The organism is Enterobacter oligotrophicus (assembly GCF_009176645.1).
Lineage (GTDB): Bacteria > Pseudomonadota > Gammaproteobacteria > Enterobacterales > Enterobacteriaceae > Enterobacter > Enterobacter oligotrophicus.
In genome coordinates, this window is sequence record NZ_AP019007.1 from 1,376,232 (window position 1) to 1,433,198 (window position 56,967).

The following is a 56,967-nucleotide window of genomic DNA, read 5'->3' on the forward strand; positions in this document are numbered from 1 at the left end:
CAAAGCTGGCGTCATCCTGCGCTTTCGGCCACACGCGTTCACCCTTTTCGTTCAGCGGCAGCACGTCGCCTGTGGCGATACCTAATGCGCGGGAAAGTGTCTGCTCGTTCGGGCGGATATAGAGTTGCGCATAGAGGTTGGCTTTTTCCAGCATGTCTCCCAGCCCATACGGCGACCAGTGGTCGATCACGCTGTCGGTACCGGTCATGACAAACACGCCTTTATTCCGCAGTTGCTTCAGCGGCATGTGCAGGGTGCCGATGGGCACGGTAGAGGCAATGGTCACCTGCTGCGCCGCCATGCGGGTGGCGATCTCATCCACCTGCTGCTCGTTGAGCGTCGCCAGCGCAAAGGCGTGGCTAATGGTGAGTTTGCCCTTCAGTTCCGGCGTTTTCTCGACGGTTTCCACCATATAGTTCACCGCCGCCACGCCCGCCGGGCTGGTTTCGTGCAGGTGGATATCCACCCCTTTGTCGTAATCCAGCGCAATCTGGAACATAGTGTCGAGGGATTTTTCCATCGCGCCGTCCACGTTGGTCGGGTCCAGCCCCCCCACGTAATGCGCCCCGGCCTGCATCGCCTCGCGCATCAGCTTTTCAGAATTCGATAACAGCAATCCGTGCTGCGGGAACGCCACGATTTCACAGTCAAAACCTGCGCCCCGGCGCGCCAGCACCGCCTGCAGATTTTCCAGGTTTTTCAGGCCGGAAACCGGCTCAATATTGCAGTGGCTGCGGGCGATGGTCGAACCTTTCGACTGGAGCAGATCGATTAACTTTTCCGCGCGTTGCTGGGTATAAGGCTGTAGCTCCGGCAGCAGCTTTTGCTCAAGACGGATCATATCCTGAATGGTCGTTCCCGCCGGGCGATTGAGCGAACGCCACGGGCCGCCGTAAAACGTTTTATCCAGATGGATATGCATGTCGCGCATGGCAGGCAGCATCAGCTTTCCGCCTGCATCATAGTGCGGCAGGGTGGCGTCGGCGTGGCTTTTGTTATCGCGCAGGACGATGATTTTGCCGTCTTTAATCTCCAGCGTTTTTAGCTCAGTGCGGGTGCTCGTCGCCACGCCGCCGTCGAAATTAAATCCGGCCTCCAGCAGCACATTATCGAGGTAATAGTGTTTTGCGGTGATGTTCATCGGTTTGCCCGTTTCGCAGGTTGGCTTCGTGGTATCCGCAGCATACGCGACGGAACCTGTAGCGCCAAACAGCGCGCAGGCGGTAACCATTTTGCCGCTCTGGCTGATAAACTCGCGGCGGCTTTTGTTTTCACTCATCTTATCTTCCTTCATTCACAATATGGGTGCCGGTTTCCCCGCGCAGCGCCGCGGGCAGGCAGTCCGGCGAGGTGATGATCACGCGTCTGCCGCCGTGATGCAGGAATTCCAGCGAGGCGACGATTTTCGGCAGCATGCTGCCCGCCGGAAAATGCCCTTCTTCCCTGTAGCGCGTCATCTGCGCCACGTTCACCGTGCTCAGCGCCTGTTGATTCGGCTTGCCGAAGTGGATGCACACTTTCTCCACGCCGGTGGTGATCACCAGCACGTCGGCGCGGATCTCACGCGCCAGCAGTGCGGTGGAGAGGTCTTTATCAATCACCGCGTCAACGCTCTGGTAATCTCCCTGTTCAGTGCGAACCACCGGAATACCGCCGCCACCTGCGCCAATCACCACGAAGCCTTTTTGCGTCAGGGTTTTGATCGCATCGGCCTCGACAATGCGCAGCGGCTGCGGGGAGGCCACCACGCGGCGATAGCCACGTCCTGAATCCTCAACGAAATGCCAGTCCGGGTGCGCACGTTGCAGCTCGTCACGCTGCGCCTCGCTGAAAAATGCGCCGATCGGTTTCGTCGGGTGCGTAAAGCCAGGATCGTGTTTATCCACCTCCACCTGCGTGACCACCGTCACCGCTTTTTGCTCCCCGCGCGTCGCCAGGCGGTTGTTGAGCGCCTGCTGGATCAGGTAGCCGATACCGCCCTGGGTGTCTGCTACACAGTTCGCCAGCGGCGTCAGCGGCAATCCTTCCCGCTCGTGAGCAATCTCGGCGCGGCGAAGATCCAGCCCCACCTGGGGGCCGTTTCCGTGGGTGAGCACAATGTCATAGTCGGAGGCCAGCATCTCCAGCACGGAGTCAGCCACCGCCTTTACCGCCTGCGCCTGATGCTCAACCGACTGGCTGGCGTTGTCTTTGATAATGCTGTTGCCGCCAATGGCGACGACCATAAGCTCTTTCATACCTGCTCCTTCGCAACGGTGCCTGCTTCAGCGCTCGCCGCTTCGCGGCTGTCGAGCACATGCTTCATCACAAACATGCCGCCCATCATCAGGTAGGCCGTAACGAACATCAGCGAACTGCCTTCGGCAAAGCCCACCGCTGGCGCATGGATCACGCCAAACAGCGCCAGCAATGCACCGACCGCCGCCGCCACCGCGCCGCGCAGCGGTTTGTTGATAATGGCGAAGATGGCGATACAGCCCCAGAGCATACTGGCAAGCGGTGCGCCGTTGCCCAGATGCACCAGCCCTTCGTAATAGATGCCTTTGCTGTGCAGTACATCGGTGCCAATTTTCGCGGCATTCGTCCCCGCCGCGCCCATCACACTGTTCATCATGGTCAGCGCCCAGTTGGCGATCCACGGGAACAGGCAGATGAAGATAACGGGCACCTCCACTTTTGGCGTTTCCCTCACCACCTGGTTGGCGGTGACAACGCCGATAAACACCAGGATCGGCACAATGGCAGTCATCGGAATGATGGCGAGCATAAACGCCCCCAGCCCGAACAGCGGCACGATGAACATGGTTACACCAGAGGCCAGCGTGTAGCCGATGCTGGCTCCCATCGCTTTCCAGCCCGCGTGGCCGACGTAGACCGTCACCGGGAACGGGTTACCCATCAGGCAGCCGAGCATCGACGCCAGACCGTTCGCCAGCATCACCTTGCGGGTCGGGTACTCATCCCCCGCCGCGTGGGCGCTTTCGATGTTTTCCAGGTCAAAAATGTAGTTTGCCAGCCCCAGCGGAACCGCAGACGCCAGATACGGCAGCGCGTGCGGCAAGCCCTGCATAAAGCCTTCGATATGCACGGACGGCGGGTTAAAGCCGAAGGAGGACATGGACGCTTTAATGGCATCCGGGCTTTGCAGACCGGAGATCCACGCCAGTGCCGTACCGGCAATCAGCAGAAGCAGGCCCGTCGGGATTTTGGCGAAGATTGGCTTTTTGCCAAACCAGTTGATGAAGATCAGCAGCAGAACAATAAACGACACGGTGGGCGCTTCGAACGCCTGGAGCATCGGGTTCATCGCCAGCAGCAGCAGGCCCAGACCAGACAAGCACGACAGCAGCACGGTACGCGGGATCATCTTGCGAATGGTTTCCCCCAGGAACGAACCGCCCGCCAGGATCATCGCTTCGACAAAGCACCACACCAGACCGATCTGAATGGCGAAATCGGCGTCACCGGTTTGCTGATAAACCGGCATCAGGACCAGGAAGGTCACGGTAAAAATCGACGGTGCGCTGGGGCCGGACGGCAGTGCGGTAACGTCCGTTCGCCCGCTCTGGCGCGCCATCTGCAGGCCAAACCACGCATAGCAGACGCTCGCCACCAGCACCGCCAGCCCGAAGGCTGGCGCGATGCGTCCATAAACAATCTCCTTCGGGATGCCGACGACAAAAATGAGCAGCCCCATCATGGTCAGCAAATTGGTCAGGTTGTTGGTCATCAACCCGAAATACGCCGCCCAGTCACCTCTTTTCCACTCCAGTTTCATGTTTTTCATGGATGCATGCCTTATAAAAAGTAGCGATCGCGGAAGGTCAACAGCGCCTTTTCAAAACAGCTAAACGGCGGGTGAACGATGCCCGCCCCAATCATGCCGATACCGGCGTCTTTGTGAGCAATGGCGGTGTTGATCACCGGCAGAATGCCGCTGCCCGCCACTTTCGTGATGTCAATGGCGGTCGGGATGCCCATAAACGAGAGCAGCGGAATGGTGACGTTCGGGTTTTCGCCGAGCGTGATTTCACGCATCTGGCGGGAGAAGTCGATGGCTTCATCCACCGTACCGCCCACCAGCGCCACAATCGCCGGAGCCGTTGCCATCGCAAAGCCGCCGATGCCGTAGGTTTCGGTGATGGCGCTGTCGCCGATATCCAGCCCGGAGTCTTCCGGCTTGTAGCCTGCGAACATCGGGCCAATCACCTGCTGCGCCGGACCGGTGAACCACTGCCCCGGCAGGCCGGAGATGCGCAGGCCGAACTCGTAGCCATTGCGCGCCATAGTGGTGACCACGGTGCTGTACTCAATGCCGTGGGCGGCATCCAGCGCGGCTTTGCACATTGCCATCCACGTCGGGCCGGAGAAGTAGTCGCTGCTGGCGACAAACTCAAACACCTCGCGCTGCTGCTCGACCGGATAGCCCGCCTGAATCAGCCCCGGCGTCAGCGCCTGGATCAGCAGCGTGGTGCCCGCGTTGTTGCGATTGTGGCACTCGTCGCCCATGTGCAGCGCCTGGGCCAGCATCAGGCGCAGGTCGATTTCACCGATAATCTTCATTGCGTCGCGCAGCATCGGGCCGAGCACGTCGCGCATCCAGTTCAGGCGGTCGATCACGCTCTGGTCGTTAGCCCCCATACGCAGAATTTTTGCCATCTGCTCGCTGAGGTTGGTGAACGCGCGGTTGCCGTAGGTTTTGTTCTCAACGATGTGCATAAACATCGATGCGGAGGTGACGCCCGCCATCGAGCCGACGCAGTCGTGCTCGTGGCACGGCGAAAAGGTGATCTCTCCAGAAGCGGCCACCCGTTCGGCATCTTTAATATCTTTCGCCAGCCCTTCAAACACCAGCGCCCCGGTGACTGCCCCTTTCATGGCTCCGCACATGTTTTCCCAGGAGACAGGCGGGCCTGCGTGCAGAATGGTGGTGCGGGTCATTCCCGGCACAACGTTAATGGCCTGGTCGTAACCCACCAGCACCGGATGGGACTGAATAATGCGCTCAAGCGCAATCTTATTGGCGGCGGCGATTTTATCGGCCAGCGGTTTAGCCGCCAGTTGATCGAGGGCTTCCACCACCTGCATATTGCCCTGTCCCGGCGGCGTCCAGTCCAGTTGAGTCACGGGCACATGCTGTTTTTTGAGGTCGTCGCTAAACATCGCAATGCCGACGTTAATCACATTCAGCGGCTGGTTAAATAAAGTCGTCATTATGCGTTCTCCCCTTTGCAGACAAATTCACGCGCCAGTAATCCGGTATTGGTACTGCTGCTGGCCCAGATGACGCCCGCATCGGTCAGCAGCTGACACTGCTGCGCCAGCGATGGCAGATCCCGATCGGTGCCGAGCACATAGCCGAGAATGTCCAGCGGACGGTTATCGGCCTTCGCGATTGCCTGCGCCTCTTTGATGGCGTCAATCATTACGCCCACCGGATCGTCGTGCGCGCCGAAGCCCAGCACAAAGTCCATGACAATCACGCCCACTTCCGGGTCACGTGCCTCCTGTAACAGGCGGCTGATGCGGTTGGTCGGGTCGATCATCGGATGCGGTTTGCCGTTGGTGAAATCATCGTCACCAAAGTCGAGGAAGGTATGGGCTTTACTGACGTTGATATCGTCCAGCCGTTTCGCCGGATCGGGCTGGATGTTGCTGTAAACATCGTCGTACTTCTCAAGTGCGGCAAACATTGCTTCGTCGCACAACGTGCCGCCGCAAAACAGGCCGCGAATGTACTTCTGTTGCGGGGTCAGGCGGGCGCGCACCTCTTCGATTAACGGCCAGTTGAGTGGGTGCAGATCGAGGGACTCTTTTTTGATGCCGGTAAGCAGAACCGCTTTTAGCGCAGCCTCTTTGGTGCCGCGTGCAAACTGCAAACCGTCTTCATCAGCAGGCGGTTCATTTCGACCGAGGAAGCAGACCACCACGGGCTTGCGGCAGGCGCGCGCACGGGCCAGCACCTTTTCAGCCACGGCTGGCGCTGGCGGCTTGGAGATGAGCGCAATCACCTGCGTGCCCTCGTCCGCTTCCAGCATGTCGATGGCATCGAGCATCATCAGGCCGCCGATTTTTTCACTGAGATCGCGCCCGCCGGTGCCAATCAACTGCGACACGCCGCCGCCGAATTCGTGAATGCGCACGCTCAGCTCCTGGCTGCCGGTGCCGGATGCGCCGATAATCCCAATCGGCCCACGGCGCACCGCGTTGGCGAAGCACAGTCCCGCGCCGTTGATGATGGCGGTGCCGCAGTCTGGCCCCATCATCAGCAATCCTTTCTCATGCGCCAGTTGTTTTAACGCCAGCTCATCGTCGAGCGACACGTTATCGGAAAACAGCATCACGTTGAGATCGTTTTCCAGTGCCTGACGAGCTTCGCGGGCGGCGAAGGTGCCGTTGACGGAAATGACCGCAAGGTTGCTGTCCGGGCGATGGGTTTTCGCGCTGGCAATCGTGGCGTAGCGCGCTTCATGGGAACCTGCACTCTCTTTACGGGTGAATAACGCTTCAATGGCCGCCAGCGTTTCATCATTCGCCGCGTCGCCTTTTATGACGATCATCAGGTCGCCGTTTTTGGCATCGCTTAATTCCGGCGTTAACAGCCCGAGGTTTTTTAATACGCCTTTGTTCATATCCGTCGCCATGGCCACAAATGCCTGTTCAACACCCGGCAATTTATTGGCTTTGGTGGACACCGACATTAATGAGACCGAATCAAAATAAGTATTCTTTTTTATGACGATTTTGGTTGGCATTATTTTCTCCTGAATGCGGATAAAAGGGGGCCGCCATCGTGCAAAATGCACGACGGTTGAATGCTTTTTTAATACGTGACCAGCCGGAAAAGGCTGGTCAAATAAATTATGCGCCCGCCGCCAGCAGCAGGTCAGCTATCGCATGGAAGCCTTTTTCCCGCGCCAGTTCGAGCGGGGTTTTGCCGTATTTGTCGGTCATGTGTGGGTTCGCGCCGTTATCCAGCAGCAGTTTCACAATCTCCTGCTGTTTCGCGCCGCCGTCGTTTAATACGATGGCTTCCAGCAGCGGTGTCCAGCCGACGAAGTTGGTGTGGTTGACGTTGATATCCGTTTTCGCCAGCAGTTCACGCACGATCTCCACGTGGCCTTTTTCGCTGGCAGGCGTAATGCCGACACCGCCAAAGCGCGTCAGGCGATCCAGATCCGGGCCGGCGGGTAATACAATCCGCAGCAGGGTTAAATCATTGGTCAGGCAGCTAATGAGAAAAGGGTTAAAGCAGGTTTGATCCTGTTTATCAATGTCTGCACCCGCGGTAATTAAAAACTCCACACAGGAATAATGCTTATTCAGACTGGCGATAATAATGGCGGTTCTTTTCTGGCGGTTAGTGGCATTGATATCCACGCCTTTATCCAGGCAGGCTTTTAGCGCATCAACGTTGCCTTGCTCTGCCGCCAGCAGAAATTCAGTAACGAGTTCGTTTGCAGACATATTCAGACTCCCGGTGTTTTTATTTCTGATGACCTGAGAATAGCAACAGCCTGGTCATAAAAGAATCCGCTTAAAAATGATTCATCGACAGTCAATTCATTGTTGAGTTAAATTTAACAGTTCAGCGAAAACGTGCGCCTGTGCAACCTTTTTCTTATGTTTCACCGCTTTTTCGCCCGTCACACTGCATTATGCTTATGGCTGAAAAAGCCTTGCACGGCGCGGCTCGCAGCAAAGAGTCAGAATTGTGACCGGCATCAAATACGTTGTAACGGCGTTGTTAAAATATGTTCAAAACTGATGGCAACCAGGAGCTGTGATATGAATTCCATCTTTACCGAAGAGAATTTACTGGCATTCACCACAGCGGCACGCTTTGGCAGCTTCAGCAAAGCCGCCGGAGAACTTGGCGTCACGACCTCCGCGATCAGTTACACCATCAAGCGCATGGAGACCGGGCTGGACGTGGTGCTGTTCGTGCGCAATACCCGCAGCATTGAACTTACCGAGTCCGGCTTTTACTTTTACCGTAAAGCCACCGACCTGCTGAACGACTTTCACGCCATCAAGCGCGGGATTGATACGATTTCACAGGGGATTGAAGCGCGGGTGCGCATCTGTATTAATCAGCTTTTGTATACGCCACGGCACACCGCCCGACTGCTGCAGGTGCTGAAAAAACAGTTTCCCACTTGCCAGATCACCGTCACCACCGAGGTGTATAACGGCGTCTGGGATTCCATCATTAACAACCAGGCGAATATCGCCATTGGTGCGCCGGACACGCTGCTCGACGGCGGCGGCATTGATTACACTGAGATTGGTGCCATTCGCTGGGTCTTTGCCATCGCGCCAGAACACCCGCTGGCGTTTATGCCGGAGCCGATTGCAGAAAGCCAGCTGCGCCTGTATCCCAACATCATGGTGGAGGACACCGCCCACACCATTAATAAGAAGGTCGGCTGGCTGCTGCACGGGCAGGAGGCGATTCTGGTGCCGGATTTCAACACCAAATGCCAGTGTCAGATCCTGGGCGAAGGGATTGGATTTTTACCGGAGTATATGGCGCGGGAGGCGGTAGAAGAGGGTTTGCTGGTGACGCGGCGCATCAATAACCCGCGTCAGGATTCGCGTATGTTGCTCGCCACACAGCATGCGGCAACCGGCCAGGTCACGCGCTGGATCAAACAACAGTTTGCGCCAGAGGGCGTTCTGACCGGGATCTACAGCGATTTACTCTGGCGCGCTTAGTTTTTGGTCTGAACCCAAAAGGCGTGGATAAGGCCAGGGATGTAGCCCAGCAGCGTCAGAATGATGTTCAGGATAAACGCCCAGCCAAAGCCTTTCCCAAGCAACACGCCCAGCGGCGGAAGGATGATTGTAAAGACAATACGCCAAAAACCCATAATTTCTCCGTACAAGCAAAAGTCATTGTTAAAAAAGAGATTTAATCTCTAAGCGTAGCCATAATATCGGCAACTGCCATACTGCTCTCAGGCTTTTACCTGCCTTTACCCTCTTTACACTGGCTTAAACTGTACCCTGCGCCAGACCTGAGCTAAGGTGAAGAACACGATGATGAGGAGGTGCTATGTTTTCTGTCGGCGATTATGTGCAACCGCGTAAAGGCGGCCCGAAACTGAAAGTGCTTGAAGTGAATGGCGATAGCATTGTGGCAGTTCAGGCCAGCAATGAACAAGGCGAGAAGTTTACTCTTAAAGCGGCGGAGGTTGCGCCGTACACAGAAGAGGGCGACTTTGGCGTCTGCTAAACAGGCAACCGGGCGGCGTATACCGCCCGGCTTTCTGATCAGATCAGGAAATCGTCCAGTGATTTACCGTTTGCCAGCGCATTGGCGATTGGCTTCGGCGTGCGGCCCTGACCGGTCCACGTTTTCTCTTCACCGTTCGCGTCGATAAAGCGATATTTCGCTTCGCGCGTTTTACGTTTTTTCACCTGATGACCCCCCTGAAGCAGTTCACTGCTCAGCAGATCGCTTGGCGAAATACCATCGGCTTTCATCAGTTCCAGCAGGGCGTTAATTTTATCCTGCTGCTCAGCACGCTGCTGTTCAAGCTCCGCTTGCTCGCTGCGTTTTTCTTCAGTGACAATCCTGACTTTTTCCAGAACTTCTTCCAGAACGTCCATGGATAATTCACGCGCCAGCGCACGAAGCGTGCGGATATTATTAAGATTCTGTAACGTCAAAGACATATTAATTGAAAACCTTTAATTGATGGATCAAACGAAAAATCAGACCAGAGGATAATTCATTTCATCTGTAATATCTACCCATAGGCTCTTTTTGCTAATATTGTAAATATTTTAAAGTATTTAAATTATATATCCGAGAAGAGGCATGCATGATTCTTCAGGTATTAATCATGCCATCAATATAATCTGCTCACTTTTCACTCAATCGAGGGAGGCCCGCACAGTGGGAAAATCCCCCTGTGCGAAATAAAAATAACCCATTGATTTAAATAACCAAAATAAGAAACGGGAAAGAAAATAACGAAGCGAGTAAAAAACAGGCAACCCTGGAGGATTTTATGGGAAAAACGGCATTAAATAAAAATTAATCGCTAATTGCTAGTTCAAAGCCAGAGATATACTCTATACACACCAAACAAAGCAATCTAAACCACTACCTGGATTAGAAAAAACGCCCCTATTATGCGCTTCTCAAGGAGTTCAGACATGTTCTCACCGCAGTCACGCCTGCGCCATGCGGTAGCGGATACCTTCGCGATGGTAGTTTACTGTTCCATCGTGAACATGCTGATTGAAATATTTCTCTCCGGAATGACCTTCGAGCAGTCGCTTTCCTCTCGCCTGGTGGCGATCCCGGTCAATATCATTATTGCCTGGCCTTATGGTTTATATCGCGACGCGATCATGCGCTTTGCCCGTCGCATTAGCCCGGCTGGCTGGGTGAAAAACCTGGCAGACGTGCTGGCATACGTGACATTCCAGTCCCCGGTTTATGTCGCTATTCTGTTGACCGTGGGCGCAGACTGGCATCAAATCGCCGCAGCGGTCAGCTCTAATATCGTGATTTCGATGTTGATGGGCGCGGTATATGGCTACTTTCTCGACTATTGCCGTCGCTTGTTTAAAGTCAGCCAGTACAACCAGGCAAAAGCATAAGGTGAGGCGACTGGCTCATGCCAGTCGCAGGCTTATTGGACGTCGCCAAACAGTCCCTTCAGAAAACGTTCCAGCGCCATACGCGAGCTGAAACCATGCGGAATACCATAATGTTCATGCGTTTCTCCGCCTAAATAGAGCGGAAATTGCTGATAATGATCGCAGGTTTTAATATCCGAGGCAGGTTCAGCAAATGACAAACTTCTGTCTTTTAACGTTGGGTGAATAATCAAAGCCGTGCGCCCCATTCTCGCTTCACGGTTGACGTAAACATAATTCTCGCCACGGCGATATCCATAGGCTTTTGTGGTCACTGCATCCATGATGAATCCCGCTTTTTCAAGAACGCGCGCCACCTCATCGGGTCGTAAATACATATCTCTTCCTCGTTATCTTTTCCTGCCCGGCAACCTTACAGTATTCAGCATTAGCAGGGCTTTCAGAATATTCCATAAACGGCCTGATAACCCGTGACTCACTTCAGCGATTAAATTCCTGGTCTAAACTTAACGGGAATGCAAAATTATGGAGGATCGTATGTTTAACAGACCGAACCGAAACGATATTAACGACGACGCCCAGGATATTCGTAACGATGTCAGCCAATTAGCGGATACGCTGGAGGAAGTGCTGAAGTCCTGGGGAAGTGACGCGAAGGATGAAGCAGATGCCGCAAAACGTAAGGCTCAGTCTTTGCTACGCGAAACACGTGCCCGGATGAACGGCCGTTCACGTGCAACGCAGGCGGCATGCGATGCGGTGAGTTGCGCCAGCACCTTTGTTCGTGAAAAGCCACTTTGTACGCTCGGTACAGTGGCCGCCGTGGGGATCTTTGTCGGTGCTCTGCTCAGCTTGCGTAAATAAACGCGGAATACTGCGCATCCGCCCCGGTCGCCTCTGGCTCCGGGGCTTTTCTTTGTCTGAATCCCTGAAAAACCCGTACAGCCTGCCCTGCCGCGCTGTGCTCATCATCGTGGCCATATCAATCTAAATTTCCCATATCTTGTATGGTTGAAACTTATCACAACTACATCTAGTATTCCCTTTAGCAAGCCACACACAACCTGACGCGACGAATCGCGCCGCCCTTTTATTCTAAATGGAAATACGAATCATGAGCATTATTATTTACACTCGTAACGATTGTGTTCAGTGCCACGCGACCAAACGCGCAATGGAAAGCCGCGGCGTTACGTTTGAGATGGTGAATGTTGACCTGGTCCCGGATGCCGCCGATACCCTGCGTGCGCAAGGCTTCCGCCAGCTGCCGGTCGTTGTCGCAGGCGAAACCAGCTGGTCTGGGTTCCGCCCGGACATGATTAACCGCCTTGCCGCTCAGGCCGCCAGTGCATGAGTGGGCTGGTCTACTTCTCCAGCAGCTCGGAGAACACGCTCCGCTTCATTGAGCGCCTCGGGCTGCCCGCGATACGTATCCCGCTTAACGAGCGGGAACGTATTCAGGTAGACGAACCTTACATTCTGATAGTGCCCAGCTACGGCGGCGGTGGAACCGCGGGAGCCGTGCCTCGTCAGGTGATCCGCTTTCTCAACGATCCCCACAACCGGCAGCGCATTCGCGGCGTGATCGCGGCGGGCAATCGCAATTTCGGCGATGCGTTTGGCCGCGCCGGGGATGTCATCTCTCAAAAATGCGGCGTGCCGTATCTCTATCGTTTTGAACTGATGGGGACACAGCAGGACGTAGAAAACGTGCGTAAAGGAGTGAACGAATTTTGGCAACGACAACCGCAGAACGGGTAATTCAGGCGACACCGGATTACCACGCATTGAACGCGATGCTCAACCTCTATGACCGCGAGGGACGCATCCAGTTTGGCAAGGATCATGAGGCGGTGGACGCTTTTTTTGCCGCTCACGTCCGTCCTAATAGCATGACCTTTGGGAGCCAAAGTGAACGTCTCGACTACCTGGTTAAAGAGGGCTATTACGAAGAGCGGGTGCTGACGCGCTACGATCGCGCCTTCGTGGTGAAATTGTTTGAGCGCGCGCACGCCAGCGGTTTTCGTTTCCAGACCTTCCTCGGCGCATGGAAGTATTACACCAGCTACACCCTGAAAACCTTTGACGGTAAACGCTATCTGGAGAGCTTTGAGGATCGCGTGGTCATGGTGGCGCTGACGCTGGCGCAGGGCGATGAAACGCTGGCTGTGCAACTGACCGACGAAATCCTTTCCGGCCGCTTCCAGCCTGCCACGCCGACCTTCCTCAACTGCGGTAAAGCCCAGCGTGGCGAACTGGTCTCCTGCTTCCTGCTGCGTATTGAAGATAATATGGAGTCGATTGGCCGCGCGGTGAACTCGGCGCTGCAGCTTTCGAAACGTGGCGGCGGCGTGGCCTTTCTGCTCTCAAACCTGCGTGAAGCGGGTGCGCCGATTAAGCGCATTGAGAACCAGTCCTCCGGCGTGATCCCGGTGATGAAAATGCTGGAAGATGCCTTCTCCTACGCCAACCAGCTTGGTGCTCGTCAGGGTGCAGGGGCGGTTTATCTGCATGCGCACCATCCAGACATTCTGCGCTTCCTCGATACCAAACGCGAAAACGCCGACGAAAAAATTCGTATCAAAACCCTGTCGCTTGGCGTGGTGATCCCGGACGTTACCTTCAGGCTCGCCAAAGAGAATGCTGAGATGGCGCTCTTCTCGCCTTATGATATCGAACGAATTTACGGCAAAGCCTTTGGCGATGTGGCCATCAGCGAGCTGTACGATGAGCTGGTTGCTGACGATCGCATTCGCAAAAAACACATTAACGCCCGCGATTTCTTCCAGACGCTGGCTGAGATTCAGTTCGAGTCCGGGTACCCGTATATCATGTACGAGGATACGGTAAACCGCGCTAACCCGATTGCCGGGCGCATTAACATGAGCAACCTGTGCTCGGAGATCTTGCAGGTTAACAGCGCGTCCACCTATGACGAAAACCTGGACTACGCGGACATCGGCAAAGATATCTCCTGCAACCTCGGGTCGCTGAATATTGCCCACACCATGGATTCCCCCGACTTTGGCCGCACGGTGGAGACCGCCATCCGCGGGCTGACGGCGGTATCAGACATGAGCCACATCCGCAGCGTGCCGTCCATTGAGGCAGGCAACGCCGCGTCGCACGCCATCGGGCTTGGGCAGATGAACCTGCACGGCTATCTGGCGCGGGAAGGCATCGCCTATGGCAGCCCCGAAGGGCTGGATTTCACCAACCTCTATTTCTACACCATCACCTGGCATGCGCTGCATACCTCGATGATGCTGGCGCGCGAGCGTAATCAGCGCTTTGCGGGCTTCGAGCAGTCGCGCTATGCCAGCGGGGAGTATTTCAGCCAGTACCTTGAAGGTGACTGGCAGCCGAAAACCGAAAAAGTGCGCGCGCTGTTTGCCCGTGCGGGGATCGTTCTGCCCACGCGCGAAATGTGGCAGCAGCTGCGTGATGACGTGATGCGCTACGGCACCTACAACCAGAACCTGCAGGCGGTGCCGCCGACCGGATCGATTTCCTATATCAACCACGCCACGTCGAGCATTCACCCGATTGTGTCGAAAATTGAAATTCGTAAGGAAGGCAAAACCGGGCGCGTTTACTACCCTGCCCCGTTTATGACCAATGAGAACCTGGCCCTGTATCAGGACGCGTATGAGATCGGCCCGGAAAAAATCATCGATACCTATGCCGAGGCGACAAAGCATGTGGATCAGGGGCTGTCGCTGACGCTCTTCTTCCCGGACACCGCCACCACGCGGGACATCAACAAAGCGCAGATCTACGCCTGGAAGAAAGGCATTAAAACGCTCTACTACATTCGCCTGCGCCAGCTTGCGCTGGAAGGCACCGAAATTGAAGGCTGCGTGTCCTGCGCGCTGTAAGGAGAAAGGATGAAACTGTCACGCGTAAGTGCCGTTAACTGGAACAAAATTCAGGACGATAAAGACCTGGAGGTGTGGAACCGCCTGACCAGCAACTTCTGGCTGCCGGAAAAGGTGCCGCTCTCAAATGATATTCCGGCCTGGCAGACGCTGAGCCACGCCGAGCAACAGCTGACGATCCGCGTCTTTACCGGCCTGACGCTGTTGGACACTATCCAGAACACCGTGGGTGCGCCCGCGCTGATGAGCGACGCCCTGACGCCGCACGAAGAGGCAGTGATGTCGAACATCAGCTTTATGGAGGCGGTCCATGCCCGCTCCTACAGTTCGATTTTCTCAACACTGTGCCAGACCAAAGATGTCGATGCGGCGTATACCTGGAGTGAAGAGAGTGAATCCCTTCAGCGGAAGGCGAACCTGGTGCTGGACTATTATCAGTCCGACGAGCCGCTGAAGAAGAAAATCGCCAGCGTGTTTCTGGAATCCTTCCTCTTCTATTCCGGCTTCTGGCTGCCGATGTACTGGTCGAGTCGCGGCAAGCTCACCAACACCGCCGATTTGATCCGTCTTATCATTCGTGATGAAGCGGTTCACGGGTACTACATTGGGTATAAGTACCAGAAAGGGCTGGAGAAAGTAAGCGTAGCGAAGCGTGAGGAACTGAAAGGTTTTGCCCTCGATTTGCTGATGGATCTCTACGATAACGAACTGAGCTATACCGAAGAGCTGTACGCCGGAACGGGCTGGGAGGAGGACGTGAAAGCGTTCCTCTGTTACAACGCCAACAAAGCGCTGATGAACCTCGGCTACGAGGCGCTATTCCCGCCGGAAATGGCGGAGGTGAATCCGGCGATCCTGGCGGCGCTGTCACCTAACGCTGACGAAAACCACGATTTCTTCTCCGGGTCTGGTTCATCGTATGTGATGGGTAAAGCTGTGGAGACCGAAGACGAGGACTGGGATTTTTAATGGACGTGTTAACGTTCATTAATTTAATTTAAATCTGACGATTTCCTCCCTGATATTGTCATAGCAGCTACACTGTAATTTCCACGTCATATTCGCCTGAATCACTCCGATTCAGGCGAAATTTCCCGATGCAGCAGCAAAAAATTCAGAAAAATTCAAACCACGCTCAGCCCTTTACTCATGGGAAATTCAGCCGTTTCGCTTGCGGCAAAATTCATGCCATAAGCCGACTCAGGGTTGTCTCAGATTCTCAGTATGTTAGGGTAATGCCAGTTAACTATTTACCATGGTAATCATATCGACATAAGCAAATAACAGGACACTCTCTATTGCATGGCAATTAAATTAGAAGTGAAAAATCTTTATAAAGTATTTGGCGAGCATCCACAGCGCGCGTTCAAATATATCGAGAAAGGACTTTCGAAAGAGCAAATTCTGGAAAAAACCGGGCTGTCGCTTGGCGTTAAAGACGCCAGTCTGGCCATTGAAGAAGGCGAGATTTTTGTCATCATGGGGTTATCCGGCTCGGGTAAATCCACTATGGTTCGCCTTCTCAATCGCCTGATTGAACCCACCCGCGGACAGGTGCTGATTGACGGCGTGGATATCGCCAGAATATCAGACGCTGAGCTTCGCGAGGTGCGCAGAAAAAAGATTGCGATGGTGTTCCAGTCATTCGCGCTCATGCCACATATGACGGTATTAGATAATGCCGCCTTTGGTATGGAATTAGCGGGCGTTGCTGCCGCTGAGCGTCAGGAAAAAGCGCTCGATGCGTTACGTCAGGTGGGGCTGGAAAATTATGCTCATGCGTACCCGGATGAACTTTCCGGTGGGATGCGTCAGCGCGTGGGATTAGCCCGCGCATTAGCCATTAATCCAGACATATTATTAATGGATGAAGCCTTCTCGGCGCTCGATCCGTTAATTCGTACCGAGATGCAGGATGAGCTGGTAAAATTACAGGCTAAACATCAGCGCACGATTGTCTTTATTTCCCATGATTTAGATGAAGCCATGCGTATTGGCGACCGTATTGCCATTATGCAAAATGGTGAAGTGGTGCAGGTCGGCACGCCGGATGAAATTTTGAATAATCCGGCAAATGATTATGTGCGTACCTTCTTCCGTGGCGTGGATATTAGCCAGGTATTTAGCGCCAAAGATATTGCCCGCCGCACGCCGAACGGCATTATTCGTAAAACGCCAGGCTTCGGCCCGCGCTCCGCGCTTAAGCTGCTGCAGGATGAAGACCGTGAATACGGTTATCTGGTTGAACGCGGCAATAAATTTGTCGGCGTTGTCTCCATCGACTCTCTGAAAAACGCCCTCAGCGAAAACCAGGGAATCGATGCGGCGTTAATCGACGCTCCGCTTGCCGTGGACGCCGAAACGCCGCTCAGCGAGTTGCTCTCTCACGTGGGCCAGGCTCCGTGTGCCGTGCCGGTAGTGGGTGAGAAACAACAGTACGTCGGCATCATCTCTAAACGCATGTTGCTGCAGGCTTTAGATCGCGAGGGGGCAAATAATGGCTGATCAATCTAACCCGTGGGGCACCACTGAAGCGGCGGACAGCGCTGCACAATCTGCCGATGCGTGGGGTTCCACGCCTGCACCTGCCGATGGCGGCGGTACGGCAGACTGGCTGAATAGCGCACCCGCACCTGCGCCAGAACACTTCAATATTATGGACCCATTCCACAAGACGCTGATCCCGCTGGACAGCTGGGTCACAGAGGGGATTGACTGGGTGGTTACGCACTTCCGTCCGGTCTTCCAGGGTATCCGTGTGCCGGTGGATTACATCCTCAACGGCTTTCAGCAGCTGATGCTGGGCATGCCGGCTCCGGTCGCCATCATCCTGTTCTCCCTGATTGCCTGGCAGTTCGGTAGCGCAGGTATGGGGATCGCCACGCTGATCTCGCTGATCGCTATCGGCGCAATTGGCGCGTGGTCGCAGGCAATGATCACCCTGGCGCTGGTTCTGACCGCCCTGCTCTTCTGCGTGGTGATCGGCCTGCCGACGGGGATCTGGCTGGCGCGCAGCCCACGGGCGGCGAAGATTATTCGTCCGCTGCTGGATGCGATGCAGACCACTCCGGCGTTCGTCTACCTGGTGCCTATCGTTATGCTGTTCGGTATCGGTAACGTGCCGGGCGTGGTGGTGACCATTATCTTTGCCCTGCCGCCGATTATCCGTCTGACCATTCTGGGCATTAACCAGGTGCCGGGAGATCTGATCGAAGCCTCACGCTCGTTCGGGGCCAGCCCACGTCAGATGCTGTTTAAGGTTCAGCTCCCGCTGGCGATGCCAACCATTATGGCGGGCGTTAACCAGACGCTGATGCTGGCCCTTTCGATGGTTGTTATCGCCTCGATGATTGCCGTCGGCGGGCTGGGTCAGATGGTGCTGCGCGGGATTGGCCGCCTCGATATGGGGCTGGCGACCGTCGGCGGCGTCGGGATTGTGATCCTCGCCATTATTCTTGACCGCCTGACGCAGGCTGTCGGTCGTGATTCACGCAGTCGCGGCAACCGTCGCTGGTATACCACCGGCCCTGTCGGGTTACTGACCCGCCCATTCACAAAATAAGGAACAACGATGCGACATCACGTACTTTTTGCCACAGCGTTTGCGACCCTTGTCTCCACCAGCACGTTTGCGGCTGACCTGCCTGGCAAAGGCATTACCGTGCAACCGGTTCAGAGCACCATTTCGGAAGAGACTTTCCAGACCCTGATCGTCAGCCGTGCGCTGGAGAAACTGGGCTATACCGTTAACACGCCAAGCGAAGTGGATTACAACGTGGGCTACACCTCGATTGCCTCCGGTGATGCCACCTTTACCGCCGTCAACTGGCAGCCGCTGCACGACGATATGTATACCGCCGCCGGGGGTGACAAGAAATTCTATCGCGAAGGCACCTTCGTGACCGGTGCGGCGCAGGGTTACCTGATCGACAAAAAAACCGCCGACCAGTACCACATCACCAATATTGAGCAGTTGAAAGATCCGAAGATCGCCAAACTGTTCGACACCAACGGCGACGGCAAAGCTGACATGATGGGCTGCTCGCCGGGCTGGGGCTGCGAGGCGGTGATTAACCACCAGAACAAAGCCTTTGACCTGGCGAAAACCGTAGACGTCAGCCACGGCAACTACTCGGCAATGATGGCCGACACCATTGCCCGCTTCAAAGAAGGCAAGCCGGTGATCTATTACACCTGGACCCCGTACTGGGTGAGCGACGTGCTGAAGCCGGGCAAAGATGTGGTGTGGCTGCAGGTGCCGTTCTCCTCCCTGCCAGGCGAGCAGAAAGATATCGACACCAAACTGCCGAACGGCATGAACTATGGTTTCCCGGTGAATACCATGCACATCGTGGCGAATAAAGCCTGGGCAGAGAAAAACCCGGCAGCGGCGAAGCTGTTCTCGGTAATGAAACTGCCGCTGGCGGATATCAATGCGCAGAATGCCATGATGCATGCGGGCAAATCGTCTGAAGCGGATATCAAAGGCCATGTTGATGGCTGGATCAAAGCTCACCAGCAGCAGTTCGATGGCTGGGTGAAAGAGGCGCTTGCGGCGCAGAAGTAAAAACACAACCCTTACCCCTCACCCTAACCCTCTCCCCAAAGGGGAGAGGGAACGTTGACCACCCTCTTCCCTTTGGGGAGAGGGCCGGGGTGAGGGGATCAAACCGCCCCCCCCCCCTAAACCGCACAATACAGCACGTAACAATCCCCCAACATTCACAATCATTCGTTATTATGGTTTCCGGAAAAATAATCACTTAACTCACGATCCCTGAACCTGATGACAAAAACATCTCACGGGCTTAGCCCGGCACTCATCCTTTTAATGTCCGTGGCAACGGGTCTGGCCGTCGCCAGTAACTATTACGCGCAACCTCTGCTTGATACCATCGCCCGCGCATTCAACCTCTCCGCCAGTTCAGCAGGCTTTATTGTTACCGCCGCACAGCTCGGTTATGCCGCCGGGCTACTGTTTCTGGTGCCACTGGGCGATATGTTTGAACGGCGGATGCTGATTGTCTCCATGACCTTACTGGCCGCAGGCGGGATGCTCATCACCGCCAGCAGCCAGTCGTTAACGATGATGATTATCGGCACCGCGCTGACGGGGCTGTTCTCCGTCGTCGCACAAATTCTGGTGCCGCTTGCCGCCACGCTCGCCTCACCGGAAAAGCGTGGCAAGGTGGTGGGCACCATTATGAGCGGCCTGCTGCTGGGGATTTTGCTGGCGCGTACCGTCGCCGGACTGCTGGCAAGCCTCGGCGGCTGGCGTACCGTTTACTGGGTGGCGAGCGTGCTGATGGTCGTGATGGCACTGGCGCTGTGGCGCGGGCTGCCAAAAGTGAAGCAGGAGAACCACCTGAATTATCCGCAGCTTCTCGCCTCGGTTTTCAGCCTGTTCACGCAGGATAAACTGCTGCGTACCCGCGCGCTGCTCGGCTGTTTCACCTTTGCTAACTTCAGTATTTTATGGACGTCAATGGCGTTTCTCCTTGCCGCGCCACCGTTTAACTATTCCGAAGGGGTGATTGGCCTGTTTGGTCTGGCTGGTGCCGCGGGCGCGCTGGGCGCACGTCCGGCGGGCGGCCTGGCGGATAAAGGGAAATCGCATATGACCACGACCGCCGGGCTGATTTTACTGCTGCTCTCCTGGGCGGCAATCTGGTACGGACACATCTCCGTACTGGCGCTGATCGTCGGTATTCTGGTGCTCGATCTCACCGTTCAGGGTGTGCATATCACCAACCAGACCGTGATTTACCGCGTGAAGCCGGAGGCGCGAAACCGCCTTACTGCCGGATACATGACCAGCTATTTTATCGGCGGTGCCGCTGGCTCGTTAATTTCAGCATCGGCATGGCAACATGCAGGCTGGACAGGTGTTTGTACAATCGGGGCCATTGTAGCGGCGCTGAATCTGCTGGTCTGGTGGCGCGGTTACCATCGCCAGGAGGCGATTCATTAAGTTTTACATTGCTTTGGGCCTCTGAGGGTGTAAAGGGGCCCTGCACTCTGTTAATGTAAACATAATCATTTATCCCAGAAATTTTAATGTGGGTGACATATTAACAACCGGCATGAATAGTTCAGACCCCCCGTCCCCACTGCCTCTCCCCCAGGGTGCCACACCCATCTTTTTTGTGCCTACCGGGTCACGGACTTACCCGGCGCTTTATGATCGTGACATTTATTTGGCGGATATAACCGCACAAATAATTCATTTACATTATTTGTCACTATCGTTACTATATCGGCTGTAATTAATGAGGTTATACCCAAATGGATAGTTCGTTTACGCCCATTGAACAAATGCTTAAATTCCGCGCCAGTCGTCATGAGGACTTCCCGTACCAGGAGATCCTGCTGACCCGCCTGTGCATGCACATGCAGGGGAAACTGCTGGATAACCGTAATAAAATGCTGAAAGCTCAAGGGATTAACGAGACATTGTTTATGGCGTTGATTACGCTGGAGTCTCAGGAAAACCACAGTATTCAGCCGTCTGAGCTGAGCTGCGCACTGGGTTCATCCCGTACTAATGCCACCCGTATCGCTGATGAGCTGGAAAAACGCGGCTGGATCGAGCGCCGTGAAAGCGACAACGATCGCCGTTGCCTGCATCTGCAACTGACCGACAAAGGTCACGAATTCCTGCGCGAAGTGCTGCCACCGCAGCACAACTGCCTGCACAAACTGTGGTCTGCCCTCAGCACCGCCGAGCGCGACCAGCTTGAGCACATCACTCGCAAGCTGCTCACCCGTCTGGATCAGATGGATGAAGATGGCGCTATTCTTGAGGCGCTGCGCTAAGCGACGACACGCTCAACCATCCAGATTTATAAGAAAACTGACAGGCCAGCACGTCACACTGCTGGCCTTTCTGACAACAGGTCGGCCCAGCCGATGTGAAAAATAAGAAGATCGTGGAGAACAACAATGAGCGCAAATGCGGAGAACACAACCCCGCAGCAACCGGTCAACAAGAAAGGCAAACGTAAGAGCGCCCTTCTTCTGCTGACCTTGCTCTTTATTATTATTGCCGTGGCATATGGGATCTATTGGTTTTTGGTATTGCGTCACGCTGAAGAGACAGACGATGCATACGTGGCAGGGAACCAGGTACAAATTATGGCGCAGGTGTCGGGCAGCGTGACGAAAGTCTGGGCTGACAATACCGACTTTGTGCAAAAAGGGGATGTGCTGGTCACGCTCGATCCGACCGATGCTCAGCAGGCGTTTGAAAAAGCGCAGACTGAACTGGCGTCCAGCGTCCGTCAGACCCGCCAGTTGATGATCAACAGCAAACAGCTTCAGGCCAGCATCGACGTGCAGAAAACGGCACTGGCGCAGGCGCAGAGCGACCTCAATCGTCGTGTGCCGCTCGGCACCGCCAACCTGATTGGCCGTGAAGAGTTGCAGCACGCCCGTGATGCCGTTGCCAGCGCGCAAGCACAGCTTGACGTGGCGATTCAACAGTACAACGCTAACCAGGCGATGGTGCTGGATACCAGCCTGGAAAACCAGCCAGCCGTGAAACAGGCGGCGACCGAAGTACGCAACGCATGGCTTGCCCTGCAACGTACCAAAATCGTCAGCCCGATGACCGGCTACGTCTCTCGCCGCTCCGTGCAGCCAGGCGCGCAGATTAGCCCAACCACGCCGCTGATGGCGGTGGTTCCGGCGGACAATCTGTGGGTAGATGCGAACTTCAAAGAGACGCAGCTTGCCCATATGCGTATCGGCCAGACCGCGACGGTCGTCAGCGACATCTACGGTGATGACGTGAAGTACACCGGTAAAGTGGTTGGCCTGGATATGGGGACCGGCAGCGCCTTCTCCCTGTTACCTGCGCAAAACGCCACCGGTAACTGGATCAAAGTGGTTCAGCGTCTGCCTGTGCGTATCGAGCTGGATGCAAAACAGCTGGCGGACCATCCGCTGCGTATTGGCCTCTCTACGCTGGTGACGGTCGATACCGCCAACCGCGATGGCCAAATCCTGGCAAGCCAGGTCCGCAGCAGCCCGGCTTATGAAAGTAACGCCCGTGAAATTAGCCTCGATCCGGTCAATAAGCTGATCGATGACATCGTGAAGGCAAACGCCGGTTAATCCGAAGGTGAGCGTTATGCAACAGCAAAAGCCGCAAAAACCGCTGGAAGGCGCGCAACTGGTCATTATGACCATTGCGCTGTCGCTGGCGACATTCATGCAGGTGCTGGACTCCACCATCGCAAACGTGGCGATCCCCACGATCGCCGGGAACCTTGGCTCATCATTAAGCCAGGGGACCTGGGTCATTACCTCGTTCGGGGTGGCGAACGCCATCTCCATTCCGATCACCGGCTGGCTGGCGAAACGCGTCGGTGAGGTGAAGCTGTTCCTGTGGTCAACGATAGCCTTTGTTCTCGCCTCCTGGGCGTGCGGCATGTCCACCAGCCTGACGATGCTGATTTTCTTCCGCGTCATTCAGGGGATTGTCGCCGGGCCGTTGATTCCGCTGTCGCAGAGTTTGCTGCTGAACAACTACCCGCCCGCCAAACGCTCCATCGCGCTGGCGCTGTGGTCGATGACCGTGATTGTCGCGCCGATTTGCGGGCCTATCTTAGGCGGCTATATCAGCGACAACTATCACTGGGGCTGGATCTTCTTTATCAACGTCCCGATTGGTGCCATCGTGGTCATGATGACGCTGCAGTCACTGCGCGGCAGGGAAACCCGGACGGAACAGCGGCGAATTGACGCCGTGGGGCTGGCGCTGCTGGTTATCGGCATCGGTAGCCTGCAGGTCATGCTCGACCAGGGTAAAGAGCTGGACTGGTTCAATTCGCGGGAGATTATCATCCTGACAATTGTCGCGGTGGTGTCGCTTAGCTTCCTGATTGTCTGGGAGCTGACCGACGATAACCCGATAGTCGATCTCTCGCTGTTTAAATCGCGAAACTTCACGATAGGCTGTCTGTGTATTAGCCTCGCCTACATGCTCTACTTCGGCGCAATCGTTCTGCTGCCGCAGTTACTGCAGGAGGTGTACGGTTATACCGCGACCTGGGCGGGGCTGGCGTCTGCGCCTGTGGGGTTAATTCCGGTTCTGCTGTCGCCGATTATCGGCCGGTTCGCCCATAAGCTCGACATGCGCCGCCTGGTGACATTCAGCTTCATTATGTATGCGGTGTGCTTCTACTGGCGTGCGTATACGTTCGAGCCGGGGATGGACTTTGGTGCCTCCGCGTGGCCGCAGTTTATTCAGGGCTTTGCGGTAGCGTGTTTCTTTATGCCACTGACGACCATCACGCTTTCCGGCTTACCACCTGAGCGAATGGCGGCGGCATCGAGCCTGTCGAACTTCACCCGAACGCTGGCGGGCTCCATCGGGACGTCGATCACCACCACCCTGTGGACTAATCGTGAATCGATGCACCACGCCCAGTTAACCGAATCGGTGAACCCGTTTAACCCGAATGCTCAGCAGATGTATAACCAGCTGCAGGGGATGGGGATGACAGAGCAGCAGGCATCCGGCTGGATTGCCCAGCAGATCACCAACCAGGGGCTGATTATCTCGGCAAACGAGATTTTCTGGGTCTCGGCGGGGATCTTCCTCGTTCTGCTGGGGCTGGTGTGGTTTGCTAAACCGCCGTTTGGTGCCGGTAGCGGCGGCGGTGGTGCGCACTAGCCCTGTGCACGGGTTGCCGGGTGGCGGCTACGCCTTACCCGGCCTACGATAACCGGCACATCCGTAGGCCCGGTAAGGCGTAGCCGCCACCGGGCAACAATCGCCACCCTTGTCCAGAACGCGACAACGATTGTCAGTTCCGATAAAGCAGCGCGCCTGAAATCGATTCACGATAGTGAAAAGACAACAGGAGCGCATCATGCTGAACACACCCGCCGACAAATACCAACCTTATCCCGTCATTTCCCTGCCCGACCGTCGCTGGCCGGAACAACGTATCACCCATGCACCGCGCTGGCTCTCGACCGATTTACGCGATGGCAACCAGGCGCTTGCTGAACCGATGGACAGCACGCGCAAGCTGCAGTTCTGGGAGCTGCTGCTGGACTGCGGGTTTAAAGAGATTGAGGTTGCTTTCCCCTCCGCCTCCCAAACGGATTTCAACTTTGTCCGACAGTTGATTGAAGAGAATCGCATCCCGCATGACGTCACCATTCAGGTGTTAACCCAGGCAAGAGACGATTTAATTCGCCGTACCTTTGAGTCCCTGCGCGGCGCGAAACAGGCCACGGTTCACCTGTATAACGCGACCGCCCCGCTGTTTCGCCGTCTGGTGTTCGGCATGGAGAAAGCGCAAATTGTCGAGCTGGCGACTCGCTCCACGCGGCTTATTCGCCAGCTGTGCGAAGAGAATCCCGACACCCGCTGGCAATACGAATACTCCCCGGAAACCTTCTGCTTTACCGAGCCGGAGTTTGCACTGGAGATTTGCGAAGCGGTGGCAGAAATCTGGCAGCCGTGCGATGCGCGTCCGATGATTATTAACTTACCGGCCACCGTCGAAGTAAGCACGCCGAACGTCTATGCCGATCAGATTGAGTATTTCTGTCGTCATTTCAGCCGCCGCAGCGATGTCTGCATCAGCGTGCATCCGCATAACGATCGCGGGACCGGCGTCGCCAGCGCAGAGCTGGCCGTGATGGCGGGCGCAGACCGCGTTGAGGGCTGTCTGTTTGGCAACGGCGAGCGCACGGGCAACGTCTGTCTGGTGACGCTGGCGATGAATCTCTACAGCCAGGGAATTCGCCCGAACCTGAACTTCAGCGATATGAACCACGTGGTCGACGTGGTGGAAACCTGTAATCAGCTGCCGGTACATCCACGGCATCCGTGGGCCGGGCGGCTGGCCTACACCGCTTTCTCCGGCTCGCACCAGGATGCGATCAAAAAAGGCTTTGATGCCCGTAAACCCGGCGAACGCTGGGAGATGCCGTATCTTCCCGTCGACCCGCAGGATATCGGCTGTTCCTACGAAGCGGTGATCCGCGTTAACAGCCAGTCAGGAAAAAGCGGCAGCGCCTGGATCATCGAACAGAATCATGGTCTGAAATTACCCCGCGCCCTGCAGCAGGACTTTAGCCAGCATGTACAACAGGAAACGGACCGTCACGGAAAAGAGATGACGCAGAACGCGCTCTGGCAGCTGTTCCGCAGCCGCTACGGGCTGATTGCAACACCGCAGTTTGCATTGCAATCGTACCGCAGCGACAGCCAGCAGGACGGCCAGTTACGCCTGACGGCAAGCGTAGCTGCGCAAGGGGGGACTCGCCAGCTTGAGGGACAGGGTAATGGTCTGTTGTCCGCCGCTGCTAACGGTCTGAGTCGCTGGATAAATATGCCGTTTATGATCAAAGATTATCATGAGCATACGCTGGGGGAACGCAGCGACAGCCGCTCAGTGGCCTATATTCGCTGCCTGTTCCAGGATGGCAGCAGCCGCTGGGGCGTGGGTATCGACAGCGACGTGGCACGCGCGTCTATTCAGGCATTGTTTAACGCCGTCGGTCAATCTTTGAAGTAATCACTGGGAGAGATGCCCATCACCCGGCGAAACATCGCTGTAAAGGCGCTATGGCTGCCGTAGCCTAAATCCAGCGCCACGCGTAACACCGGCTGGCCCTGCGCCAGCCGCAATAACGCTTCCATCAGGCGTGCCCTTCTTACCCATTCACCGTAGCTCAAGCCCGTCTGCTGCTGAAAATGACGGTTAAGGGTGCGCTCACTCATGCTGGTCTGGCTGGCTGCCAGCTTGCCGCTCCAGCTTTCGCCTGGCGACTGACGGATCTGTTGGCAGAGCCTTTGTAGCGACTCACTTTCCGGCTCCGGCAGGTGAAATGGCAGTACCGGCATAATGCGGATTTCATCCAGGATCAGTTCATACACCCGTTCTTCACGGCTACCGGGTGAGTAAGATTCAGGAAGCGCAAAGCTGGCAAGGATCAGCTCGCGTAACAACGGGGAGATCTGCACGATCTGACAGGTCGCGGGGAGATCGGCACGCGCCAGCGGATCGATGAACAGCGTGCGAGCCGCTACGTTTCCGGTAATACGAAGCGCATGCCGGGTGCCCGCCGGAAGCCAGACGCCCCGGCCCGGAGGGACCACCCAACAACCGGAGGCGGTATCCACCCGTACCACACCGCTCAGACTGTGCAGCAGTTGGGCGCAGTCGTGCTGGTGCCACGGCTCGCTGTCGCCATGAGCATAATCATGGGCAAACGGAACGAGGGGGCGATGGGTAAAGGAGAAGGTTGACGTTGTGGTCAAAGGAGGCACCGGCCAATTGTAGGCCCGGTAAGCGAAGCGCCACCGGGCATCCACAGGCACACGACTAGATGTGCAGTTCCTGCAGTTTTTCTTTCGGCAGGGCCAGCTCGTCGTTGCTGTTCACGCGAACATCACGCTCGATGATGTGACGCGCGATCTCCTGCGCTTCTTCCAGAGAGTGCATCTGGTAAGTACCGCATTGATACACGTTCAGCTCAGGGATCTGGTTCTGCTCTTTTACCTTCAGCACGTCCGCCATTGCTGCTTTCCACGCATCCGCGACGCGGGTCTCTTCAGGCTGACCAATCAGGCTCATGTAGAAACCGGTACGGCAGCCCATCGGAGAAATATCGATAATCTCCACGCCGTTGCCGTTCAGGTGATCGCGCATAAAACCGGCGAACAGGTGCTCCAGAGTATGAATACCTTTTTCCGGCATCACTTCTTTATTCGGCACACAGAAGCGCAGATCGAAAACGGTGATCGTGTCGCCGTGCGGGGTGTGCATGGTCTTCGCCACACGTACAGCAGGTGCTTCCATACGGGTATGGTCGACAGTAAAGCTATCTAATAACGGCATACGTCACCTCCGATAGTGATTTTTTTTAAAATAAACTGAACTCTTCTACAGAATGTGCGTCTGAGTATATGAAAGACGCGCATTTGTTATCATCATCCCTGAATTCAGAGATGTATATTTTGGCCACAGCGATGTGGCCTTTTTCTTTTGGTTCAAGCCTGCTTTGCCAGAAACACCTCAAACGGCTCGGTATCTGCCGCTTCCACCTCTTTCTGGCGCATCACTGAAGCATCTCGCTCTGCAACAAAATCCGCTTCGCTCAAAATTTCTAACGGCTCACGCATCAGCATCTCACGGTATTCTGCACCCAGTGCGCGTCCGGTTCCACCAATGCCCTGATCAATCATAGAACGCAGAATACGTGCTGAGAATGTCAGTTCAGGATTATCAAAACATTCGACCAGCTGATCGCAGACGTTTTGATACTCGTTACCGCCATAAACGCTGTCCATCGTTTGAGCGACGCGTTTCAGATCGTGGAACAGATCTTTACCCACTTTCGCCAGCGGGAACTGGGCTGTTTCACAGCCGATACCCAGTGTCAGGCCCGGCTTGCGTCCTTCCAGGATCACGCGATTCCAGTTGGTGCGGGTACAAAGAAGCTCGTCAGAACTCATCTCCGGCGCATCTGCCAGCACGCACCAGACCATAAACAGATCCAGGAAGCGAATCTGCTGTTCATCAACGCCAATTGGTGAGAACGGGTTGATATCCAGCGAGCGCACTTCAATGTATTCAATGCCGCCGCGCTGCAGCGCATCCGACGGCGTTTCACCGCTACGGGTAACGCGCTTCGGACGAATCGGCGCGTACAGCTCGTTTTCAATCTGCAGCACGTTGCTGTTAATTTGCAGGCGCTTACCGTCTTTTTCGAGGCCGATTTTCTCGTACTCTTCGGACGGGGTTTTGATCGCCCGCTTCAATCCTGCCACATATTCGTGCAAATCGTTAAACGTAATACCGAGATTGCTTTGCGATTTATTGGTATAGCCAAGATCGCTCAGGCGCAAAGAGGTAGCGTATGGCAGGTAGTACATCCCGCATTCGGTTTTCTCGAACGGCAGCGTGGTCGGTTTCCCTTGCAGGAAGGAAGAACAAATCGCCGGAGATGCGCCAAACAGATAAGGAATGACCCAGCCGAAGCGATAGTAGTTGCGGATCAGGCGGAAGTAGCCTGCAGAGATCGCTTCTTTATCAGTTTCACCGCATTTCGCCTGCCAGAACGCCATCGGCAATGAGAAGTTGTAATGCACGCCGGAGATGGTCTGCATCAGCGCGCCGTAGCGGTTCTTCAGACCTTCGCGATAGAGCGTTTTCAGCCGCCCAATATTCGAGGTACCGTATTGTGCCAGCTCAATATCCTGCCCCTGCTCGATATAGCACGGCATACTGAGCGGCCACATACGCTCGTCGCCCAGGTTACGGGCGGTGAAGCGATGGACGTCACGCAACGTCTTCAGCATATGATCAATATCGCCATCGACCGGCGTAATGAACTCCAGCAGCGCTTCGGCGAAATCGGTTGTGATCCATTTATGTGTCAACGCTGAGCCTAGCGCCTTCGGGTGACCCGTTGTCGCTAAGCTGCCATCCGCATTAACGCGCAGCGTTTCGCGCTCAAGCCCACGCTGAATACCCTTCAGTGCCTGAGGGTGGTTTTCCAGCCAGGCCAGCGCCTGTGATACGTCCGGGATCAATTTGACCTCCCGCCTGTCAAAAAATTGTCACTCAGCATAATTGTAATGGTTGACGATTGAAGGTCGCGAATTCATTCCACCAATTAGTGCCACCACGTCATACCCTGTAGTGTTACTCCTGCCACGAGGACATAGCGTAACGCCTTGCCAAGGCACAAAAAAAAGAGCACCGGTCCCCAGGAGATGCGCATCCATCCCGCCAGCAGACACAGCAAATCACCTATTACAGGCATCCAGCTTAGTAACAGCGTGGCAGCGCCATAACGTTTTAGCCAGCCAACTGCCTTTTCCTGCCAGCGTGATTTTTCACGCAGCGGAAAGAAACGCCCAAGAATAACGTTAGTCAGCCCTCCAAGGCTATTACCCATTGTTGCTATTAACACTAGCAACCACGGCTGACTCACGCCGGACAACAGCATCGCCACCAGCACCACTTCCGAATTACCCGGTAACAGCGTCGCGCTTAAGAAACTGCTGGCGAATAATGAAGCAAGTGACAGCGCGTCACTCACAATAAGCGGACGTCAACCGCGGCCATTCCGGCATCACGCGCGGCCTGAATACCGAAATCGGCATCTTCAAACACGACGCATTTTGCCGCGGGGACACCCATTAACTCTGCACAAAGCAGGAAGGTATCCGGTGCGGGCTTGTGATTTTTAACATGATCGGCAGCGACGACGGCTGAAAAATAGTGGCGCAGGCCAAGATGATTAAGCAACGCCTCTGCAATGGCGCTCTCACTGCCCGTCCCGACCGACATAGGACGACGTCCGTGCCACTCTTTAACCACATCAATAAGTGGCAGAGGACGCACCGTGTCCAGCAGCATGGCTTTCACCGCGTCGGTTTTTTCGCGCGCGAGCTGGTGTGGGTCAAGATCGGCCTGATTGAGTTCAATCACGGCCTGCGCGATACGCCAGGTTGGAGATCCGTTGAGGGCAATCATTGCCTGTAAATCGAAACGCATACCGTAACGACCCAGAACGTCAGTCCAGGCTTTGCGATGCGTAGGTTCGGTATCCAGGATGGTGCCATCCATGTCGAAGATCAAACCGTCATACTGTGCGTACATCGTGCTCTCGCTAAACGATTAACAAAGCATTACTTTATCGTAAATGGTGGTTTTTGTCGCTGATTGCGAAGTGATAACAATGAGAGTGATTAAGAACTAAACATTGCAGGGGATGACAAGAAGAGATGGTGCATCCGGGAGGATTCGAACCTCCGACCGCTCGGTTCGTAGCCGAGTACTCTATCCAGCTGAGCTACGGATGCATCGGGATTTACTGCTGTACTGCTCGATATTCATATCGCTTCTAAAGCAATATGAAGTAATAGATGGTGCATCCGGGAGGATTCGAACCTCCGACCGCTCGGTTCGTAGCCGAGTACTCTATCCAGCTGAGCTACGGATGCATCGGGATTTACTACTGTACTGCTCGATATTCATATCACTTCTAAAGCAATATGAAGTAATAGATGGTGCATCCGGGAGGATTCGAACCTCCGACCGCTCGGTTCGTAGCCGAGTACTCTATCCAGCTGAGCTACGGATGCATCAGGATTTACTACTGTACTGCTCGATATTCATATCACTTCTAAAGCAATATGAAGTAATAGATGGTGCATCCGGGAGGATTCGAACCTCCGACCGCTCGGTTCGTAGCCGAGTACTCTATCCAGCTGAGCTACGGATGCAAAATGGCGGTGAGGCGGGGATTCGAACCCCGGATGCAGCTTTTGACCGCATACTCCCTTAGCAGGGGAGCGCCTTCAGCCTCTCGGCCACCTCACCACACAACGCCTCTTTCGAGTGCTTCGAGTAACTTGTTGAGAGCTTCTCGTCGCTGCGTGGCGCATATATTACTTTCTGGGACTTATAAGTCAAACAATTTTCCTCACGCTTTTATCGTTTGCACAAATCACAGGCAATTCGCATGTAAAACCCGCAAAGAGAGTGTTTTATAAGCGGATTTTGCAGGCATCTTCACAGAAATCCGGTGAGAGAAGGGTGACGTTTGCGCGCGTAAAGCGTAAGAGAGTGGTTAAAAACAGAGCGTTTGAATCAGAACGGTAACTTTCAGCAGGAAAAATGACAGGAGGGTTGCGTCTCGCCCGACAGCGAGACGCGATAATATCAGTAACTGGACTGCTGGGATTTTTCAGCCTGGATACGCTGGTAGATCTCTTCACGGTGGACAGATACTTCTTTAGGGGCGTTCACACCAATACGAACCTGGTTACCCTTTACCCCTAAAACTGTCACGGTGACCTCATCCCCAATCATGAGGGTCTCACCAACTCGACGAGTCAGAATCAGCATTCTTTGCTCCTTGAAAGATTAAAAGAGTCGGGTCTCTTGTATCCCGGCATTATCCATCATATAACGCCAAAAAGTAAGCGATGACAAACACGTAAAGTGTAAGCAGTCACGGCATCACATTCTGTTAAACGTAAGTTTAGCCGATATACACAAACTCAACCTGACTTTATCGTTGTCGATAGCGCAGTGAACAAGACGCCATAACGTTGCCGCTATGGCGTCTGCTTGTGCTTTGTAGTTATTACAGTTTCGCGCTTACCCAGCTTTCAACACTGGCCAGTGCCGCAGGAAGTGCCGCCGCATCCGTACCACCGGCTTGCGCCATGTCCGGACGACCGCCACCCTTACCGCCCACCTGCTGGGCGACCATACCAATCAGTTCCCCTGCTTTCACGCGGTCGGTCACATCCTTAGAGACGCCCGCAATCAGAGAAACCTTACCTTCTGCCACTGTCGCCAGCACGATGACTGTTGAACCGAGCTGATTCTTCAGATCGTCGACCATAGTGCGAAGCATCTTAGGCTCAACGCCAGCCAGATCGCTGACCAGCAGTTTAACGCCCTTAATATCTACCGCTTTGCTGGAGAGGTTTGCGCTCTCCTGTGCCGCAGCCTGTTCTTTCAGTTGCTGCAGTTCTTTTTCCAGTTGACGAGTACGATCCAGCGCGACACGCACTTTCTCGCCCAGGTTCTGGCTATCGCCTTTCAGCAGTTGCGCGATGTCGTGCAACTGGTCGCTCTGTGCATGCAGGCTGGCAATAGCGCCTTCACCGGTCACCGCTTCAATACGACGAACGCCTGCCGCCGTACCAGACTCGGAAACGATGCGGAACAGACCGATATCACCGGTGCGCGATGCATGAGTACCACCGCACAGTTCGGTAGAGAAGTCGCCCATGCTCAGTACGCGAACGCGGTCGTCATATTTCTCGCCAAACAGCGCCATCGCACCTTTTTTCTTCGCCGCCTCGAGATCCATAATGTGGGTTTCGATTGGCAGGTTACGACGGATCTGCGCGTTTACCAGATCTTCCACCGCGCGGATTTCAGATGGCTTCATCGCTTCAAAATGCGAGAAGTCGAAACGCAGCACTTTGTCATTAACCAGAGAACCTTTCTGCGCAACGTGCGTACCCAACACTTCACGCAAAGCGGCGTGCATCAGGTGCGTTGCAGAGTGGTTCAGGCGAATGCGCGCACGGCGAGCCTCATCAACGTTAGCCTGAACACCCTCGCCCACTTTCAGAGAACCGGAAACCAGTTTGCCCTGGTGACCAATCGCCTGACCGTATTTCTGCGTATCGCTGACGCTGAAGCTAAAGCCGTTACCTTTCAGTTCGCCTTTATCACCCACCTGGCCGCCAGACTCAGCATAGAACGGGGTTTTATCCAGAATCACAACCGCATCCTGACCTGCGCTGATGCTGTCTACGGCTTTACCGTCAACAAACAGGGCGGTCACTTTACCGGTCAGTTCCAGTGCTTCGTAGCCTTTGAATTCAGACGCGCTATCAACGCGGATCATCGCATTGTAGTCGGCACCAAAACCGCTGGACTCACGCGCACGACGGCGCTGCTCTTCCATTGCAGCTTCAAAGCCCGCTTCGTCAACTTTGATGTTGCGCTCGCGGCAAACGTCCGCCGTCAGGTCAACCGGGAAGCCGTAGGTGTCGTACAGACGGAAAGCGGTTTCGCCATCCAGCGTGTCGCCCTTAAGTTTTGCCAGTTCATCGTCCAGCAGCGCCAGACCGCGCTCCAGGGTACGGGCAAACTGTTCTTCTTCGGTTTTCAGAACCTGCTCAACCTGCGCCTGCTGGCGTTTCAGTTCGTCACCGGCAGCACCCATCACGCCAATCAGTGGCCCAACGAGTTTGTAGAAGAAGGTGTCCTTCGCGCCCAGCATGTTGCCATGACGGATCGCACGACGAATGATACGGCGCAGCACGTAGCCACGGTTTTCATTCGACGGGATCACACCGTCAGCAACCAGGAACGCACAGGAACGAATATGGTCTGCGATAACGCGCAGAGATTTATTGTTCAGATCGGTTGCGCCCGTCACGTCTGCAACGGCTTTAATCAGGGTGCTGAACAGGTCAATCTCGTAGTTGGAGTTAACGTGCTGCAGAACCGCCGCGATACGCTCCAGACCCATACCGGTGTCGACAGACGGTTTTGGCAGCGGCTCCATCGTACCGTCAGCCTGACGGTTGAACTGCATGAAAACGATGTTCCAGATCTCAATGTAGCGATCGCCATCTTCTTCCGCGCTTCCCGGAGGGCCGCCCCAGATGTGGTCGCCGTGATCGTAGAAGATCTCGGTACACGGACCGCAAGGACCGGTATCGCCCATCTGCCAGAAGTTGTCAGATGCGTAAGGTGCGCCTTTGTTATCGCCAATGCGAATAATACGTTCGCGCGGGATACCGACCTCTTTTTCCCAGATTTCGTAGGCTTCGTCATCGGTTTCATAGACGGTAACCCACAGACGTTCTTTCGGCAGGTTGAACCAGTTTTCACCGGTCAGCAGTTCCCATGCGTACTGGATTGCATCGTGTTTGAAGTAGTCGCCGAAGCTGAAGTTACCCAGCATTTCGAAGAAAGTGTGGTGGCGCGCGGTGTAACCGACGTTTTCCAGATCGTTGTGTTTACCGCCCGCACGCACGCAACGCTGTGAGGTTGTGGCGCGGGAATAATTACGCTTGTCGAGACCAAGGAAAACATCCTTGAACTGGTTCATCCCGGCGTTGGTAAACAGTAAAGTCGGGTCGTTGTTTGGCACCAGGGAGCTGCTGGCAACAACCTGGTGTCCCTTACTATGGAAAAAATCGAGAAACGCCTGACGGATCTCAGCGGTGCTCTTGCTCATAATTATCCTGAAATCAAGCTAACGAAATGTCGCAGCAAGTCTGTATCTGTAAACAGTTGGACAGACCAGCTACTGGAAAAAGTGGGAATAAGATAAGTTTTCTTTAGTGGGAAGTAAAATCCCGCATGCGTTCAATCGGCAAAATTACGCCAGATATCCTGAATATCTTCCATCAGAAAGCCGCGATAGAGCAAAAAGCGCTGGATTTTGACTTTTTCTGAAAATTCACGCGGCAGCGGTTCGCCGTATTTACGAATAGCCTGCTCTTTTGCCAGCTCGCACCAGTCGATATCGCATTCGCGCATCGCTTTTTCAGTGGATTCACGGGCAACGCCTTTCTGATTTAACTCCTGACGAATGCGCGCAGGACCATAACCTTTACGGCTGCGACTGGCGATAAATCGCGAGGCAAAACGCTCATCATCCAGATAACGGTGTTCATAACACCAGGCAATTACACGGTCGTAATCTTCCGCCGTGGCATCAATGGCTTCCGGCCCGTTTTTACTCATTACCGGCGCTGCAAGTTTCCGCCGCAGCTCCTGCTCGCTGTGATCACGCACGGCAAGAATACGCACCGCACGATCCAGTAAGCGAGCAAAGGCGGGTCGACGTGATGTAGGTTCACTCATAAAAAACCTGCTGGTTCAGAAATGCAAAAAGGGCCGCATCAGCAGCCCTTCATTTTTACGCGCAAGAATTAAAAGTCTTCGTTGGTCTCTTCCGCATCCGCGGCATCCACCACGAAATCAGGTTTAGAGTCCTGGTTGTTCAGCAGCAGCTCACGCACTTTCTTCTCAATCTCTTTCGCTGCAGCCGGGTTCTCTTTCAGCCAGGAGATCGCATTCGCTTTACCCTGACCAATTTTATCGCCGTTGTAGCTGTACCATGCGCCCGCTTTTTCAATCAGCTTCTCTTTCACGCCCAGGTCAACCAGTTCGCCAAAGAAGTTGATACCTTCACCGTAAAGGATCTGGAATTCAGCCTGTTTGAACGGTGCTGCGATTTTGTTCTTCACCACCTTCACGCGGGTTTCGCTACCGACCACGTTCTCACCCTCTTTCACCGCACCGATACGGCGGATATCCAGACGGACAGAGGCATAGAATTTCAGTGCGTTACCACCGGTGGTGGTTTCCGGGTTACCGAACATCACACCAATTTTCATACGGATCTGGTTGATAAAGATCAGCAGCGTATTGGACTGCTTGAGGTTACCGGCCAGCTTACGCATCGCCTGACTCATCATACGTGCCGCGAGGCCCATGTGTGAGTCACCGATTTCGCCTTCGATTTCGGCTTTTGGCGTCAGAGCGGCAACGGAGTCGACCACGATAACGTCAACGGCACCGGAACGTGCCAGCGCGTCACAAATTTCCAGCGCCTGCTCACCGGTGTCCGGCTGGGAGCACAGCAGGTTGTCGATATCGACACCCAGCTTACGGGCATAGACAGGGTCAAGCGCGTGCTCGGCATCGATGAACGCACAGGTTTTACCTTCGCGCTGTGCCGCTGCAATAACCTGCAGCGTCAGGGTCGTTTTACCCGAGGATTCCGGTCCGTAGATTTCTACGATACGGCCCATCGGCAGACCGCCCGCACCCAGCGCGATATCGAGAGAAAGCGAGCCGGTGGAGATCGTTTCTACATCCATGGTGCGGTCTTCACCCAGGCGCATGATGGAGCCTTTACCGAATTGCTTTTCGATCTGGCCCAGTGCTGCCGCCAACGCTTTCTGTTTGTTTTCGTCGATAGCCATTATTACTCCTGTCATACCGGGAGAAGCAACTGCGCTTCACCGTGGATTTCTGTTCTGTTGGTGCAATTATACTGTATAGTCATACAGTATCAAGTGTTTTGTAGAAATTGTTGCCAGAGCGTATTTAACGCATATTCCGTTGCCTGACGGCGCACGCTTTCACGATCGCCACTAAAGCACTCCCGGCGGGTGATCCCCTCACCTTTCGATGTCGCAAAGCCAAACCAGACGGTGCCGACGGGCTTTACATCGCTGCCGCCATCCGGCCCTGCGATGCCGCTGATCGAAATCGCATAATCCGCACGTGCTTCTTTCAGCGCGCCAATCGCCATTTCGATAACCACCGGTTCACTGACCGCACCATGCTGTTCAAGCGTGGATTCACGTACACCGATCATCTGCGCTTTTGCTTCGTTACTGTAGGTCACAAAGCCGCGTTCAAACCAGGCGGAACTGCCGGCAATATCGGTAATTACTTTTGCAACCCAGCCGCCAGTGCAGGACTCCGCAGTGGTGATGGTCGCGCCACGCTGCTTTAACGCCAGCCCTACCACTTCGCTCAGCTGCATCAATTCATGGTCAGTCATTATCGCTCCAGGCTTCGGAAAAACGTGCTGCACAAGATAGCACTTTCTCGTCAGATATGGGGATGAGCTTCTGGATTTACGAGGGGGCTTCAGAAAAAAGCCGATGCGGGCGCACCGGCTATGGGGGTGTTAGTTCATGCTGTTCGCAATCGTATCGACATTATGACGGAACGCCTTCACGTAGGTGTCAGCCACGCCGCCTTTTGCCGACAGCGCTTCAGGGTAAAGTTCACCGCCCGGCTGTGCGCCAGTCGCGGTGGCAATCTGTTTAACCAGACGCGGGTCAAGCTGGTTTTCCATAAACCAGGTTTTTACGCCATCGGCTTTGATCTGGTTGATGAGCGAAGCCACCTGCGCTGCGCTGGCTTCGCTCTCAGATGACAATCCTTGTGGTGCCATGAATGTCACGCCATAAGCACGGCTGAAATAGCCAAAAGCGTCATGGCTGGTCAACACCTTACGTTTCTCCTGCGGGATCTGGCTGAAGCGCGTTTTGGCCCAGCTATCCAGTTGAGTCAGCTGTGCGATGTAAGGTTTGCCTGACGCCTCCAGTGCAGCTTTATCTTCAGGATCGGCGTTTACCAGGCCATTAAGGATATTTTGCGCATACAGCGCACCATTCGCCGCGCTGTTCCATGCATGCGGATCGGTAACGGTTTTGCCATCTTCTTCCAGGGCGTGCGTTTTTACGCCAGTCGACGCCACCACAAGCTGGCCTTTAAACCCGGAGGCTTTCACCAGACGGTCGAGCCAGCCCTCCAGCCCCAGGCCATTCACTACCACCACATCCGCTTTGCTCAGCGCCGCGCTGTCTTTCGGTGACGGTTCGAAGGTATGCGGATCGCCGTCCGGCCCCACCAGCGTCGTCACTTTCACATGATCGCCGCCCACCTCCTGAGTGATGTCACCCAGAATGGAAAAGCTGGTAACCACATTAAGCGTTTTCGCCATCACACCGTGTGACATCATCCCCAGCGCAAGCGCCACTATTAACCCTGTACGTTTCATCGTTTCCCCTTGCGTTAAAAAAGCGCACGCAGGCTGCCAGCCAGCCTGCTGCGCGTGCCAAATAAAATGGAAATAAAGAACAGCGCGCTGGCGGTCAGCACGATGGACGGCCCGGCAGGCAGACTCACTGCCCAGGAGAGGCTGAGCCCCAGCCACGCACAGAAAATGCCGCTAATGCCAGCCATCAATAACAAACCGGGCAAGGTACGAACCCAGCAGCGCGCCGCGACCGCCGGGAGCATCATCAGCCCGACGGCCATCAGCGTACCGAGCACCTGAAAGCCAGCCACCAGGTTAAGCACCAGCAGCGCCAGAAACAGACCATGCAATAAACCGGGTAGCCAGCGGGCGTTTACCTGCAACCACGCGGTATCAAAAGCCTCGCTCACCAGGCCGCGGTAGAAAATCGCTAGCGTGACCAGAGTGAACATGCAAACGCCCGTGACAAACAGCGCAGCATCGTTATCCACCGCGAGAATGGAGCCAAACAGCAGGTGCAGCAGATCAACATTCGAGCCACGCAACGACACCAGCGTAACGCCCAGCGCCAGCGAGCCGAGATAAAACCCGGCAAAACTGGCATCCTCTTTTAGCGGTGTGCGGCGGCTGACCAGCCCGGCCACCAATGCCACAGCGATCCCGGCGATAAAGCCCCCGAGACTCATCGCCAGTAACGACATGCCGCTGAGCAGATACCCCACGGCAACACCTGGTAAAATGGCGTGCGAGAGGGCATCGCCCATCAGGCTCATCCGGCGCAGCAGAAGAAACACACCCAGTGCGGTAGTGCTTACGGAGAGCGCGAGGCAGACCACCAGCGCACGGCGCATAAAGCCGTATTCAATGAACGGCTGAAAGAAAATGTGCCAGATCATGCCACCCTCACCCGTTCGGTTTTCCATTGCGGGATGTCAGCATCCAGCCGTAACGTCTGCGGAAAGTGACGCGACACGCGCTCGCTGTCATGCAGTACCGCCAGCAGAGTCTGCCCCTGCATATACATTTCCAGCATCAGATCCATCAGTACGTTGCAGGTCGCTTCATCAACACCGGTAAAGGGTTCATCGAGCATCACCAGCGGAGCCTGCTGCACTAACACGCGGGCAAACAGCATGCGCTGAAACTGACCGCCAGAGAGCTCATCGATGGTCGACAGCGCCATCGATTCCAGCCCCACACGCTCAAGCGCCCCAGCGATGCGCAGCCGTGTTTCACGACGAAATCCGGCAAAAAGGGAAATACCGGGCCAGCAGCCCATGCTCACCACGTCCTGCACGGTCAGTGGAAATTGCGCCTCCAGTTCGTTTCGCTGCGCCAGCCATCCCGTCACCGGGCGTTTACCCTGCCAGCGGAAACTGCCGCTCACCGGCGGAATAAACCCGGCGAGCGTTTTCAACAACGTGGATTTGCCGCATCCGTTGGCCCCGACAATCGCCGTCATGCTTCCGCGTTCAATCACGCCGGACAGCGGGCGCGTGACAGGCTGGCGGTCATATCCCGTCACCAGTTGTTTCATCACGATCATGGCAGCACCACCGCCCAGCGCACGGCCAGCCCGATAAAGACAATAATCACCAGTGCCAGCAGCAGCCGAACCGGCGCAGAGAGAGAAAAAAGGGAAGTAGACATCTCAGCACCACAATAAATGTTATAACATAACAATAATAAAAGGCGGCGTTAATGTAAATGGCGAGGGTTAAAAGGGAGTGTGGCGAAATGTTTCTGCGGAAAAGTAAGGTGCGCGCGGGAGCCCTCTCCCACAGGGAGAGGGGGATATAAGGCGATTACTGACTAAACGGTGATGCTGCAGGGACGCGCGCCTGCGACACCGCCAGACCAAGCTGCCACACCGCCATCGCATAGTGCGTGCTGTGGTTATAGCGGGTGATGGTGTAGAAATTCGGCAGGCCGTACCAGTATTGATAACCTGTCCCCACGTCCAGACGCAGCAGGCTCACCTGATCAACATTGCCCAGCGGCTGGGTCGGCGTTAAGCCTGCCGCCGTCAGCTGTGCAACGCTGTATTTGGTCTTAAAGCCGTTTTCCAGCCCAAACGCCTGGCCGTTCGCCTGCACCGCTACCTGGCCGCCCGGCGTCCAGCCGTGCGCTTTGAAGTAGTTCGCTACGCTGCCGATGGCATCTACCGGGTCCCACAGGTTGATATGCCCATCACCATTAAAATCAACGGCATATTGCTTGTAGGACGATGGCATAAACTGGCCGTAGCCCATCGCACCGGCAAACGAGCCTTTCAGATCGAGCGGATCGTCCTGTTCGTTACGCGCCATCAGCAGGAAGGTTTCCAGTTCCGAAGAGAAATATTCCGCGCGACGTGGATAGTTGAAGGAGAGCGTTGCCAGCGCATCGAGGATACGGGTTTTACCCATTATGCGGCCCCAGCGGGTCTCCACGCCGATAATCCCGACGATGATTTCCGGCGGCACGCCGTAGACCTGCCACGCGCGGTTAAGCGCGTCTTCGTACTGATTCCAGAACACCACGCCGTTTTGCACGTTGTCCGGGGTAATAAACTGTTTGCGGTAGCGCAGCCACGCACCGTTTGGCCCGGTCGGCACCTGGGCCGTCGGTGCCTGCCTGTCCATCAGACGCAGCACGTAGTCCAGGCGTTTCGCCTGAGACAAAATTTCGTGCAGTTGCTGACGGTCAAAACCGTGTTTGCTCACCATTTTATCGATGAACTGCTCGGCAGCCGGGTTGTTCGCGAAGTCGCCGCCCATCTGCATCATATTGTGCTGCGGCTCCAGCAGGAATCCTCCGGACGGTGCGCCAGCCGTTTGCTGAACAGCTTCAGTCTTTGGTTTGCTACTACAGGCGGACAGCAGAATAAGCGCAGGCAACAGCGCTGCATAACGACGCTTGAACATGGGACATCCATTTAACGAGTTCGATAAGAACCCAGTATGGTAAAGCATCCCCGACTCCTCAAGGAAGCGGTACTCACTTCCCCTACGCAATCTTTACGCACCTCTAACGTCAGGCTGGGCTTTTTCTCTTCAAAAAACATTCACACCATCAATTAACTTTCAAAATAATACATTTTTCTTTCATTGTGAGATCTAACTAACACTTTAAAACCTTTCAAAGTGATTATTATTAGCCGCAGTTATACAAAAACAAAAAAGTCCTACAGGAGAGAAGAATGATAGAAACCATCACCCACGGAGCCGAATGGTTCATCGGGCTGTTTCAGAAAGGCGGAGAAGTGTTCACCGGCATGGTGACCGGCATACTTCCCCTGCTGATCAGCCTGCTCGTTATCATGAACGCGCTGATTAACTTTATCGGCCAGCAGCGCATCGAACGCTTCGCCCAACGCTGCGCCGGAAACCCGCTGTCCCGTTATCTGGTCCTGCCCTGCATCGGTACGTTTGTTTTCTGTAACCCGATGACCCTGAGCCTCGGCCGCTTTATGCCGGAAAAGTACAAGCCGAGCTATTACGCCGCCGCGTCCTATAGCTGCCACTCGATGAATGGCCTCTTCCCGCACATCAACCCTGGTGAGCTGTTTGTCTACCTCGGGATTGCCAGCGGTCTTACCACGCTTGGTCTGCCGCTTGGCCCGCTGGCGGTGAGCTATCTGCTGGTCGGCCTGGTGACCAACTTCTTCCGCGGCTGGGTGACGGACCTCACCACCGCCATTTTCGAGAAAAAAATGGGCATCCAGCTTGAACAGAAAGTCCATCTTTCAGGAGCCACAGCATGAGCCATATTCGTATTGAAAAAGGAACGGGCGGCTGGGGCGGCCCGCTGGAACTCGACGCCACAGAGGGTAAAAAGATTGTCTACATTACCGCAGGCACACGCCCCGCGATTGTCGACAAACTGCGCGAACTGACCGGCTGGGAAGCGGTCGACGGCTTCAAGGAGGGTGAACCGCCCGAAACAGAAATCGGCGTCGCGGTGATCGACTGCGGCGGCACGTTGCGCTGCGGCATTTATCCGAAGCGTCGCATTCCTACCATCAACATTCACTCGACCGGGAAGTCCGGCCCGCTGGCGCAGTACATCGTTGAAGACATCTATGTGTCGGGTGTGAAAGAAGAAAACATTAGCCTGGTGAATGGTTCTCCAGCCCCTCAAAAAGCGGCCCCGCGTGATTATGACACCAGCAAAAAAATCACCGAGCAGAGCGACGGTCTGCTGGCGAAGGTTGGGATGGGCATGGGCTCCGCCGTGGCGGTACTGTTCCAGTCCGGGCGCGACACCATCGACACGGTGCTGAAAACCATTCTGCCGTTTATGGCGTTCGTCTCGGCGCTGATCGGCATCATCATGGCGTCCGGCCTGGGGGACTGGATTGCCCACGGTCTCGCCCCGCTCGCCAGCCATCCGCTCGGGCTGGTGACGCTGGCGCTGATCTGCTCCTTCCCGCTGCTGTCGCCCTTCCTCGGCCCCGGCGCGGTGATTGCGCAAGTCATTGGCGTGTTGATTGGCGTGCAAATCGGTCTGGGCAATATTCCCCCGCATCTGGCCCTGCCCGCGCTGTTTGCCATTAACGCTCAGGCGGCGTGTGACTTCATCCCCGTTGGGCTGTCACTCGCCGAAGCGCGTCAGGACACCGTGCGCGTGGGTGTGCCATCGGTGCTGGTCAGCCGTTTCCTGACAGGCGCGCCGACGGTGCTGATTGCCTGGTTTGTCTCTGGATTTATTTACCAATAAGAGGTTCCTGCGATGACCGTGATTTACCAAACCACCATTACCCGCATCGGCCAGAGCGCAGCCGATGCGCTCAGCGACCAGATGCTGATTACCTTCCGTGAAGGCGCACCGGCAGACATCGAAGAATTTTGCTTTATCCACTGCCACGGCGAGATGAACGGTGAGCTGAAGGCCGGTAGCCAGCTGGAGCTGGGTGACACGCGTTATGCCGTCACCGCCGTTGGCGACGTCGCCGGGCAAAACCTGCGCGAGCTGGGCCACATTACCCTGCGTTTTGATGGTCAACCGCAGGCGGAATATCCCGGCACGGTTCACGTGGCGGGTCCGGTTCCGCAGGCTGTCACCCCAGGCTGCACATTAAAATTTGTTGCGTAATTAAGGAGAGCGTTATGAGTCAGGTTGCCGTTGTCATTGGTGGGGGACAAACCTTAGGAGAGTTCCTCTGCCGTGGGCTTGCCGCAGAAGGCTACCGCGTAGCGGTTGTCGATATTCAGAGTGAAAAAGCCGCCCGCGTGGCGGACACCATTAATACCGAATTTGGTGAAGGCATGGCTTACGGGTTCGGGGCCGACGCCACCAGCGAGCAGAGCGTGATGGCGCTTGCCCGCGGTGTGGACGAGATTTTTGGCCGTACCGACCTGCTGGTTTACAGCGCGGGCATTGCAAAAGCGGCGTTTATCAGCGACTTCGCACTGGGGGATTTCGACCGCTCACTGCAGGTGAACCTGGTGGGCTATTTCCTCTGCGCCCGCGAGTTTTCCCGTCTGATGATCCGCGACGGCATTCAGGGACGCATCATTCAGATCAACTCGAAATCGGGGAAAGTGGGCAGCAAGCACAACTCCGGCTACAGCGCGGCGAAGTTTGGCGGCGTGGGGCTGACACAATCTCTGGCGCTGGATCTGGCCGAATACGGTATCACCGTACACGCGCTGATGCTCGGCAACCTGCTGAAATCGCCTATGTTCCAGTCCCTGCTGCCACAGTATGCCACCAAGCTCGGCATCAAAGCCGAAGAAGTGGAGCAGTATTACATCGACAAAGTGCCGCTGAAGCGCGGCTGTGACTATCAGGACGTGCTAAATATGCTGCTGTTTTACGCCAGCCCGAAAGCGTCGTATTGCACCGGGCAGTCAATTAACGTGACCGGTGGGCAGGTGATGTTCTGATCGAGCGGTATTGCCCGGTGGCGCTACCGCTTACCGGGCCTACAAAAACCTTCAAACCGTAGGCCGGGTAAGGCGCAGCCGCCACCCGGCAAGTAAGGAGCCAATATGGTCACAGCACTCATCACCGTCTCTGCCATCGCCTGGATCTGCCAGCTGGCGTTCGGCGGCTGGCAAATTCGCCAGTTCAACCGGGCGTTCGATGCACTCTGTCAGAAAGGGCGCGTGGGCGTCGGACGTTCCGGCGGGCGCTTCAAGCCACGCGTGGTGGTTGCGATTGCGCTGGATGAACATAACAACGTTTGCGATTCGCTCATCATGCGCGGGATGACGGTATTTGCCCGACCGGCTAAAATCCAGGCAATCAACGGCATATCGCTGGAGGAATTGCGGCCCGATGTGATCTTTCCCCATGATTCACTCTGTCAGAATGCACTATCATTAGCGCTTAATCTGAAACATGGATAATTTCGTTGTGAACGCTATAAACTTGCGAAATTATCATTTCGCAACGTAAGGAACGAAGCGCCTATGAAACCACGTCAGCGGCAGGCGGCCATACTGGAACATCTGCAAAAGCAGGGAAAATGCTCGGTAGAAGAGCTGGCCCACTACTTTGACACCACCGGCACGACAATACGCAAAGACCTGGTATTGCTCGAAAACGCTGGCGCAGTCATTCGAACCTACGGCGGAGTGGTGCTCAACAAAGATGAAGCCGACCCGCCTATCGATCACAAAACGCTGATTAATACGCACCAGAAAGCGCTGATTGCCGAAGCCGCCGTGAAGTTTATCCACGACGGTGACTCTATCATCCTTGATGCGGGCAGCACGGTTCTGCAAATGATCCCAATGCTCAGCCGCTTTAACAACATCACGGTGATGACCAACAGCCTGCATATCGTCAACGCCCTGTCGGAGAACGACTGCGAGCAAACCATTCTGATGCCCGGCGGCACCTTCCGTAAAAAATCGGCGTCGTTTCACGGCCAACTGGCGGAGAACGCCTTCGACCACTTCAGCTTTGATAAACTCTTTATGGGTACCGATGGCATCGATCTGAACGCAGGCGTGACCACCTTCAATGAAGTGTTCAGCGTCAGCAAAGCGATGTGTAACGCCGCACGTGAAGTGATTTTGATGGCAGATTCATCGAAGTTTGGCCGTAAAAGCCCTAATATTGTCTGCAGCCTTGAAAGCGTCGATAAGTTGATTACCGACGCAGGTATCGATCCGGCGTTCAAAAAAGCGCTGGAAGAGAAAGGAATCGACGTTATCGTAACCGGAGAGAAAGATGAGTGATTTTCTGTTAAACGCAGGCCGTCAAACGCTGATGCTGGAACTGCAGGAAGCCAGCCGCCTGCCGGATCGTCTGGGTGAGGATTTTGTGCGGGCCGCGAACACCATTATCCAGTGTGAAGGGAAAGTGATCGTGGCAGGTATTGGTAAGTCTGGCCATATCGGCAAAAAAATTGCAGCGACGCTTGCCAGCACCGGCACCCCGGCATTCTTCGTTCATCCCGCTGAAGCGCTGCACGGCGATCTGGGGATGATCGAAAGCCGCGACGTGATGCTGTTTATCTCCTACTCCGGTTCGGCCAAAGAGCTGGACCTGATCATTCCACGCCTGCAGGAAAAATCCGTTGCCCTGCTGGCGATGACCGGTAAATCCCGTTCACCGCTGGCGCTGGCGGCCAAAGCGACGCTTGATATCTCCGTTGAGCGCGAAGCCTGCCCGATGCACCTCGCCCCGACCTCCAGCACCGTCAACACCCTGATGATGGGCGACGCGCTGGCGATGGCAGTGATGCAGGCACGCGGCTTCAATGAAGAAGATTTCGCCCGTTCACATCCTGCAGGGGCACTAGGCGCGCGCCTGCTCAATAAAGTCCACCATCTGATGCGTACCGACGATGCCATTCCACAGGTCACACTCGACACCAGCGTGATGGACGCCATGCTGGAGCTGAGCCGTACCGGGCTGGGGCTGGTGGCCGTTTGCGATAATGAACGCTATGTCAAAGGCGTATTTACCGACGGCGACCTGCGCCGCTGGCTGGTGGGCGGCGGCAAGCTGGAATCACGAGTCTCAGACACGATGACCAAAGGCGGGCTGACGCTGAACGCCGACAGCCGTGCTATTGAAGCCAAAGAGGTGCTGATGAAGCGCAAAATCACTGCCGCTCCGGTGGTGGATGAGAACGGCAAACTGTGCGGCGCCATCAACCTGCAGGACTTCTACCAGGCCGGGATCATTTAACCCTTCAGCCCCAGACGCTTCGCCAGCCGGTGCAGGTTGGCGACGTCCGTTTCCAGCGCCCGCGCGCACGCTGCCCAACTGCGGTTATTCTGCTCCAGCGCGCGGGTGATCATCTGACGCTGAAATGTCTCTGTCGCCTCGCGCAGGTTCACGTTCGCCATTTCCGGCGCTTCCTGAGCCACCACCTGCGCCGTTTCATCATGCAATGCGAAATGCCGCGCGTGGATCACCACTTCATCCCCTGAACGCGTTGCCCGTGCCAGCACTACCGCACGGTGAATCGCATGTTCCAGCTCGCGCACGTTGCCCGGCCAGCCGTAATTCAGCAGATGGCTGCGCGCCCCTGTGCTCAGCACCACGCGGGAAAGCCCCATTTTGAGCCGACACTGCTCGCAGAAAAAGCCCGCCAGCAGCACCACATCTTCCCCGCGTTCGCGCAGTGGCGGTACGGAGAGCGGAAAGACGCTCAGGCGATGGAACAGATCGGCACGGAAATTCCCGGCCAGCACCTCTTCGCGCAGGTCACGGTTAGTGGCCGCCAGCACGCGCACATCCACCCTTAAGCTGCGGTCATCACCCACGCGCTGAATATCGCCGTACTGCAATACGCGCAGCAGCTTAGCCTGTAGCGACAGCGACAGTTCACCAATCTCATCCAGGAACAGCGTGCCGTTATCGGCCATTTCAAACTTACCGCTGCGGTTGCTGATCGCCCCGGTAAAGGCCCCTTTGACGTGACCAAACAGTTCACTTTCCGCCACGCTTTCCGGCAGGGCCGCGCAGTTGAGATACACCAGCGGATTCACCGCGCGCGGCGAGGCTTCATGAATTGACTTCGCCACCAGCTCTTTACCGGTGCCGGTTTCACCAAAGATCAGCACGTTCAAATCGGAGGCCGCGACAATATCGATCTCTTTTTTCAACTGCATCATGCCCGGTGAAAGCCCAATCATCTCGGTGTGCGTCACCTGCTCAAACGCCGCCGGACTGCCGGGAAGAATGTTCTGGCTCTCCAGTTGCTCAATCAACAGCGCATTGTTCAACGCGCCAGCGGCCAGCGCCGCAATCAGGCGCAGCTCTTCGTCGCTGAAGGTGTCGAACTGGTCCGGTGACATACCGTCGAGGGTCAGCGCGCCAATCAGGTTTTGCCCGGCAAACAGCGGCAGGCCGATGCAGGCGTGGACTTTAAGGCTCTCCTGTCCGGGGATCAGGCCATCATACGGATCGGGCAGATCGCTGTCCGCCGGGAAGCGCACCACATCACCTGCCCTCGCAATCGTTTCCAGACGCGGGTGCCCTTCCAGAGTAAAACGCCGTCCCAGCACGTCCTGCGCCAGCCCGTCAATCGCCAGCGGAATGAACTGTCGCCCTTCGTAGCGCAGCAGCGCCGAGGCATCACACGCCAGCACGTGGCGCAGGGTGGAGATCAGCCGCTGAAAGCGATCCTGGTGGCCAATACCGGTTTGCAGTTCAATGGCGATCTTCGCCAGTACATCTACGGAAAAGCTCATGTATGCCTCGCTGTCATTTTGACAATGCATATTGTCATATTGACTCTTTTTAAGATAGTCATAATGACTACCCATTCCGGGCTATAAAATAATAAAACGATAAAAATCAATTAAATAAAAAACTGGCACGCATCTTGATATAGCTAAACCAACTTATTTGAAAACGCCGTATTACACTGAGGTTGCTATGTCTATTCTGGTAAAAAATAACATTCATTGGGTTGGTCAACGTGACTGGGAAGTACGTGATTTTCACGGCACGGAATATAAAACGCTGCGCGGCAGCAGCTACAACAGCTATCTCATTCGTGAAGGTAAAAACGTGCTGATCGATACCGTCGATCACAAATTCAGCCGCGAGTTCGTGCAAAACCTGCGCAGCGAAATCGACCTGAACGACATCGACTACATCATCATCAACCACGCGGAAGAAGACCACGCCGGAGCATTGACCGAGCTGATGTCTTACATTCCTGACACGCCAATTTACTGCACCACAAACGCCATCGACTCTATCAACGGTCACCATCACCATCCGGAGTGGAATTTCCACACCGTGAAAACCGGTGATTCGCTGGACATCGGTAACGGCAAACAGCTTATTTTCGTTGAAACGCCAATGCTGCACTGGCCGGACAGCATGATGACCTACATGACCGGCGACGCGGTGCTGTTCAGTAACGACGCCTTCGGCCAGCACTACTGCGACGAACGTCTGTTCAATGACGAAGTGGATCAGACTGAGCTGTTCGAGCAGTGCCAGCGCTACTACGCCAACATCCTGACGCCGTTCAGCCGTCTGGTGACACCTAAAATCACCGAAATCCTCGGCTTTAACCTGCCGGTGGATATGATTGCGACCTCTCACGGCGTGGTATGGCGTGAAAACCCAACCCAGATTGTCGAGCTGTACCTGAAATGGGCAGCGGATTATCAGGAAGATCGCATCACAATTTTCTACGACACTATGTCCAACAACACCCGCATGATGGCGGATGCCATTGCCCAGGGCATTAACGAAGTTGATCCGAACGTAGCGGTGAAAATCTTCAACGTGGCGCGCAGCGATAAAAACGAAATTCTAACCAACGTCTTCCGCTCCAAAGGCGTGCTGGTGGGCACCTCTACCATGAATAACGTGATGATGCCAAAAATTGCTGGCCTGGTAGAAGAGATGACCGGCCTGCGCTTTCGCAACAAGCGTGCCAGCGCCTTTGGCTCTCACGGCTGGAGCGGCGGCGCGGTAGATCGTCTGTCTACCCGACTGCAGGACGCCGGTTTTGAGATGTCCATGAGCCTGAAAGCCAAATGGCGTCCGGACATCGACGCGCTGGAAATCTGCCGTCAGCACGGCCGTGACATCGCTCGTCAGTGGGCGCTCGCACCGCTGCCTGAAGCTGTAGCAAAACCAGCCGAACAGCCGCAGACCTGTGCCGCGACAGCCAGTACAGATCTCGGCCCACGCATGCAGTGCAGCGTCTGCCAGTGGATCTACGACCCGGAACTGGGCGAGCCGCTGCAGGATGTTGCCCCTGGCACTCCGTGGAGCGATGTACCGGACAACTTCCTCTGCCCGGAATGTTCCCTCGGTAAAGACGTCTTTGACGAACTGGGTACGGAGGCAAAATGAACAACGGTATCGTCATTATCGGCTCGGGCTTTGCCGCCCGTCAGCTGGTGAAAAACATCCGCAAGCAGGATGCTAACGTGCCGTTGACGGTGATTGCCGCCGACAGCATGGACGAGTACAACAAGCCTGATTTAAGCCATGTCATTAGCCAGAATCAGCGTGCTGAAGAGCTCACCCGCCAGACGGCGGGGGAGTTCGCAGAACAGTTTAACCTGCGCCTGTTCCCGTACACGTGGGTAAGCGATATCGACGCCAGCGCGCATGTGGTGAAAGCAAAAGATAAAACCTGGCAGTACGACAAGCTGGTACTGGCGACAGGTGCCTCCGCTTTCGTTCCACCGGTTGAAGGCCGTGAGCTGATGATCACCCTGAACAGCCAGCAGGAGTATCAGGCCAGTGAAACGCTGTTACGTGACGCACAGAAAGTGATGATTGTCGGCGGCGGCCTGATTGGCACCGAGCTGGCGATGGATTTCTGCCGTGCGGGAAAATCCGTCACCCTGGTTGACCACGCAGCCAGCATTCTGTCGGCGCTGATGCCAGCAGAAGTAAGCAGTCGCTTACAGCATCGTCTGACCGATATGGGCGTGCATCTGCTGCTGAAATCTCAGCTGCAATCTTTGACTCAAACCGGGAGTGGCATCCGCGCCACGCTCGACCACAACCGCAGCGTTGAGGTGGATGTGGTTGTCGCGGCCACCGGCCTTCGCCCGGAAACCGCGCTGGCACATCGTGCCGGAGCAGAGACAAACCGTGGCGTGAAGGTGGATAGCTACCTGCAAACCACGCAACCGGATATTTATGCTCTGGGTGACTGCGCCGAAATCAATGGTCAGGTTCTGCCCTTCCTGCAACCGATTCAGTTAAGCGCCATGTATCTGGCAAAAAACCTGCTCGGCGCTAACGCTCCGCTGAAATTGCCTGCCATGCTGGTGAAGGTAAAAACACCGGAGTTGCCGCTGCATCTCGCAGGTGAAACGCAGCGACAGGATCTAAGCTGGCAGATAGCCATTGAACCACAGGGGATGGTGGCTCGCGGTGCTGACAACGACGGGCAGTTACGCGCCTTCGTGGTCAGTGAAGATCGGATGAAGGAGGCTTTTGCTCTGCTGAAATCGTTGCCTGCATAACCCTCCGTCTCTTACCACGCTTACTTAACCTTCGGATTTTATTATCCACAGCCCCGATGTCCTGGGGCTTTTTTTTGCGTATTTTATTCAACATATAAATACAAAGCAGATAAATCATCGCTATCATTCCTTTTATTATTTCTTCCATCAATATATAAATGCGGAACACCTGAAAAACATTAACCTGTTTTATTCCCTGATTCCGGCTTACGCTGAAAAGGTATTCCTCAGCCGGAGATATCCCATGGCCACCTTTACCAAAGAACTTAACTATCTTTCCAGCTATTTTAAACAGGCAAAGAAAGTGGAACCTGTTTTATTTCGCTGGTTTTACCTGAGCCCGGAAGCGCGTATAGAGCGCCTGCGCGAACTGATGATGCCGGTGAGCCGCGTTAAACGGTAACCGTAACAAAAAACGGCTCTGGTGCCGTTTTTTGTTACGCTAAAAGCGGAACTCTTTATTAATTGCTTCATTGTTTATCTGAAGAATGATTTGCTTAACAAATATAACTTAAATTTATTTATTCGGTGTCACATTTTTATTCAAGCCTCTTTCATCTCAAAATAAAAGCTGTTATTTTTCGACGTGAATTAAGTCCTTTTGGAATCCTATCTCATGAACGCATTCAGTTATCTGCAACGTCTGGGTAAAGCCCTGATGCTGCCTATCGCAACCTTACCGGTTGCAGCCATATTATTACGCCTCGGCCAGCCTGACGTTTTTAATATTCCCTTTATCGCCAGTGCGGGTGGCGGGATCTTCGACAGTCTACCGCTGTTATTTGCGTTGGGTATTGCCATTGGTCTGGCGAAAGACAATGCAGGCGCAGCGGCACTCGCCGGTGCTGTCGGCTTCCTGGTGCTCACCAAAGCCACGGCGGTAATTAACGCATCAATTAACATGTCCTTCTTCGCCGGGATCATTGCGGGCGTGGTGGCAGGCCACTGCTACAACCGCTTCTCAAACACTAAGCTGCCAGATTTCCTCGCATTCTTCGCCGGTAAACGCCTGGTGCCGATCATGACCGGGTTAATCTGTCTGTTTATCGCCTGGATCTGTGGCTACGTATGGCCTTCCGTACAACACGGGATTGATACCTTCAGCCTGCTGGTGTCACGCAGCGGCGAGCCAGGCTGGTTTATCTATGGCGTACTTAACCGTGCGTTGATTCCATTTGGTCTGCACTACATCCTGCACTCTGTCTTCTGGTTCAGCCTGGGTGATTGCCTGAAAGTCACCTACGATGCGGCAAGTGCAGTACACAACATCTGCCTTGCGCCGGATGTGGTGAAAGGCCTTGTCGTGGGCGGTGCGGTGCCGGGTATCGACGGCTCCAGCATTACCCAGATTGCCACCGATCTGACCCGTGGCGATCTCAACCGCTTCTTCGCGGGCGATCCGCATGCCGGTGTTTACATGGCGTGGGCGTACCCCATCTTTATGGGTGGTCTGCCAGGTGCTGCGCTGGCAATGTACTTTGCTGCGCCAAAAGCACGCCGTTCTGCGGTAGGCGGGATGCTGCTCTCCGTTGCGCTGACGGCCTTCCTGACCGGTATCACCGAGCCAATCGAGTTCTCCTTCCTGTTCCTCGCCCCTGCCCTGTATGCGCTACATGCAGTGCTGGCTGGCGTGAGCATGGTGATCGCCAACAGCCTCGGCGTGCTGCATGGCTTTGGTTTCTCGGCAGGGCTTATCGATTTTGTCCTGAACTGGGGACTCGCCACAAAACCGTGGATACTGATCCCGCTGATCGCCCTGTTCTTTGTGATTTACTTTGTGGTGTTCAGCTTCGCTATTCGCTTCTTCAAACTGAAAACGCCGGGCCGCGAAGATGATGACACCGTAACAGGCGATTCTGACGATCAGAGCGAAGCCATCGCACACTATATTGCTGCGCTCGGCGGCAAACAGAACCTGAAAATTGTCGATGCCTGCATTACGCGTCTGCGTTTAACGCTTGTGGACAACAGCGTGCTGGACGAACCCGCGCTGAAAGCGCTGGGTGCCAAAGGCATTCTGAAGATGGGTTCCCAGAATGCGCAGGTCATTCTGGGACCACAGGCGGAAAGTATAGCGCTAAAGATACGCGCGCAAATCGATAGCTAACGCAGTTCCTTATTCCCTCTCCCGCAGGAGAGGGAATAAAACCGGAACACTTTACACATCCAAACCTTATTTATTCCGCAAAAAAACCTACACTCTCACCATCCCTCTCTTATTACCGGTACGCCGCATGCGACAGCTTCAAAAAATCCGTCAGTATCAACGGCTTTATCAGCACTACGGTGCAGAGCCAAAGCCCACGACCATTGCCGAAGTTGCCGAGGTGGCGCTGTGCAGTGAACGCCATGCCCGCACGCTGCTGCGCCAGCTTGCACACAGTGGATGGCTAAGCTGGAATGCACAACCGGGGCGCGGGCACCGCGCCCTATTGCATTGCCTGGCGACCACCAGCGAACTCAGCGCGCCGTTAATGCATGCCTGCCTTGAGAAAGGGGATTATCAGAGCGCCCTGCAACTGGCCGATGGCGATCCGGCGAGCCTCCACCACATTATTACGCCGTTTCTTGGTGGCAAATGGCTCAAGCACCAGCCGACATTACGCATTCCGTGGTATCGCCCGTTGACCTCACTTCACCCGGCGTTGCAGCGGCGTCGCGCTGAGCAACATATCATCTGTGCGGTTCACGCAGGTCTGACACGCTATGCTCCCGGTCAGCCACAACCGCTCCCCGATTTAGCTCACCACTGGGATGCCAGCGATGACAAACGCTGCTGGCATTTTTATCTGCGTAGCGGCGCTCACTGGCATAACGGACAGCCCATCAGTGATGGCGATATTCTGTTTGCGCTGCAACAGATGCTCACGGACCCGGCTCGTAACGCAGGGCTAAAACATGTCCAGAGCGTGTCGCTGGTTGCCCCCTGGTATCTGGAGATCACGCTGGACACGCCTGACGCGATGCTGGCACACCGCCTCGCCCATCACGTTTGCCGTCTGCCGCATCCGCAGCAGCCGGATATCGGTGCCGGGCCTTTTGCTATCGCCCATCACCATTCGCATTATCTGCGCCTTGAGCGGCAGCCCTGGTACTTTGCTGCCCATCCACTCCTGCACGCGATTGAATTCTGGCGAACCCGTACTGAGGCGCAAAAACCCGCGTGGATAACCGTCGGAAAAGGACAGAACGCGCAGGAGGCTGCGACTTCCACCAGCGGTGGATTCGCCTGGTTGATGATGAATGCAAATCTTCCCCAGCCGCAGGCAATCTGGCTGCGCCAGGCGATCCAGACGATTAATCAGCAAAAATTTTCCCATCGGAACGATCTGGAAACCCGCACGGAAATTCTTCCTGGCCTTAACACGCCTCGTTCTCCGGCCATACCTGACGTGCCACTTCCCAAAACGCTCACGCTGGTCTGCTACCACACACCGGAACTGCGTGAACTGAGCGACACATTACGCACGCATCTCAAAAAACAGGGCTGTGAGCTGATCATCGCCTGGAAGGATCGTGACGAATGGCATGCCCCCGAAGCCCTGGAAAAAGCCGATCTCCTGCTTGGCGACTATCTGGCGGGCGAGCTACCCGGTTTTGCTCTGGCAGAGTGGTTTACCGACGAACCGGCGTGGGCCACGGCACTGGGGGGAAAAGTGTGGGATGAAGAGAAGCAGAAACTGATGGCATACTGCGAGAGCGAGGAGAGTCTGGATCGCAATCTGGCCCCCTTCTTCCGGCATTTACTGGAAAGCGGCGCATGTACGCCGCTGTTTCACTATCGCTACCGCATCAATACCATGGAAAATGTGCAGGATATTGTGCTCACTGCCGGTGGCTGGCTTGATTTCACGCGCGCCTGGCTACCTTCTGGTCAGGAACGCACTACCAGTGCATCGTAGCCGCGCCAGCGGTAGTTGACCATAGAGATCAGCCAGCAGGCGACAAACAGCCCGACCACCACGAATCCGGCGTTGCCCAGGTTATCATTAACCGCACCAATGAAATCCCAGACGCCGCCGCTGAGGGAGAATTTATCCATCAGCAAACCCAGCGCTTCCAGCCCGCCGATAAACAGCGCCACCACTACCGATGTGCCGGTGATGGTCATGTTGTAGTAGAGCTTGCGCTGCGGTTTGTTAAACGCCCAGCCATAAGCGCCCACCATCAATAAGTTATCCAGGGTATCCACCAGCGCCATTCCGCTGGCAAAAAGTGCCGGGAAGATCATAATCGACCACACCGACATGCCACTGGAGGCGCTGGCGGCGGAGATCCCCAGCACACCAATTTCTGTGGCGGTATCAAAACCCAGCCCAAACAGGAAGCCAACCAGGTACATCTGCCAGCTCTTGTTCACCAGGCGAAAGGTCGCACCAAACAGCCAGTTCATCACCCCACCCTGAACCGGAAGCGTCGTATCACTGCTGACCGCGCGTCCTTTTTTCAGCGCCTGAAAACTGTGCCAGACGCCACGCAAAATCACCATATTGACCAGCGCCATCGCCAGCAGGAAAGTGGCTGAAACGGCGGTGCCAATCAGGCTGCCGGTTTCGTGGAACCAGGCCATGTTTTTCTGAAACGCCGTGGCGGTAGCGGCAATAGCAATGGAGGCCAGCACTACGATGGTGGAATGTCCGAGGGAAAACCACGCACCCACGCCGGATGGACGCTTGCCCTGCTGCATCATCTTACGAGTGACGGTATCAATCGCCGCAATATGGTCCGCATCAACCGCATGACGCAGGCCATAGCACCAGGCCAGCAGGCTTGCCGCCATCAGCGCCGTGCTGCCGCTGAAGGTTTTCCACGCCCATCCCCAGGCCAGCAGGTTGGCCATTATCAGAGCCAGCAGCAGGAACGCTGCGCGAGGTTCATTGCGTAAGAGTCGTAACATTTTAAGTCCTTTGTGAACATGACCGGGCAGCGGCAACCACCGCCTGCCCGAAGGAAATCGCCCCGTCACCCGCAGGCAGATGATGAGGAAAAAGAAGCGTAAAGTCAGAGAGGTAATGGCGCAGGCGCGTGCGCAGCAGGCGGTTATGTAACACGCCACCGCTGAAGCAGATTGTCGACAGCGATAAGCGTCGGGCATGGCGCGCAGCGAGGTCCGCCAGCCCTTTTGCCAGCGCATCATGAAACGCCCATGCGCGCTCGCAGGGGTCCGCCTGCCAGCCCAGCCACTGTTGCCAGAAAAGCGCAAGATTATCCACCGACAGCGTGACGGGGTGTTTTACGCCTGCGCATGTTGCTGCCAGCGCTTCCAGCCTGCACGCCGCTTCGCCTTCATAGGTTTGTGTTTCAATGCCCAATGCACAGGCCACCGCGTCGAAAAGGCGACCACAGGACGAGGCCAGTTGCGCATTTACACCACGAGAAATCGCCGTCGCCAGCAGCGGCCAGTTTTGCCGCTGAACAACGTGCGTTTCCGGATACTGCTGCCAGCCAGGCACAAACGCCAGGCAGTGGGCGAGAAGATTACGCCACGGCTGCCTGGCCGCCAGATCGCCACCCGGTAGCGCCACGGCAGGCAGCCCGCCCAGATGTTCGCACTCAAGATAATTCACCCGCAGACACTCGCCGCCCCACAGCGCGCCGTTTTCGCCCATGCCGATCCCATCCAGCGTTAACGCGATAACATCCCCGCCGTCGAGCGGCCAGCCGTTTTCTGCCAGGCACGCGGCTGCGTGAGCGTGGTGATGCAGTACGGTTTCGACAGGCAACGCCTGCGTTTCCGCCCACTGGCGAGCGCGGTATCCCGGATGAGCATCGCACACGACGCGCTCTGCCTGAAAAGCATAGATCTGCTGCATGACCGACAGCGCTGAGCGCCACTGCGCGTCAACGCCTTCGTCACTGAGATCGCCGAAGTGCTGGCTCAGCACCGCCTGGTTCCCGCGCACCAGGCAGAAGGTGTTTTTCATCTCTGCGCCAGTGCATAACATAGCGGGGATATTGCTAAAACCGGCGGGTAACGTGATGGCATCCGGCACGAAACCTCGCGCACGACGCAGGATCGCACCGTCATCATCCATCACCGAATCATCCATCCGCTGCAGGATGTCGCGGTTGTGCAGCAGAAAGCCGTCAGCGATCTCCGAAAGTTCTTCCAGCGCCTGCTGATTACCAATGGCGGGCGGGCGACCGCTGAGATTGCCGGAGGTCATCACCAGCGGGTGTGGGCAATCCATCATCAACAGATGTTGCAGCGGGTTCGCAGGCAGCATGACACCAATGCAGCCCAGACCTGGCGCAATCGCCTCAGGAAACGCAGGCAGACACGTTTTTGGCGTAAGCACAATGGGAGCAGCGGGAGCGTGTAACAGCGTCTGAACCGACGCCGGCAGGTTATCCGCCTGCGGGATCATCACCGCCAGCGGCTTCGCCGGGCGCTGTTTACGTGACCGCAGTTTTGCTACTGCCTCTGGGTTGAGCGCATCGCAGGCGAGGTGAAAACCGCCCAATCCTTTGACCGCCACAATACCGCCGTCTTTTAACATCGCGACCGCCGCGCTCAGCGCCTGTTCACGCGTGGCACGTTTATCTCCCGAACGCCATTCAAGCTCCGGACCGCAGTCCGGGCAGGCAACCGGCTGCGCGTGAAAGCGCCGGTCGGCAGGGTTGCGGTACTCCGTTTCACAGGGCACACAGAGCGGGAACGGGGCCATTGCCGTGGCCGGGCGGTCATAGGGCATTGCGCGGATAATGGTAAAACGCGGGCCGCAGTGGGTGCAGTTGATAAACGGATAGCGATAACGGCGCTCGCGAGGATCGCGCATCTCTGCCAGGCATGCGGGGCAGGTGGCGGCATCCGGCACAATTTGCGTGTCCATCGCCCCACTCGCGCTGTGACGGATGGTGAATTCGTCTGGCAGCGTTGCCCAGTTAAAAGGCTGAGAGTCTATTTCATCAATACGCGCCAGCGGTGGGCAGCCCTGGCGCAGCCTTGTGATAAAGGCCCCACCCTTACCCGCGAGGCG

54 protein-coding genes and 5 tRNA genes (2 of these 59 running past the window's edge) are annotated in these 56,967 nt (G+C 55.6%); 28 read left to right on the forward strand and 31 right to left on the reverse strand.

Annotated features, from left to right (window positions below; genetic code table 11):
* From EoCCA6_RS06460 to EoCCA6_RS06485, 6 genes are all read right to left on the reverse strand, one after another.
* Positions 1–1,279: the 5' portion of an amidohydrolase family protein gene (locus tag EoCCA6_RS06460; RefSeq protein ID WP_152081967.1), read on the reverse strand. 101 nt of this gene lie to the left of the window's left edge; the window shows 1,279 of its 1,380 coding nt (coding positions 1–1,279); it begins with the start codon at positions 1,277–1,279; its stop codon lies off the left edge, out of view.
* Between the two features lies 1 nt (position 1,280).
* Positions 1,281–2,237, reverse strand: a complete 957-nt coding sequence (locus tag EoCCA6_RS06465) for a carbamate kinase family protein (protein ID WP_152081968.1) — start codon at positions 2,235–2,237, stop codon at positions 1,281–1,283.
* On the reverse strand, positions 2,234–3,787 hold the full coding sequence (locus EoCCA6_RS06470) for a xanthine permease (protein WP_152081969.1): 1,554 nt from the start codon (positions 3,785–3,787) through the stop codon (positions 2,234–2,236). Before EoCCA6_RS06470 ends, EoCCA6_RS06465 begins: the two co-directional genes overlap by 4 nt.
* 11 nt (positions 3,788–3,798) lie before the next feature.
* A complete protein-coding gene (locus EoCCA6_RS06475) occupies positions 3,799–5,214 on the reverse strand; it encodes a YlbE family protein (protein WP_174779594.1) in 1,416 nt (471 codons plus the stop codon).
* Positions 5,214–6,755: an acyl-CoA synthetase FdrA gene (gene fdrA / locus EoCCA6_RS06480; protein ID WP_152081971.1), complete on the reverse strand. Its 1,542-nt coding sequence runs from the start codon at positions 6,753–6,755 to the stop codon at positions 5,214–5,216. The genes EoCCA6_RS06475 and fdrA overlap by 1 nt, the downstream gene beginning before the upstream one ends.
* Before the next feature lie 106 nt (positions 6,756–6,861).
* On the reverse strand, positions 6,862–7,467 hold the full coding sequence (locus EoCCA6_RS06485) for an ankyrin repeat domain-containing protein (RefSeq protein ID WP_152081972.1): 606 nt from the start codon (positions 7,465–7,467) through the stop codon (positions 6,862–6,864).
* A gap of 321 nt (positions 7,468–7,788) precedes the next feature.
* On the opposite strand from EoCCA6_RS06485, the gene EoCCA6_RS06490 reads away from it, so the two are divergent.
* Positions 7,789–8,718: a LysR substrate-binding domain-containing protein gene (locus EoCCA6_RS06490; RefSeq protein WP_152081973.1), complete on the forward strand. Its 930-nt coding sequence runs from the start codon at positions 7,789–7,791 to the stop codon at positions 8,716–8,718.
* On the opposite strand, the gene EoCCA6_RS06495 is transcribed toward EoCCA6_RS06490, so the two are convergent.
* The gene (locus EoCCA6_RS06495; RefSeq protein WP_152081974.1) at positions 8,715–8,873 is read right to left on the reverse strand and encodes a YqaE/Pmp3 family membrane protein; all 159 of its coding nucleotides are present in this window, start codon (positions 8,871–8,873) and stop codon (positions 8,715–8,717) included. The two genes, EoCCA6_RS06490 and EoCCA6_RS06495, sit on opposite strands and share 4 nt — an antisense overlap.
* A gap of 185 nt (positions 8,874–9,058) precedes the next feature.
* Between EoCCA6_RS06495 and EoCCA6_RS06500 the strand changes: the two genes are divergently transcribed.
* Positions 9,059–9,238, forward strand: coding sequence for a hypothetical protein (locus EoCCA6_RS06500; RefSeq protein WP_152081975.1), 180 nt, complete (start codon positions 9,059–9,061; stop codon positions 9,236–9,238).
* Positions 9,239–9,276: 38 nt separating this feature from the next.
* Here the strand turns inward: EoCCA6_RS06500 and stpA are convergent, their stop codons facing one another.
* Positions 9,277–9,681 (reverse strand): DNA-binding protein StpA, encoded by a 405-nt coding sequence (gene stpA, locus EoCCA6_RS06505; RefSeq protein WP_152081976.1) that lies wholly within the window; start codon positions 9,679–9,681, stop codon positions 9,277–9,279.
* A 486-nt stretch (positions 9,682–10,167) separates the two neighbouring features.
* Between stpA and alaE the strand changes: the two genes are divergently transcribed.
* Positions 10,168–10,617, forward strand: coding sequence for an L-alanine exporter AlaE (gene alaE / locus EoCCA6_RS06510; RefSeq protein WP_152081977.1), 450 nt, complete (start codon positions 10,168–10,170; stop codon positions 10,615–10,617).
* Between the two features lie 32 nt (positions 10,618–10,649).
* Here the strand turns inward: alaE and EoCCA6_RS06515 are convergent, their stop codons facing one another.
* Complete coding sequence (locus EoCCA6_RS06515; RefSeq protein ID WP_152081978.1) at positions 10,650–10,994, reverse strand: DUF2002 family protein; 345 nt, start codon at positions 10,992–10,994, stop codon at positions 10,650–10,652.
* 160 nt (positions 10,995–11,154) lie between these two features.
* Here EoCCA6_RS06515 and EoCCA6_RS06520 point away from each other — a divergent pair, with 160 nt between their 5' ends.
* The 13 genes from EoCCA6_RS06520 (at position 11,155) to leuA (ending at position 26,035) form a co-directional block, all read left to right on the forward strand.
* Positions 11,155–11,481, forward strand: coding sequence for an ElaB/YgaM/YqjD family protein (locus EoCCA6_RS06520; RefSeq protein WP_152081979.1), 327 nt, complete (start codon positions 11,155–11,157; stop codon positions 11,479–11,481).
* A 250-nt stretch (positions 11,482–11,731) separates the two neighbouring features.
* Complete coding sequence (gene nrdH / locus EoCCA6_RS06525; RefSeq protein WP_152081980.1) at positions 11,732–11,971, forward strand: glutaredoxin-like protein NrdH; 240 nt, start codon at positions 11,732–11,734, stop codon at positions 11,969–11,971.
* Positions 11,968–12,378, forward strand: a complete 411-nt coding sequence (gene nrdI / locus EoCCA6_RS06530; RefSeq protein ID WP_152081981.1) for a class Ib ribonucleoside-diphosphate reductase assembly flavoprotein NrdI — start codon at positions 11,968–11,970, stop codon at positions 12,376–12,378. Before nrdH ends, nrdI begins: the two co-directional genes overlap by 4 nt.
* Positions 12,351–14,495, forward strand: coding sequence for a class 1b ribonucleoside-diphosphate reductase subunit alpha (gene nrdE, locus EoCCA6_RS06535; RefSeq protein WP_152081982.1), 2,145 nt, complete (start codon positions 12,351–12,353; stop codon positions 14,493–14,495). The genes nrdI and nrdE overlap by 28 nt, the downstream gene beginning before the upstream one ends.
* 9 nt (positions 14,496–14,504) lie before the next feature.
* The gene (gene nrdF, locus EoCCA6_RS06540; protein ID WP_152081983.1) at positions 14,505–15,464 is read left to right on the forward strand and encodes a class 1b ribonucleoside-diphosphate reductase subunit beta; all 960 of its coding nucleotides are present in this window, start codon (positions 14,505–14,507) and stop codon (positions 15,462–15,464) included.
* Between the two features lie 333 nt (positions 15,465–15,797).
* On the forward strand, positions 15,798–17,000 hold the full coding sequence (gene proV / locus EoCCA6_RS06545) for a glycine betaine/L-proline ABC transporter ATP-binding protein ProV (protein ID WP_152081984.1): 1,203 nt from the start codon (positions 15,798–15,800) through the stop codon (positions 16,998–17,000).
* Entirely contained in the window at positions 16,993–18,057 is a 1,065-nt protein-coding gene (gene proW / locus EoCCA6_RS06550) for a glycine betaine/L-proline ABC transporter permease ProW (protein ID WP_152081985.1), read from the forward strand. Before proV ends, proW begins: the two co-directional genes overlap by 8 nt.
* A gap of 9 nt (positions 18,058–18,066) precedes the next feature.
* Positions 18,067–19,062 carry a glycine betaine/L-proline ABC transporter substrate-binding protein ProX gene (gene proX, locus EoCCA6_RS06555; protein ID WP_152081986.1) on the forward strand — a complete coding sequence of 332 codons (996 nt, stop codon included), beginning with the start codon at positions 18,067–18,069 and terminating at the stop codon, positions 19,060–19,062.
* 219 nt (positions 19,063–19,281) lie between these two features.
* Entirely contained in the window at positions 19,282–20,466 is a 1,185-nt protein-coding gene (locus EoCCA6_RS06560) for an MFS transporter (protein WP_152081987.1), read from the forward strand.
* 314 nt (positions 20,467–20,780) lie between these two features.
* Positions 20,781–21,311, forward strand: a complete 531-nt coding sequence (mprA, locus tag EoCCA6_RS06565; protein WP_152081988.1) for a transcriptional repressor MprA — start codon at positions 20,781–20,783, stop codon at positions 21,309–21,311.
* Between the two features lie 126 nt (positions 21,312–21,437).
* Positions 21,438–22,610, forward strand: a complete 1,173-nt coding sequence (emrA, locus tag EoCCA6_RS06570) for a multidrug efflux MFS transporter periplasmic adaptor subunit EmrA (protein WP_152081989.1) — start codon at positions 21,438–21,440, stop codon at positions 22,608–22,610.
* A 16-nt stretch (positions 22,611–22,626) separates the two neighbouring features.
* Entirely contained in the window at positions 22,627–24,174 is a 1,548-nt protein-coding gene (gene emrB / locus EoCCA6_RS06575; protein ID WP_152081990.1) for a multidrug efflux MFS transporter permease subunit EmrB, read from the forward strand.
* Positions 24,175–24,373: 199 nt separating this feature from the next.
* Positions 24,374–26,035 (forward strand): 2-isopropylmalate synthase, encoded by a 1,662-nt coding sequence (gene leuA / locus EoCCA6_RS06580; RefSeq protein ID WP_152081991.1) that lies wholly within the window; start codon positions 24,374–24,376, stop codon positions 26,033–26,035.
* On the opposite strand, the gene EoCCA6_RS06585 is transcribed toward leuA, so the two are convergent.
* The 19 genes from EoCCA6_RS06585 to mltB all read right to left on the reverse strand — a co-directional run bounded on the left by EoCCA6_RS06585 (position 26,020) and on the right by mltB (position 40,492).
* On the reverse strand, positions 26,020–26,781 hold the full coding sequence (locus EoCCA6_RS06585) for an AraC family transcriptional regulator (protein ID WP_152081992.1): 762 nt from the start codon (positions 26,779–26,781) through the stop codon (positions 26,020–26,022). The two genes, leuA and EoCCA6_RS06585, sit on opposite strands and share 16 nt — an antisense overlap.
* A gap of 64 nt (positions 26,782–26,845) precedes the next feature.
* Complete coding sequence (gene luxS, locus EoCCA6_RS06590) at positions 26,846–27,361, reverse strand: S-ribosylhomocysteine lyase (protein ID WP_152081993.1); 516 nt, start codon at positions 27,359–27,361, stop codon at positions 26,846–26,848.
* 152 nt (positions 27,362–27,513) lie between these two features.
* Complete coding sequence (gene gshA / locus EoCCA6_RS06595; protein WP_152081994.1) at positions 27,514–29,058, reverse strand: glutamate--cysteine ligase; 1,545 nt, start codon at positions 29,056–29,058, stop codon at positions 27,514–27,516.
* 83 nt (positions 29,059–29,141) lie between these two features.
* Positions 29,142–29,570, reverse strand: coding sequence for a YqaA family protein (locus EoCCA6_RS06600; RefSeq protein WP_152081995.1), 429 nt, complete (start codon positions 29,568–29,570; stop codon positions 29,142–29,144).
* On the reverse strand, positions 29,567–30,133 hold the full coding sequence (gene yqaB, locus EoCCA6_RS06605; RefSeq protein ID WP_152081996.1) for a fructose-1-phosphate/6-phosphogluconate phosphatase: 567 nt from the start codon (positions 30,131–30,133) through the stop codon (positions 29,567–29,569). Before yqaB ends, EoCCA6_RS06600 begins: the two co-directional genes overlap by 4 nt.
* Before the next feature lie 126 nt (positions 30,134–30,259).
* A tRNA-Arg gene (locus tag EoCCA6_RS06610) sits at positions 30,260–30,336 on the reverse strand.
* A 64-nt stretch (positions 30,337–30,400) separates the two neighbouring features.
* Positions 30,401–30,477: transfer RNA gene (locus EoCCA6_RS06615), tRNA-Arg, on the reverse strand.
* A gap of 64 nt (positions 30,478–30,541) precedes the next feature.
* A tRNA-Arg gene (locus EoCCA6_RS06620) sits at positions 30,542–30,618 on the reverse strand.
* A gap of 64 nt (positions 30,619–30,682) precedes the next feature.
* Positions 30,683–30,759 (reverse strand) — tRNA-Arg (locus EoCCA6_RS06625).
* A gap of 4 nt (positions 30,760–30,763) precedes the next feature.
* A tRNA-Ser gene (locus EoCCA6_RS06630) sits at positions 30,764–30,856 on the reverse strand.
* Positions 30,857–31,198: 342 nt separating this feature from the next.
* Entirely contained in the window at positions 31,199–31,384 is a 186-nt protein-coding gene (gene csrA, locus EoCCA6_RS06635; RefSeq protein WP_000906486.1) for a carbon storage regulator CsrA, read from the reverse strand.
* Positions 31,385–31,625: 241 nt separating this feature from the next.
* Complete coding sequence (gene alaS, locus EoCCA6_RS06640; RefSeq protein WP_152081997.1) at positions 31,626–34,253, reverse strand: alanine--tRNA ligase; 2,628 nt, start codon at positions 34,251–34,253, stop codon at positions 31,626–31,628.
* Positions 34,254–34,384: 131 nt separating this feature from the next.
* A complete protein-coding gene (recX, locus tag EoCCA6_RS06645) occupies positions 34,385–34,885 on the reverse strand; it encodes a recombination regulator RecX (protein WP_152081998.1) in 501 nt (166 codons plus the stop codon).
* 68 nt (positions 34,886–34,953) lie between these two features.
* Complete coding sequence (recA, locus tag EoCCA6_RS06650) at positions 34,954–36,012, reverse strand: recombinase RecA (RefSeq protein ID WP_104950255.1); 1,059 nt, start codon at positions 36,010–36,012, stop codon at positions 34,954–34,956.
* A gap of 89 nt (positions 36,013–36,101) precedes the next feature.
* On the reverse strand, positions 36,102–36,599 hold the full coding sequence (gene pncC, locus EoCCA6_RS06655) for a nicotinamide-nucleotide amidase (protein ID WP_152081999.1): 498 nt from the start codon (positions 36,597–36,599) through the stop codon (positions 36,102–36,104).
* Between the two features lie 129 nt (positions 36,600–36,728).
* Positions 36,729–37,607, reverse strand: a complete 879-nt coding sequence (locus EoCCA6_RS06660; RefSeq protein ID WP_152082000.1) for a metal ABC transporter substrate-binding protein — start codon at positions 37,605–37,607, stop codon at positions 36,729–36,731.
* Positions 37,608–37,621: 14 nt separating this feature from the next.
* A complete protein-coding gene (locus tag EoCCA6_RS06665) occupies positions 37,622–38,482 on the reverse strand; it encodes a metal ABC transporter permease (protein WP_152082001.1) in 861 nt (286 codons plus the stop codon).
* Positions 38,479–39,132, reverse strand: a complete 654-nt coding sequence (locus EoCCA6_RS06670) for a metal ABC transporter ATP-binding protein (protein WP_152082002.1) — start codon at positions 39,130–39,132, stop codon at positions 38,479–38,481. The genes EoCCA6_RS06665 and EoCCA6_RS06670 overlap by 4 nt, the downstream gene beginning before the upstream one ends.
* Positions 39,133–39,391: 259 nt before the next feature.
* Complete coding sequence (mltB, locus tag EoCCA6_RS06675; protein WP_168927636.1) at positions 39,392–40,492, reverse strand: lytic murein transglycosylase B; 1,101 nt, start codon at positions 40,490–40,492, stop codon at positions 39,392–39,394.
* A gap of 275 nt (positions 40,493–40,767) precedes the next feature.
* Here mltB and srlA point away from each other — a divergent pair, with 275 nt between their 5' ends.
* From srlA to gutQ, 7 genes are all read left to right on the forward strand, one after another.
* On the forward strand, positions 40,768–41,331 hold the full coding sequence (gene srlA, locus EoCCA6_RS06680) for a PTS glucitol/sorbitol transporter subunit IIC (RefSeq protein WP_028016816.1): 564 nt from the start codon (positions 40,768–40,770) through the stop codon (positions 41,329–41,331).
* Positions 41,328–42,287 (forward strand): PTS glucitol/sorbitol transporter subunit IIB, encoded by a 960-nt coding sequence (srlE, locus tag EoCCA6_RS06685; protein WP_152082004.1) that lies wholly within the window; start codon positions 41,328–41,330, stop codon positions 42,285–42,287. The genes srlA and srlE overlap by 4 nt, the downstream gene beginning before the upstream one ends.
* A gap of 12 nt (positions 42,288–42,299) precedes the next feature.
* Positions 42,300–42,662 carry a PTS glucitol/sorbitol transporter subunit IIA gene (gene srlB / locus EoCCA6_RS06690; protein WP_152082005.1) on the forward strand — a complete coding sequence of 121 codons (363 nt, stop codon included), beginning with the start codon at positions 42,300–42,302 and terminating at the stop codon, positions 42,660–42,662.
* A 14-nt stretch (positions 42,663–42,676) separates the two neighbouring features.
* Positions 42,677–43,456, forward strand: coding sequence for a sorbitol-6-phosphate dehydrogenase (srlD, locus tag EoCCA6_RS06695; RefSeq protein ID WP_152082006.1), 780 nt, complete (start codon positions 42,677–42,679; stop codon positions 43,454–43,456).
* A gap of 105 nt (positions 43,457–43,561) precedes the next feature.
* A complete protein-coding gene (gutM, locus tag EoCCA6_RS06700; RefSeq protein WP_152082007.1) occupies positions 43,562–43,921 on the forward strand; it encodes a transcriptional regulator GutM in 360 nt (119 codons plus the stop codon).
* Positions 43,922–43,984: 63 nt separating this feature from the next.
* Positions 43,985–44,758, forward strand: coding sequence for a glucitol operon DNA-binding transcriptional repressor SrlR (gene srlR, locus EoCCA6_RS06705; protein ID WP_152082008.1), 774 nt, complete (start codon positions 43,985–43,987; stop codon positions 44,756–44,758).
* Positions 44,751–45,716, forward strand: coding sequence for an arabinose-5-phosphate isomerase GutQ (gene gutQ, locus EoCCA6_RS06710; protein ID WP_152082009.1), 966 nt, complete (start codon positions 44,751–44,753; stop codon positions 45,714–45,716). The genes srlR and gutQ overlap by 8 nt, the downstream gene beginning before the upstream one ends.
* Here gutQ and norR read toward each other — a convergent pair.
* Positions 45,713–47,227 carry a nitric oxide reductase transcriptional regulator NorR gene (gene norR / locus EoCCA6_RS06715; RefSeq protein ID WP_152082010.1) on the reverse strand — a complete coding sequence of 505 codons (1,515 nt, stop codon included), beginning with the start codon at positions 47,225–47,227 and terminating at the stop codon, positions 45,713–45,715. The genes gutQ and norR overlap by 4 nt on opposite strands.
* Before the next feature lie 187 nt (positions 47,228–47,414).
* Here norR and norV point away from each other — a divergent pair, with 187 nt between their 5' ends.
* From norV to EoCCA6_RS06735, 5 genes are all read left to right on the forward strand, one after another.
* Complete coding sequence (gene norV, locus EoCCA6_RS06720; protein WP_152082011.1) at positions 47,415–48,857, forward strand: anaerobic nitric oxide reductase flavorubredoxin; 1,443 nt, start codon at positions 47,415–47,417, stop codon at positions 48,855–48,857.
* Positions 48,854–49,987: an NADH:flavorubredoxin reductase NorW gene (gene norW, locus EoCCA6_RS06725; protein ID WP_152082012.1), complete on the forward strand. Its 1,134-nt coding sequence runs from the start codon at positions 48,854–48,856 to the stop codon at positions 49,985–49,987. The genes norV and norW overlap by 4 nt, the downstream gene beginning before the upstream one ends.
* 244 nt (positions 49,988–50,231) lie before the next feature.
* A complete protein-coding gene (locus EoCCA6_RS21530) occupies positions 50,232–50,390 on the forward strand; it encodes a hypothetical protein (protein WP_167515534.1) in 159 nt (52 codons plus the stop codon).
* A gap of 213 nt (positions 50,391–50,603) precedes the next feature.
* Complete coding sequence (gene nagE, locus EoCCA6_RS06730) at positions 50,604–52,094, forward strand: N-acetylglucosamine-specific PTS transporter subunit IIBC (protein ID WP_152082013.1); 1,491 nt, start codon at positions 50,604–50,606, stop codon at positions 52,092–52,094.
* Between the two features lie 127 nt (positions 52,095–52,221).
* Positions 52,222–53,889, forward strand: a complete 1,668-nt coding sequence (locus tag EoCCA6_RS06735; RefSeq protein WP_152082014.1) for an SgrR family transcriptional regulator — start codon at positions 52,222–52,224, stop codon at positions 53,887–53,889.
* Here the strand turns inward: EoCCA6_RS06735 and EoCCA6_RS06740 are convergent.
* Positions 53,862–54,884: a HoxN/HupN/NixA family nickel/cobalt transporter gene (locus tag EoCCA6_RS06740; RefSeq protein ID WP_152082015.1), complete on the reverse strand. Its 1,023-nt coding sequence runs from the start codon at positions 54,882–54,884 to the stop codon at positions 53,862–53,864. The genes EoCCA6_RS06735 and EoCCA6_RS06740 overlap by 28 nt on opposite strands.
* 1 nt (position 54,885) lies before the next feature.
* Positions 54,886–56,967: the 3' portion of a carbamoyltransferase HypF gene (gene hypF, locus EoCCA6_RS06745; RefSeq protein WP_152082016.1), read on the reverse strand. 135 nt of this gene lie beyond the right edge of the window; the window shows 2,082 of its 2,217 coding nt (coding positions 136–2,217); the start codon falls outside the window, past its right edge; it ends in the stop codon at positions 54,886–54,888.

What these genes read in the sequence shown, in the direction of transcription:
- pncC (WP_152081999.1), bottom strand. Translation starts at nt 36,599, where the DNA reads ATGACTGACCATGAATTGATGCAGCTGAGCGAAGTGGTAGGGCTGGCG.
- proW (WP_152081985.1), top strand. Translation starts at nt 16,993, where the DNA reads ATGGCTGATCAATCTAACCCGTGGGGCACCACTGAAGCGGCGGACAGC.
- luxS (WP_152081993.1), bottom strand. Translation starts at nt 27,361, where the DNA reads ATGCCGTTATTAGATAGCTTTACTGTCGACCATACCCGTATGGAAGCA.
- proV (WP_152081984.1), top strand. Translation starts at nt 15,798, where the DNA reads ATGGCAATTAAATTAGAAGTGAAAAATCTTTATAAAGTATTTGGCGAG.
- EoCCA6_RS06740 (WP_152082015.1), bottom strand. Translation starts at nt 54,884, where the DNA reads ATGTTACGACTCTTACGCAATGAACCTCGCGCAGCGTTCCTGCTGCTG.
- EoCCA6_RS06485 (WP_152081972.1), bottom strand. Translation starts at nt 7,467, where the DNA reads ATGTCTGCAAACGAACTCGTTACTGAATTTCTGCTGGCGGCAGAGCAA.
- EoCCA6_RS06560 (WP_152081987.1), top strand. Translation starts at nt 19,282, where the DNA reads ATGACAAAAACATCTCACGGGCTTAGCCCGGCACTCATCCTTTTAATG.
- EoCCA6_RS06475 (WP_174779594.1), bottom strand. Translation starts at nt 5,214, where the DNA reads ATGACGACTTTATTTAACCAGCCGCTGAATGTGATTAACGTCGGCATT.
- EoCCA6_RS06465 (WP_152081968.1), bottom strand. Translation starts at nt 2,237, where the DNA reads ATGAAAGAGCTTATGGTCGTCGCCATTGGCGGCAACAGCATTATCAAA.
- EoCCA6_RS06515 (WP_152081978.1), bottom strand. Translation starts at nt 10,994, where the DNA reads ATGTATTTACGACCCGATGAGGTGGCGCGCGTTCTTGAAAAAGCGGGA.
- EoCCA6_RS06490 (WP_152081973.1), top strand. Translation starts at nt 7,789, where the DNA reads ATGAATTCCATCTTTACCGAAGAGAATTTACTGGCATTCACCACAGCG.
- stpA (WP_152081976.1), bottom strand. Translation starts at nt 9,681, where the DNA reads ATGTCTTTGACGTTACAGAATCTTAATAATATCCGCACGCTTCGTGCG.
- mltB (WP_168927636.1), bottom strand. Translation starts at nt 40,492, where the DNA reads ATGTTCAAGCGTCGTTATGCAGCGCTGTTGCCTGCGCTTATTCTGCTG.
- gutM (WP_152082007.1), top strand. Translation starts at nt 43,562, where the DNA reads ATGGTCACAGCACTCATCACCGTCTCTGCCATCGCCTGGATCTGCCAG.
- nagE (WP_152082013.1), top strand. Translation starts at nt 50,604, where the DNA reads ATGAACGCATTCAGTTATCTGCAACGTCTGGGTAAAGCCCTGATGCTG.
- EoCCA6_RS06660 (WP_152082000.1), bottom strand. Translation starts at nt 37,607, where the DNA reads ATGAAACGTACAGGGTTAATAGTGGCGCTTGCGCTGGGGATGATGTCA.
- mprA (WP_152081988.1), top strand. Translation starts at nt 20,781, where the DNA reads ATGGATAGTTCGTTTACGCCCATTGAACAAATGCTTAAATTCCGCGCC.
- EoCCA6_RS06495 (WP_152081974.1), bottom strand. Translation starts at nt 8,873, where the DNA reads ATGGGTTTTTGGCGTATTGTCTTTACAATCATCCTTCCGCCGCTGGGC.
- alaS (WP_152081997.1), bottom strand. Translation starts at nt 34,253, where the DNA reads ATGAGCAAGAGCACCGCTGAGATCCGTCAGGCGTTTCTCGATTTTTTC.
- srlB (WP_152082005.1), top strand. Translation starts at nt 42,300, where the DNA reads ATGACCGTGATTTACCAAACCACCATTACCCGCATCGGCCAGAGCGCA.
- EoCCA6_RS06470 (WP_152081969.1), bottom strand. Translation starts at nt 3,787, where the DNA reads ATGAAAAACATGAAACTGGAGTGGAAAAGAGGTGACTGGGCGGCGTAT.
- alaE (WP_152081977.1), top strand. Translation starts at nt 10,168, where the DNA reads ATGTTCTCACCGCAGTCACGCCTGCGCCATGCGGTAGCGGATACCTTC.
- gutQ (WP_152082009.1), top strand. Translation starts at nt 44,751, where the DNA reads ATGAGTGATTTTCTGTTAAACGCAGGCCGTCAAACGCTGATGCTGGAA.
- nrdH (WP_152081980.1), top strand. Translation starts at nt 11,732, where the DNA reads ATGAGCATTATTATTTACACTCGTAACGATTGTGTTCAGTGCCACGCG.
- norW (WP_152082012.1), top strand. Translation starts at nt 48,854, where the DNA reads ATGAACAACGGTATCGTCATTATCGGCTCGGGCTTTGCCGCCCGTCAG.
- EoCCA6_RS06665 (WP_152082001.1), bottom strand. Translation starts at nt 38,482, where the DNA reads ATGATCTGGCACATTTTCTTTCAGCCGTTCATTGAATACGGCTTTATG.
- emrB (WP_152081990.1), top strand. Translation starts at nt 22,627, where the DNA reads ATGCAACAGCAAAAGCCGCAAAAACCGCTGGAAGGCGCGCAACTGGTC.
- recA (WP_104950255.1), bottom strand. Translation starts at nt 36,012, where the DNA reads ATGGCTATCGACGAAAACAAACAGAAAGCGTTGGCGGCAGCACTGGGC.
- EoCCA6_RS06520 (WP_152081979.1), top strand. Translation starts at nt 11,155, where the DNA reads ATGTTTAACAGACCGAACCGAAACGATATTAACGACGACGCCCAGGAT.
- EoCCA6_RS06500 (WP_152081975.1), top strand. Translation starts at nt 9,059, where the DNA reads ATGTTTTCTGTCGGCGATTATGTGCAACCGCGTAAAGGCGGCCCGAAA.
- EoCCA6_RS21530 (WP_167515534.1), top strand. Translation starts at nt 50,232, where the DNA reads ATGGCCACCTTTACCAAAGAACTTAACTATCTTTCCAGCTATTTTAAA.
- norR (WP_152082010.1), bottom strand. Translation starts at nt 47,227, where the DNA reads ATGAGCTTTTCCGTAGATGTACTGGCGAAGATCGCCATTGAACTGCAA.
- leuA (WP_152081991.1), top strand. Translation starts at nt 24,374, where the DNA reads ATGCTGAACACACCCGCCGACAAATACCAACCTTATCCCGTCATTTCC.
- EoCCA6_RS06670 (WP_152082002.1), bottom strand. Translation starts at nt 39,132, where the DNA reads ATGATCGTGATGAAACAACTGGTGACGGGATATGACCGCCAGCCTGTC.
- proX (WP_152081986.1), top strand. Translation starts at nt 18,067, where the DNA reads ATGCGACATCACGTACTTTTTGCCACAGCGTTTGCGACCCTTGTCTCC.
- csrA (WP_000906486.1), bottom strand. Translation starts at nt 31,384, where the DNA reads ATGCTGATTCTGACTCGTCGAGTTGGTGAGACCCTCATGATTGGGGAT.
- nrdF (WP_152081983.1), top strand. Translation starts at nt 14,505, where the DNA reads ATGAAACTGTCACGCGTAAGTGCCGTTAACTGGAACAAAATTCAGGAC.
- EoCCA6_RS06735 (WP_152082014.1), top strand. Translation starts at nt 52,222, where the DNA reads ATGCGACAGCTTCAAAAAATCCGTCAGTATCAACGGCTTTATCAGCAC.
- emrA (WP_152081989.1), top strand. Translation starts at nt 21,438, where the DNA reads ATGAGCGCAAATGCGGAGAACACAACCCCGCAGCAACCGGTCAACAAG.
- srlR (WP_152082008.1), top strand. Translation starts at nt 43,985, where the DNA reads ATGAAACCACGTCAGCGGCAGGCGGCCATACTGGAACATCTGCAAAAG.
- srlD (WP_152082006.1), top strand. Translation starts at nt 42,677, where the DNA reads ATGAGTCAGGTTGCCGTTGTCATTGGTGGGGGACAAACCTTAGGAGAG.
- norV (WP_152082011.1), top strand. Translation starts at nt 47,415, where the DNA reads ATGTCTATTCTGGTAAAAAATAACATTCATTGGGTTGGTCAACGTGAC.
- fdrA (WP_152081971.1), bottom strand. Translation starts at nt 6,755, where the DNA reads ATGCCAACCAAAATCGTCATAAAAAAGAATACTTATTTTGATTCGGTC.
- nrdI (WP_152081981.1), top strand. Translation starts at nt 11,968, where the DNA reads ATGAGTGGGCTGGTCTACTTCTCCAGCAGCTCGGAGAACACGCTCCGC.
- srlE (WP_152082004.1), top strand. Translation starts at nt 41,328, where the DNA reads ATGAGCCATATTCGTATTGAAAAAGGAACGGGCGGCTGGGGCGGCCCG.
- srlA (WP_028016816.1), top strand. Translation starts at nt 40,768, where the DNA reads ATGATAGAAACCATCACCCACGGAGCCGAATGGTTCATCGGGCTGTTT.
- yqaB (WP_152081996.1), bottom strand. Translation starts at nt 30,133, where the DNA reads ATGTACGCACAGTATGACGGTTTGATCTTCGACATGGATGGCACCATC.
- recX (WP_152081998.1), bottom strand. Translation starts at nt 34,885, where the DNA reads ATGAGTGAACCTACATCACGTCGACCCGCCTTTGCTCGCTTACTGGAT.